Annotated in this window: 46 protein-coding genes; 23 read left to right on the top strand and 23 right to left on the bottom strand. The window is 67.9% G+C overall.

The features are described 5' to 3' along the window. Positions 1–184 precede the first annotated feature (184 nt). The 4 genes from R5H29_RS13285 to rnfB all read left to right on the top strand — a co-directional run bounded on the left by R5H29_RS13285 (position 185) and on the right by rnfB (position 3,910). Positions 185–628, top strand: coding sequence for a DUF2147 domain-containing protein (locus R5H29_RS13285; protein ID WP_262212106.1), 444 nt, complete (start codon positions 185–187; stop codon positions 626–628). 102 nt (positions 629–730) lie between these two features. Then, positions 731–2,803, top strand: coding sequence for a methionine--tRNA ligase (gene metG, locus R5H29_RS13280; protein ID WP_332329270.1), 2,073 nt, complete (start codon positions 731–733; stop codon positions 2,801–2,803). Between the two features lie 78 nt (positions 2,804–2,881). Further along, positions 2,882–3,472 carry an HAD family hydrolase gene (locus tag R5H29_RS13275; RefSeq protein WP_005418147.1) on the top strand — a complete coding sequence of 197 codons (591 nt, stop codon included), beginning with the start codon at positions 2,882–2,884 and terminating at the stop codon, positions 3,470–3,472. A 24-nt stretch (positions 3,473–3,496) separates the two neighbouring features. Next, positions 3,497–3,910 (top strand): Rnf electron transport complex subunit RnfB, encoded by a 414-nt coding sequence (gene rnfB / locus R5H29_RS13270; RefSeq protein WP_155029924.1) that lies wholly within the window; start codon positions 3,497–3,499, stop codon positions 3,908–3,910. A gap of 152 nt (positions 3,911–4,062) precedes the next feature. On the opposite strand, the gene R5H29_RS13265 is transcribed toward rnfB, so the two are convergent. Further along, the gene (locus R5H29_RS13265) at positions 4,063–4,410 is read right to left on the bottom strand and encodes a RidA family protein (RefSeq protein WP_019662128.1); all 348 of its coding nucleotides are present in this window, start codon (positions 4,408–4,410) and stop codon (positions 4,063–4,065) included. 192 nt (positions 4,411–4,602) lie between these two features. Between R5H29_RS13265 and mprF the strand changes: the two genes are divergently transcribed. Beyond that, positions 4,603–7,167, top strand: a complete 2,565-nt coding sequence (gene mprF, locus R5H29_RS13260) for a bifunctional lysylphosphatidylglycerol flippase/synthetase MprF (protein ID WP_332329269.1) — start codon at positions 4,603–4,605, stop codon at positions 7,165–7,167. Positions 7,168–7,273: 106 nt separating this feature from the next. Here the strand turns inward: mprF and R5H29_RS13255 are convergent, their stop codons facing one another. The 4 genes from R5H29_RS13255 to R5H29_RS13240 form a co-directional block, all read right to left on the bottom strand. Then, positions 7,274–8,620, bottom strand: a complete 1,347-nt coding sequence (locus R5H29_RS13255; RefSeq protein WP_031270849.1) for an AcvB/VirJ family lysyl-phosphatidylglycerol hydrolase — start codon at positions 8,618–8,620, stop codon at positions 7,274–7,276. 78 nt (positions 8,621–8,698) lie between these two features. Further along, the gene (locus tag R5H29_RS13250; RefSeq protein ID WP_134734783.1) at positions 8,699–9,316 is read right to left on the bottom strand and encodes a DUF998 domain-containing protein; all 618 of its coding nucleotides are present in this window, start codon (positions 9,314–9,316) and stop codon (positions 8,699–8,701) included. Further along, complete coding sequence (locus R5H29_RS13245) at positions 9,313–9,486, bottom strand: oxidoreductase-like domain-containing protein (protein ID WP_080241960.1); 174 nt, start codon at positions 9,484–9,486, stop codon at positions 9,313–9,315. The genes R5H29_RS13250 and R5H29_RS13245 overlap by 4 nt, the downstream gene beginning before the upstream one ends. A 49-nt stretch (positions 9,487–9,535) precedes the next feature. Then, complete coding sequence (locus tag R5H29_RS13240) at positions 9,536–10,138, bottom strand: hypothetical protein (RefSeq protein ID WP_171952926.1); 603 nt, start codon at positions 10,136–10,138, stop codon at positions 9,536–9,538. Positions 10,139–10,366: 228 nt separating this feature from the next. Between R5H29_RS13240 and R5H29_RS13235 the strand changes: the two genes are divergently transcribed. Then, complete coding sequence (locus R5H29_RS13235) at positions 10,367–11,521, top strand: transglutaminase-like domain-containing protein (RefSeq protein WP_111104622.1); 1,155 nt, start codon at positions 10,367–10,369, stop codon at positions 11,519–11,521. 6 nt (positions 11,522–11,527) lie between these two features. Here the strand turns inward: R5H29_RS13235 and R5H29_RS13230 are convergent, their stop codons facing one another. Continuing rightward, entirely contained in the window at positions 11,528–11,863 is a 336-nt protein-coding gene (locus R5H29_RS13230; protein WP_021204683.1) for a zinc ribbon domain-containing protein YjdM, read from the bottom strand. Between the two features lie 181 nt (positions 11,864–12,044). Between R5H29_RS13230 and R5H29_RS13225 the strand changes: the two genes are divergently transcribed. The 3 genes from R5H29_RS13225 (at position 12,045) to R5H29_RS13215 (ending at position 14,122) form a co-directional block, all read left to right on the top strand. Then, the gene (locus R5H29_RS13225; RefSeq protein ID WP_332329268.1) at positions 12,045–13,406 is read left to right on the top strand and encodes an Hsp70 family protein; all 1,362 of its coding nucleotides are present in this window, start codon (positions 12,045–12,047) and stop codon (positions 13,404–13,406) included. Positions 13,407–13,634: 228 nt separating this feature from the next. Continuing rightward, positions 13,635–13,928, top strand: a complete 294-nt coding sequence (locus tag R5H29_RS13220; RefSeq protein ID WP_080112561.1) for a YkgJ family cysteine cluster protein — start codon at positions 13,635–13,637, stop codon at positions 13,926–13,928. An 11-nt stretch (positions 13,929–13,939) separates the two neighbouring features. Further along, the gene (locus R5H29_RS13215; RefSeq protein WP_005410566.1) at positions 13,940–14,122 is read left to right on the top strand and encodes a hypothetical protein; all 183 of its coding nucleotides are present in this window, start codon (positions 13,940–13,942) and stop codon (positions 14,120–14,122) included. Positions 14,123–14,171: 49 nt separating this feature from the next. On the opposite strand, the gene R5H29_RS13210 is transcribed toward R5H29_RS13215, so the two are convergent. Genes R5H29_RS13210 through R5H29_RS13200 form a run of 3 tightly spaced genes read right to left on the bottom strand, consistent with a single transcriptional unit; the run spans position 14,172 to position 16,172 of the window. After that, positions 14,172–15,053: a DUF4097 family beta strand repeat-containing protein gene (locus R5H29_RS13210; protein ID WP_019662136.1), complete on the bottom strand. Its 882-nt coding sequence runs from the start codon at positions 15,051–15,053 to the stop codon at positions 14,172–14,174. A gap of 10 nt (positions 15,054–15,063) precedes the next feature. Beyond that, complete coding sequence (locus R5H29_RS13205) at positions 15,064–15,597, bottom strand: hypothetical protein (protein ID WP_019662137.1); 534 nt, start codon at positions 15,595–15,597, stop codon at positions 15,064–15,066. Beyond that, positions 15,594–16,172 (bottom strand): RNA polymerase sigma factor, encoded by a 579-nt coding sequence (locus tag R5H29_RS13200; RefSeq protein WP_019662138.1) that lies wholly within the window; start codon positions 16,170–16,172, stop codon positions 15,594–15,596. Before R5H29_RS13200 ends, R5H29_RS13205 begins: the two co-directional genes overlap by 4 nt. Before the next feature lie 124 nt (positions 16,173–16,296). On the opposite strand from R5H29_RS13200, the gene R5H29_RS13195 reads away from it, so the two are divergent. Further along, positions 16,297–16,476 (top strand): hypothetical protein, encoded by a 180-nt coding sequence (locus R5H29_RS13195; RefSeq protein WP_332329267.1) that lies wholly within the window; start codon positions 16,297–16,299, stop codon positions 16,474–16,476. Between the two features lie 35 nt (positions 16,477–16,511). Further along, positions 16,512–17,105, top strand: a complete 594-nt coding sequence (locus tag R5H29_RS13190; RefSeq protein WP_019662140.1) for a mechanosensitive ion channel family protein — start codon at positions 16,512–16,514, stop codon at positions 17,103–17,105. Between the two features lie 512 nt (positions 17,106–17,617). On the opposite strand, the gene R5H29_RS13185 is transcribed toward R5H29_RS13190, so the two are convergent. Both R5H29_RS13185 and R5H29_RS13180 read right to left on the bottom strand, forming a co-directional pair. Beyond that, a complete protein-coding gene (locus R5H29_RS13185) occupies positions 17,618–17,884 on the bottom strand; it encodes a DksA/TraR family C4-type zinc finger protein (protein ID WP_019662141.1) in 267 nt (88 codons plus the stop codon). Positions 17,885–18,053: 169 nt separating this feature from the next. Further along, positions 18,054–18,611, bottom strand: coding sequence for a DUF2058 domain-containing protein (locus R5H29_RS13180; protein WP_207049881.1), 558 nt, complete (start codon positions 18,609–18,611; stop codon positions 18,054–18,056). Between the two features lie 63 nt (positions 18,612–18,674). Here R5H29_RS13180 and R5H29_RS13175 point away from each other — a divergent pair, with 63 nt between their 5' ends. The 3 genes from R5H29_RS13175 to R5H29_RS13165 all read left to right on the top strand — a co-directional run bounded on the left by R5H29_RS13175 (position 18,675) and on the right by R5H29_RS13165 (position 21,583). Next, positions 18,675–19,175, top strand: coding sequence for a M48 family metallopeptidase (locus tag R5H29_RS13175; protein WP_021203991.1), 501 nt, complete (start codon positions 18,675–18,677; stop codon positions 19,173–19,175). Between the two features lie 47 nt (positions 19,176–19,222). Further along, positions 19,223–19,921, top strand: coding sequence for an RNA pseudouridine synthase (locus R5H29_RS13170; RefSeq protein ID WP_332329266.1), 699 nt, complete (start codon positions 19,223–19,225; stop codon positions 19,919–19,921). 69 nt (positions 19,922–19,990) lie between these two features. Next, positions 19,991–21,583 (top strand): phospholipase D family protein, encoded by a 1,593-nt coding sequence (locus R5H29_RS13165; RefSeq protein WP_031270567.1) that lies wholly within the window; start codon positions 19,991–19,993, stop codon positions 21,581–21,583. A gap of 3 nt (positions 21,584–21,586) precedes the next feature. On the opposite strand, the gene R5H29_RS13160 is transcribed toward R5H29_RS13165, so the two are convergent. After that, a complete protein-coding gene (locus R5H29_RS13160; RefSeq protein ID WP_332329272.1) occupies positions 21,587–22,663 on the bottom strand; it encodes an HDOD domain-containing protein in 1,077 nt (358 codons plus the stop codon). Between the two features lie 277 nt (positions 22,664–22,940). On the opposite strand from R5H29_RS13160, the gene R5H29_RS13155 reads away from it, so the two are divergent. Next, positions 22,941–24,038 carry a Glu/Leu/Phe/Val dehydrogenase dimerization domain-containing protein gene (locus tag R5H29_RS13155; RefSeq protein ID WP_019662147.1) on the top strand — a complete coding sequence of 366 codons (1,098 nt, stop codon included), beginning with the start codon at positions 22,941–22,943 and terminating at the stop codon, positions 24,036–24,038. 46 nt (positions 24,039–24,084) lie between these two features. On the opposite strand, the gene R5H29_RS13150 is transcribed toward R5H29_RS13155, so the two are convergent. Continuing rightward, the gene (locus R5H29_RS13150) at positions 24,085–26,925 is read right to left on the bottom strand and encodes a S8 family serine peptidase (protein WP_332329265.1); all 2,841 of its coding nucleotides are present in this window, start codon (positions 26,923–26,925) and stop codon (positions 24,085–24,087) included. Positions 26,926–27,108: 183 nt separating this feature from the next. Between R5H29_RS13150 and R5H29_RS13145 the strand changes: the two genes are divergently transcribed. The 3 genes from R5H29_RS13145 (at position 27,109) to R5H29_RS13135 (ending at position 29,317) form a co-directional block, all read left to right on the top strand. After that, positions 27,109–28,284 carry a thiolase family protein gene (locus R5H29_RS13145; RefSeq protein ID WP_019662149.1) on the top strand — a complete coding sequence of 392 codons (1,176 nt, stop codon included), beginning with the start codon at positions 27,109–27,111 and terminating at the stop codon, positions 28,282–28,284. A 124-nt stretch (positions 28,285–28,408) separates the two neighbouring features. Beyond that, the gene (locus R5H29_RS13140; RefSeq protein WP_019662150.1) at positions 28,409–28,750 is read left to right on the top strand and encodes a hypothetical protein; all 342 of its coding nucleotides are present in this window, start codon (positions 28,409–28,411) and stop codon (positions 28,748–28,750) included. Between the two features lie 156 nt (positions 28,751–28,906). Then, positions 28,907–29,317 carry a hypothetical protein gene (locus R5H29_RS13135; RefSeq protein WP_019662151.1) on the top strand — a complete coding sequence of 137 codons (411 nt, stop codon included), beginning with the start codon at positions 28,907–28,909 and terminating at the stop codon, positions 29,315–29,317. 281 nt (positions 29,318–29,598) lie between these two features. Here the strand turns inward: R5H29_RS13135 and R5H29_RS13130 are convergent, their stop codons facing one another. Then, complete coding sequence (locus tag R5H29_RS13130) at positions 29,599–31,236, bottom strand: acyl-CoA dehydrogenase family protein (protein ID WP_019662152.1); 1,638 nt, start codon at positions 31,234–31,236, stop codon at positions 29,599–29,601. Between the two features lie 113 nt (positions 31,237–31,349). Here R5H29_RS13130 and R5H29_RS13125 point away from each other — a divergent pair, with 113 nt between their 5' ends. From R5H29_RS13125 to pdeM, 4 genes are read left to right on the top strand one after another with little or no spacing between them, the layout of a single operon-like run. Beyond that, a complete protein-coding gene (locus R5H29_RS13125) occupies positions 31,350–32,348 on the top strand; it encodes a ligase-associated DNA damage response exonuclease (RefSeq protein ID WP_134734775.1) in 999 nt (332 codons plus the stop codon). Continuing rightward, positions 32,345–33,952: an ATP-dependent DNA ligase gene (locus R5H29_RS13120; protein WP_332329264.1), complete on the top strand. Its 1,608-nt coding sequence runs from the start codon at positions 32,345–32,347 to the stop codon at positions 33,950–33,952. The genes R5H29_RS13125 and R5H29_RS13120 overlap by 4 nt, the downstream gene beginning before the upstream one ends. Then, positions 33,949–36,408 carry a ligase-associated DNA damage response DEXH box helicase gene (locus R5H29_RS13115; protein WP_332329263.1) on the top strand — a complete coding sequence of 820 codons (2,460 nt, stop codon included), beginning with the start codon at positions 33,949–33,951 and terminating at the stop codon, positions 36,406–36,408. Before R5H29_RS13120 ends, R5H29_RS13115 begins: the two co-directional genes overlap by 4 nt. Next, on the top strand, positions 36,398–37,039 hold the full coding sequence (gene pdeM, locus R5H29_RS13110; RefSeq protein WP_308305910.1) for a ligase-associated DNA damage response endonuclease PdeM: 642 nt from the start codon (positions 36,398–36,400) through the stop codon (positions 37,037–37,039). The genes R5H29_RS13115 and pdeM overlap by 11 nt, the downstream gene beginning before the upstream one ends. A 1-nt stretch (position 37,040) precedes the next feature. Here pdeM and R5H29_RS13105 read toward each other — a convergent pair whose 3' ends face one another. From R5H29_RS13105 to rlmD, 9 genes are all read right to left on the bottom strand, one after another. Beyond that, a complete protein-coding gene (locus R5H29_RS13105; protein ID WP_019662157.1) occupies positions 37,041–37,310 on the bottom strand; it encodes a hypothetical protein in 270 nt (89 codons plus the stop codon). 180 nt (positions 37,311–37,490) lie between these two features. Further along, positions 37,491–38,759, bottom strand: a complete 1,269-nt coding sequence (locus R5H29_RS13100; protein WP_332329262.1) for an NAD(P)/FAD-dependent oxidoreductase — start codon at positions 38,757–38,759, stop codon at positions 37,491–37,493. Positions 38,760–38,861: 102 nt separating this feature from the next. Beyond that, complete coding sequence (locus R5H29_RS13095) at positions 38,862–39,068, bottom strand: cold-shock protein (protein WP_005410590.1); 207 nt, start codon at positions 39,066–39,068, stop codon at positions 38,862–38,864. A gap of 88 nt (positions 39,069–39,156) precedes the next feature. Continuing rightward, positions 39,157–39,903: an S-methyl-5'-thioinosine phosphorylase gene (locus tag R5H29_RS13090; RefSeq protein WP_049430529.1), complete on the bottom strand. Its 747-nt coding sequence runs from the start codon at positions 39,901–39,903 to the stop codon at positions 39,157–39,159. A gap of 82 nt (positions 39,904–39,985) precedes the next feature. After that, positions 39,986–40,540 (bottom strand): hypoxanthine-guanine phosphoribosyltransferase, encoded by a 555-nt coding sequence (locus R5H29_RS13085; protein WP_005410592.1) that lies wholly within the window; start codon positions 40,538–40,540, stop codon positions 39,986–39,988. After that, positions 40,540–41,547, bottom strand: a complete 1,008-nt coding sequence (gene nagZ / locus R5H29_RS13080; protein WP_019662160.1) for a beta-N-acetylhexosaminidase — start codon at positions 41,545–41,547, stop codon at positions 40,540–40,542. Before nagZ ends, R5H29_RS13085 begins: the two co-directional genes overlap by 1 nt. Positions 41,548–41,662: 115 nt before the next feature. Beyond that, the gene (locus tag R5H29_RS13075) at positions 41,663–42,358 is read right to left on the bottom strand and encodes a DsbA family oxidoreductase (protein WP_332329261.1); all 696 of its coding nucleotides are present in this window, start codon (positions 42,356–42,358) and stop codon (positions 41,663–41,665) included. A gap of 113 nt (positions 42,359–42,471) precedes the next feature. After that, entirely contained in the window at positions 42,472–42,957 is a 486-nt protein-coding gene (locus R5H29_RS13070) for a CYTH domain-containing protein (RefSeq protein ID WP_053500339.1), read from the bottom strand. Between the two features lie 34 nt (positions 42,958–42,991). Continuing rightward, positions 42,992–44,326, bottom strand: a complete 1,335-nt coding sequence (gene rlmD, locus R5H29_RS13065; RefSeq protein WP_031270572.1) for a 23S rRNA (uracil(1939)-C(5))-methyltransferase RlmD — start codon at positions 44,324–44,326, stop codon at positions 42,992–42,994. A gap of 127 nt (positions 44,327–44,453) precedes the next feature. On the opposite strand from rlmD, the gene R5H29_RS13060 reads away from it, so the two are divergent. Continuing rightward, a complete protein-coding gene (locus tag R5H29_RS13060) occupies positions 44,454–45,182 on the top strand; it encodes a response regulator (protein WP_332329271.1) in 729 nt (242 codons plus the stop codon). The last annotated feature ends 148 nt before the right edge of the window (positions 45,183–45,330 follow it).

Below are 45,330 nucleotides of genomic sequence, written 5' to 3'. Positions count from 1 at the left end.
CCTGCCCCCCCACCCCGCCCCGCCATCCCAGGGATTGCTCGCTGTTGGGCTTGTTTGGGCTGTTGCCGTTGCCTGGGGGGGTGCAGGGCGCAGCCCTGCAAAGCCCCCTTCCCCATACCCCGCCGAATGGGTATACAGTCGACCCATGCCGGCACCGTGCCGGAATGAACCCTGGGAGGGGACCATGCGCAACACCTTCAAGACCCTGCTGCTGGCATTGCCGCTGTGCCTGGCCGCGCTCTCGGCGCAGGCCGCCGATGGCGCCGCCGGCCGCTGGAAGACCATCGACGACAAGACCGGCAAGGTGAAGTCGATCGTCGAGATCACCCAGGCCCCCAACGGCACGCTGACCGGCAAGGTGGTCGACATCCTGCACTCGGACAAGGGCCCGAACCCGGTCTGTGACGGCTGTGAAGGCGCCAACAGGAACAAGCCGGTGAAGGGCATGACCATCCTCTGGAACCTGAAGGCCGACGGCGCCAACAAGTGGTCCGGCGGCACCATCCTCGATCCGGCCAATGGCAAGACCTACAAGTCGAAGATGGAACTGCAGCCCGGCGGCACCCGGCTGGACGTGTCCGGCTGCATCGCCTTCATCTGCCGCGCGCAGACCTGGCAGCGCGAATAAGCGCCTTGGCCCCCGCTTAAACCCCGTGACCCGGCCCCGGCCGGGTCACCTCGTTGCGGGCATGCGATACTCTGCGGTTCCCCTCGGCTTCACCCCGCGACCATGACCCGTACCGCGCTCGTCACCACCGCCCTGCCCTACGCCAACGGCCCGCTGCACCTGGGCCACCTGGTCGGCTACATCCAGGCCGACATCTGGGTGCGTGCGCGGCGAATGAGCGGCGGCAGGGCCTGGTTCGTGTGCGCCGACGACACCCACGGCACGCCGATCATGCTGGCCGCGGAAAAGGCCGGGGTCACCCCGGAAACCTTCATTGCCAACATCCAGGCCAGTCACGAACGTGACTTCGCCGCCTTCGGCGTGGCCTTCGACCACTACGACTCCACCAACTCGGCGGCCAACAAGGCGCTGACCGAGCAGTTCTACCTGAAGCTGGAGGCAGCCGGCCACATCAGCCGCCGTTCGGTGGCGCAGTTCTACGACCCGGCCAAGGGCATGTTCCTGCCCGATCGCTACGTCAAGGGCATCTGCCCGAACTGCGGCAGCCCCGACCAGTACGGCGACAACTGCGAAGTGTGCGGCGCCACCTATGCGCCGACCGACCTGAAGGAGCCGCGTTCGGTCATCTCCGGTGCCACGCCGGAAATGCGCGATTCGGAACACTTCTTCTTCGAGGTAAGCCACTTCGATGCGTTCCTGCGCGAATGGCTGGCCGGCGACGTCGCCCTGCCGGGGGTGAAGGCCAAGCTGGGCGAGTGGCTCAATGCCGAGGGTGGCCTGCGCGCGTGGGACATCTCGCGCGATGCGCCGTACTTCGGCTTCCAGATTCCCGGCCAGCCGGGCAAGTACTTCTACGTCTGGCTGGACGCGCCGATCGGCTACCTGTCCAGCTTCCAGACCCTGTGCGGCAGGATCGGCGAGGACTTCGACGCGCACCTGCGCGCCGGCACCGCCACCGAGCTGCACCATTTCATCGGCAAGGACATCGTCAATTTCCACGGCCTGTTCTGGCCGGCCGTGCTGCATGGCACCGGCCATCGTGCGCCGACGCGCCTGCACGTGAACGGCTACCTGACCGTGGACGGCGCCAAGATGAGCAAGTCGCGCGGCACCTTCGTGATGGCCCGTACCTTCCTCGACGCGGGCCTGGAACCGGAGGCACTGCGCTACTACTACGCCGCCAAGTCCAGCGGTGGCGTCGACGATCTCGACCTGAACCTGGGTGACTTCATCGCCCGCGTCAACGCCGACCTGGTGGGCAAGTTCGTCAACCTGGCCAGCCGCTGCGCCGGCTTCATCAGCAAGCGCTTCGACGGCCAGCTGGCCGCGCAGCTGCCTGATGCCGCGCAGTACCAGCGCTTCGTCGACGGCCTGGCACCGATCCGTGAAGCCTACGAGCGCAACGACCCGGCTGCGGCGATCCGCCTGACCATGGCCCTGGCCGACGAAGCCAACCGCTACATCGACGACGTCAAGCCATGGGTCATCGCCAAGCAGGAAGGCGCCGACGCGCAGCTGCAGGCCGTGTGCAGCCAGGGCCTGAACCTGTTCCGCGTGCTCGTCACCGCACTGAAGCCGGTGCTGCCGGCCACCGCCGCGCAGGCCGAGGCCTTCCTGGCCGCGCCGGTGAACGACTGGACCGAGCTGGCGCAGCCGCTGCTGGATCACCGCATCGCCGACTACACCCCGCTGTTCACCCGTATCGACCCGAAGAAGATTGACGCCATGATCGACGCCTCCAAGGACACCCTGCAGCCGGCCGCTGCCGCTGCCCCCTCTGCCAAGCCGGCCGCCCCGGCCCCGGCCCCGGCCAAGGACGAAGCAAAGAGCGCCGACGCGCCGGCCTACATCGGCATCGACGATTTCGCCAAGCTCGACCTGCGCATCGGCAAGGTGCTGGTCTGCGAGTTCGTGGAAGGTTCGGACAAGCTGCTGCGCTTCGAACTGGACGCCGGCGAGCTGGGCAAGCGCCAGATCTTCTCCGGCATCCGTGGCAGCTACGGCGAACCGGAGAAGCTGGTGGGCCGCAGCGTGGTGTTCATCGCCAACCTGGCCCCGCGCAAGATGCGCTTCGGCCTGAGCGAAGGCATGATCCTGTCGGCCGGCTTCGACGGTGGCGGACTGGCGCTGCTGGACGCCGACAGCGGCGCGCAGCCGGGCATGCCGGTTCGCTGATGCCTGCAGCGGGCGTGGTTACGGCCACGCCCGCCGGCAGCTCCGGCCCCGGGAGGCAACGCGATGGGAAGCAACGCAATGGAACTGGCGCTGTTCGACTTCGACCACACCGTGACCACCTGCGATACCTATGGCCGCTTCCTGCGCCGCGTGGCCACCGCCGAACAGCTGGCACAGGCATGGTGGAAAGTCGGGCCGTGGCTGGCCGCGTACAGGTTGAAGCTGATCTCGGCCGAACGCATCCGTGCACGCGTCACCCGCCTGACCTTTAGTGACCGCCACAGCGATGACATCGCCACGCTGGCCGCAGGCTTCTCGCGCGAGTTCCTGCCCGACGTGGTGCGCCCGGAAATGCTGGAGCAGATCCGTTGGCACAAGGAACAGCAGCACACCGTCGTGATCGTGTCCGGCTCGCTGGACCTGTACCTGCGGCCGTGGTGCGAGCAGCTGGGCCTGCAGCTGATCTGCAACCGGCTGGAAAGCCAGGATGGCCGCCTGACCGGCCGTTACGCTGGTGGCGACTGCGGCCCGCGCAAGGTCGAGCACATCCGCCGCCAGTTCGATCTGTCGCGCTACGTGCGCATCCATGCCTACGGTGACAGTTCCGAAGACAAGCCGATGCTGGCGCTGGCCCACGAGCGCTGGTTCCGCGGCAAGCCCCTGAAATAACCCAACGCGCAGCCTTCGCCACGCATGAGCCTGATCCCGCCCCTGACCGAACGCCTCGACCGCCTGCTGCCGCAGACCCAATGCGGGCAATGCGGCTATGACGGCTGCCGCCCGTACGCGCAGGCAATGGCACGTGGCGAGGCCGGTGTGGACCGCTGCCCGCCGGGTGGCGACGCCGGTGCACGGGCGCTGGCACAGGTGCTCGGCGTACCGGCGATTCCGTTCGATCGTTCGCGCGGCGAGCACAAGGCGGCCCAGGTGGCGTTGATCGTCGAAGCCGACTGCATCGGCTGCACCAAGTGCATCCAGGCCTGCCCGGTGGACGCCATCGTCGGCGGCGCCAAATACATGCACACGGTCATTGCCGACCTGTGCACCGGCTGCGAGCTGTGCATCCCGCCGTGCCCGGTGGACTGCATCGAGCTGGTGCCAGCGTAGCCAACGGACCAACCGGCAGTGGAGCGGCGGGGTAGAGTCGACTGTTAGTCGACTGCTCTTCGTTCCGGCGGCGCAAAACCGCGCGCTGCGCGCGATAGTCGGCCAACAGTCGACTCTACCCCCTCCCTGGTGGGAGGTGACCTTGCCTGCCGTTACGGTACTGCCGCCGTCACCACGATCTCGACCTTCCAGTCGGCGTGGGCCAGCTTGGCCTCGACCGTGGCACGTGCCGGGGTCGCGCCTTCAACCACCCATTCGTCCCATGCCTTGTTCATGCCGTCGAAGTCGGCCATGTCGGCCAGGAAGATCTCCGCACGCAGCACGTGCTGGCGGTCACTGGCGACCAGCGCCAGCAGCTTGTCGATCTCCGCCAGCACCTGCCGGGTCTGGCCGGTGATGTCCTGGCTGGTGTCCTCCGGAATCTGGCCGGAGAGGTAGGCGACCTTGTTGTATACGGTCATTTCGGACATGCGCGGTCCGACGTCGTAACGCTCCATCATGGGCGTGGCTCCTGCGGTTGATCAGGCCTGCATTGTCCTCCAAACCGGTCGACGGTGGGTGCACGGGTGCCCTCCGCGATACGTCATTACCGGGCTCCGACGGTCCCACTGGTCAAATGACGATGACAGGCGCACGATGCGCCACGCCCGCGTTGACACCGCCCTCGCCCCTACTGCCGCACCCTTGCGCCGATGACCGCCCCCGTCGATTCCACCACTGCCCCTTCCACGCCAACCTGGAAGCGGGTTGCCACCATCGTCATCCCGCTGCTGATCCTCGCCCTGGCCCTGCACGGCCTGGCCAATGAGTTCGACGAGCACGGCTATCGTGCGATCCGCCAGGCGTTCCGGCAGCTCAGCGGCACGCAGATCGCGCTCACCGTGGTACTCGGCCTGGCCAGTTACGCCTGCCTGATCGGCTTCGATGCCATCGGCCTGCGTCGCAGCGGCATCCGCGTGCACCCCGCGCGCGTCGGCATCACCGCGTTCCTTGCGCACACGTTGGGCCAGACCGTGGGCTTTGCCGCGTTGACCGGTGGCGCGGTGCGCCTGCGCGGCTACCGCGGCGCCGGCCTGGATCTGGCGCAGATCGGCCAGGTGGTGCTGATGAGCACGCTCGGTTTCGTATTCGGTGCATGGCTGTTGATCAGCGTGGCCCTATGCATGGAACCCGCCGCGGCAGCGTTGGCATTGCCATTGAATCCCGATGCCGTGCGCATCGTCGGCATCATTGCCCTGCTCGCCTATCTCGGCACCGTGCTGCTGGTCGGCCGCGACGGACGGCAGTTCAGTGTGCTCGGTCACGCCTTGTGGCTGCCCGATCGCCGCACCATGATCGGTGTCACCGTACTCAGCGTCATCGAGTTGGTGCTGGCCAGTGCCGCGTTCTACGTGCTGCTGCCGGACTCCACGCCAACCGGCCTGCCGGGCTTCGTCGGCCTCTACCTGGTGGCAGTGCTGGCCGGCCTGGTCTCCACCGTGCCCGCAGGCCTGGGTGTGTTCGAGTGGAGCCTGCTGAAGCTGTTGCCGCAGGTGGCACCGGCAGCGGTGCTGGCGGCAGCACTGATCTACCGCGTCACCTACTACGTGCTGCCGCTGGTGCTGGCCACCCTGCTCGCCCTTGCGCCGGCCCTGCGTCAGCCGCTGCAGGCCAGCGCAGGGGCAACCCGTGCCGGCTGGAACGCGCTGCGCCCGTGGCTGCCGCAGATCATCGCGCTGGCGGTGTTCAGCATCGGCGCCGCGCTGGTCATCGACGGCACGCTGCCGACGCCACGCCGTCACCTGGTGAACGCCTCGCTGCCGATCCTGGAAACCTCACACCTGGTCGGCAGCCTCAGTGGCGTCGCGCTGCTGCTGATCGGCCAGGGCCTGGCCCGGCGCAGCCACGCCGCGTGGGTGCTGGCGATGGCGGTGTGCGTTGTCACCCCGTTGCCGCTGTGGCTGCGCGGCGGGCAACCATTGATCGCCGTCTCGGCGGTGCTGGTGGCGATGGCCTTGTGGGCTGCACGCCGCGAGTTCTACCGCCAGGGCGCGCTGCTGGATGAAGCCTGGTCGTGGCCGTGGCTGCGCAATCTGGGTCTGGTGCTGGTCGCGGTCACCTGGCTGCTGTTCTTCACCTACAGCCATGTCGAATACCAGAACGAGCTGTGGTGGCAGTTCGCGTTGTCCGGCAACGCACCGCGCGCGCTGCGTGCGTTGCTGGTGGTGGCGATCGCGCTGGTGATGTTCGGCCTGGCCCGCCTGCTGCACAGCACCCGCAGCCCGCTGCCGGCCGCTGACGAGGCCACGTTGCAGTCGCTGGCACCGGTGCTGGCCGGGGCCACCGATACCCAGGCCTGCCTGGTACTGACCGCGGACAAGGCGGTGCTGCGCGATGATGCGAAACAGGGCTTCGTGATGATGCAGCGCTATGGCGGTTCGCTGATCGCGATGGGTGATCCGGTCGGCCCGCCGGACGTGGCCCGTGCACTCATCTGGCGCTTCCGCGAAGAAGCCGACCGGCTCGGCCTGCGCCCGGTGTTCTACCAGGTGGGCGAGACCTACTGGCAGACCTATCTCGACCTCGGCCTGGGCCTGGTCAAGCTGGGCGAGGAAGCGATCGTGCCGCTGCACGATTTCGGGCTGGAAGGCCGCGAACGCGCCGATCTGCGCCAGGCCTGGAACCGCGGCAGGCGCGGCGGCCTGTCGTTCCGCGTGGTACCGGAGGAGGAGGTTCCCGGCCTGCTGCCACGTCTGCATGCGATCTCCAACGCATGGCTGGAGGACAAGGCCGGCGATGAGAAGGGCTTTTCGCTGGGCAGCTACGACCCGGATTACCTGGTGCGCTTCCCGGTGGCACTGGTCGAAGCCGAGGGCCAGATCGTGGCATTCGCCAACCTGTGGCAGGCACCGGCCGGTGCCGAGCTGTCGGTGGACCTGATGCGCCACGTCAACGAAGCGCCGAAGGGGACGATGGACTTTCTCTTCATCGAATTGTTCCTGTGGGGCCGCGCGCAGGGCTATGCGCGGTTCTCGCTGGGCATGGCGCCGTTGTCCGGGCTGGCCCAGCATCGGCTGGCCGGTCGCTGGAACCGCCTGGCCGGCCTGCTGGCGCGGCATGGCGAACGCTTCTATGGCTTCAGTGGCCTGCGCCGCTTCAAGTCGAAGTTCGATCCGCAGTGGCGGCCACGCTATCTCGCGGCGCCCGGCGGCATGCATCTGCCGGCCGCGCTGCTGGATGCCACGCGCCTGATCTCGCTGGATCCGCGGCGGAACTGAAGCCGCGATGCGTCGGGCATGGCTCGACGCTACCCGCTGCTCGGTAGGTGTCGACCTTGGTCGACATGCAACCCCAGCGCCGACCAAGGTCGGCGCCTGCCAAGCGCTACATACCGCCCTTGAGGATCACTTCGGCCAAGCGATCGTAGTCCCCCCCGAAATGGTGATCACCCGGCAGCTTCACCTTCCTCACCCCGTCATTGGCCGGCAGGTCCGGGCACAATGCGTCCTCATCCTTGTCGCCGAACACGCACAGCGTTTTTTCTGCCGGCAGCCTGGCCACTTCCGGGGCGATCGGCAAGCCATCGCCGCCACCGCCCAGCCAGTTGCTGACATGGAATTCGAAGTCGGCCTTCCTGCCCACCGATAGCAGCACGATGCGCTCCAGCCCCTCACGGGTACCGGCATCGAGCTGGTTGATGGTGGCAGGCAACACATCGGCACCCTGCGAGAAACCAATCAGCATCACCTTGTCTCGGTGCCACTGCTGGCGGTAGTGGTCGATGATCTTCTGCAGGTCGCCGGCAAAGCCCTTCGGTGTGCGCTGGCTCCAGAAGTAGCGCAGCGAGTCGATGCCCACCACCGCCACGCCATGCGCGTTGAGTGACGACGCCACGTTCTTGTCCAGGCCCGCCCAGCCACCGTCACCGGAGACGAACACCGCCAGCGTATCGCCGCTGGTGGCCGCCGGCATTTCCACCACCGGCAGGCCCTTCAGTGCAGCAGGCGGCGGTGCCAGGCTGACGCCAGCCTGCGCGCCAATCACCCGCGCCGCCGCCACCAGGCCCGGTGATGCATCACCGCGCGCAGTGCGCTTGAACTCACGCGCCATGGCCACCTGCTGTACGAACCGGCTGGCCTGGCCCGCCCTGCAGCCGTTGTCACCTGCCGCACTCAACCACGGAAAATTCAGTTCGGCCGGCTGCAGCCTGTCGCGCTTCACGCCATCGCCGCAGACCATGCGCTGGTGGCTGTGGTCCGGGCAGAAGCCGGTGGTCAGCACACCGGCGAAAACCTGGGTGTCGGCCTGCGCTGCCAGCGCGTAGGCCATTTCGGCACCTTCGCCATCACCGCCGACCAGCGGCAGGTGGTAGCCGGGCAGATGCAGCGAGGCCTGCAGCCAGCGCGAGAAATTCTCGACGTCACCGGAACCGAACGAACAGGTCGGGTCACCCTCGCGCTTGAGCACACCGCGCAGATGCGCAATGTCCACTGCCGCCACCAGCGCGCCGTCGGCACGCAGGGCCTCGATCGGCAGGCGGCTGGTGTCACCGCCGGCAGTGGGTTCGTGGAACCAGATCACCACCCGTTGCGGCGTGCCGGCCGGCATGTGCACCGGAATCTGCTCGAACCGCCCATGGCTGAACTGCTGCGGGGTCACCGCCGCCGTTGCCGGCAGCGTGGCCAGCGCCAATACCACACCCATTGCCCTGCCCAGCCCTGCACGCTTCATGTCGCATCCCCGATGGAATGCGCACACGATACGCCGCCGCCGCGTGCACGGCACGTACCGGCGCAGGCCGTTGGGGATTCAGTCGGCCGCGGCCTGGCGGCTGCGACGGTACAGGGCCGTCGCCAGGTACAGAAGCCAGCCGACGATCACTGCGATCACCACTTTCTGTCCGAGCCCGCGCGGTGGCCCAGCGCGCCACAGCACGTGCAGCCACAGCAGCACGAAGGCCAGCCATGCCCAGCCCCAGAGCAGGTCAGCGGCGGGCTGCCAACCCGGTTCCCGGCGCAGGTACCACGCCTGCAGCAGCATGCCGACGCTGGCACACAGGAACGCCGTGTTGGCTGCCAGCCCGTGGATGAACGGCGCCAGCAACGGGGTCGCTTCAGGCAGCCAACTGTCGCCGATCGCCACCGTCGCCAGGCCCAGGGCGGAAACCGTGAACAACAGCGGTGCGGCCGCACTGCGCCGTGGGCCGATGCTGCCGCGATACAGCGCAACGCCGAGTGCCGCAATGGCCAGCGCCAGCACGCAGTAGGCAGCGCGCAACGCCAGCCCCCACGGCCCGTGCAGATACAGGCTCAACGTCGCCCGCACCCAGTCCAGATCACTGCGCGCAACCTGGGTCCACAGCGCGGTTGCCACGAACAGCAGCAGCGCCACCAGTGCCAGCACCGCCACCGGACGCGCACGGCTCATGCTGCGTCCTCAGGATGCCGCGTCTTCCATTCGGCCAACGCCTTGCGGTAACGCTGCAGCTCCTCGGAGTACAGGTCCAGCACGCACAGCGGGCAGCCGCTGCCGCAGCATTCGTTGGGACCGGGTTCTTCCGGTGGTAGCGGGCGTGGATCGGGATCAGGGACGGACACGGTCGGAAGCGACGATCAGTGGAAGCAGGCCCCAGTGTACCGGGCTGGCTCAGCGGGCCAGCTGTCGGCGCAGGTTCTCCCGAGCGGCCGCATCCAGCCGTTGGTGGAAGAAGTCACTGAGGAAAATCCGCGGCGCCCGCAGCAGGCCCTGCAGGAACCGACGGCGGCCGGCGCGGTACAGGAAGCCCGGCACCACGCCCTTGTATTCGTCGGCCACGCCACGGTCATAGGCGGCAAACACCGGCTCCGGCGCGGCCAGGATCGCCATGTCGCAGTCCAGGAACAGCGCCGCCTCGGCATCCACATCCTGCGGACCCAGCTCACCATGGCGGGCGGTCAGCAGGATCAACTGCCCGACGCGTGCGGCATCCACTGCGGCCAGCTCCGGTGCCTGTGCGATCGCGTGCAGGGCCAGCTGCGCAGAACGGGCCTCGTTGTCCTTGCGCCCCGCGTGGTAGATCGCATCGTGGTAGAGCACGGCCAGATAGATCTCGGCCGGCTGGGTCCAGCCAGGGCCGTCGGCCACCTCCTGGCAGTGCTGCAGCACGGCGCGTACATGGCCGAAGTGGTGGTAGGCCCGTGGCGGCGTTGCATAGCTGTCCTGCAGCGCCTGCCACTGCGCCGGGGCAAGCGTCAGCGGTGAGAAGTCCATGCCCGGATCATCCCGCCTGTGCCGGCGCCGGGCAAGCTGGCGGTTTTTTCACCACGCACTCACAACGCTTGCCGGGCGGGGCCCGGAGCCAGTTGTCCACAGCTTTGTCGAGCGCTGGTCCACATCGGTTGTGGATGACCGCGGCGCCGACCAACGGTCGCTGCAGCCTGACATCCATGGGAATACACTCGCCACAGGCGGGAGCGCCCGCCGCTGCCGGGAACCGTCATGTACCGTTCTGCCGCCCATTGCCTCACCCTTTCGCTGCTGGCCTTCTGTGCTCCTGCCTTCGGCGCAGGCCAGGCACCGCCCGCCGATGTGGTGACGACCCCGACCATCACCGTGTCAGCCGTACGCGTGCCGACCCCGGAAGAAGTGTTCGCCATTCCCGCAGACCTGCGTGCGATGCTCCAGAAGCAGGTGATCCAGCGCAGCTACTCCCGCGACCAGCGGTTGCAGGCGCTCGTGGAGATGATCTTCGGCCAGCACGGGCTGGACCTGCAGTACGACGCCAATGCGACCTACACCGTCAGCGATATCTGGCAGCACCGCCGCGCCAACTGCCTGGCCTTCACCCTGCTGTTCGTGACGCTTGCGCGGGAGGCGGGCATCCAGGCGCGCGTGCAGGAAGTGGGGCAGGTAGTGTCCTGGTACCAGGACCAGGACGCGGGCGTGGTCTACAGCGTCGGCCACGTCAACGCCGGTGTCGACGTCGGCGGGCGTTTCGGTACCGTCGATCTGGATCGCAACGTGCTCTATGACCGCCGTGGGCCGGTTCCGGTCAGCCGTGCGCGGGCATTGGCGCATTTCTACAACAACCGGGGTGCGGAGCGCCTCGCCGACGGCGACTTCGGCGGCGCGCGTGCGTTCTTCGACGCTTCCCTGGGCCAGGACAGCGGGTTCGCTCCGGTGTGGAACAACCTCGGCGTACTCGCCCACCGCGAAGGCAACACCGAGGCGGCGCGGCAGGCGCTGGACCGATCGCTGCAGCTGGACGGCCGCCAGGATGCCGCACTGACCAATGCCTCTGCGCTGTTCCGCAGCCTGGGCTTGACCGCACAGGCGCAGTCACTTGAGCGCCGGCTGAAGTCGGTGCAGCGCGAAGACCCGTTCGCGCAGTACATGTTCGGCGCCAAGGCCGAACGCGCCGGCCAACTGGACGAGGCGATCCGCCATTACCGGCAGGCCGTGCGCCTGTACGACACCGCGCATCAGTTCCACTTCGGGCTGGCACGCGCCTATTTCCTGGCTGGCCAGCTCAAGCGCGCCGATCGTGAACTGCTGCGTGCACGGGAACTGGGGGGCGCGCCGGAGCAGGCGCGCTACCAGGCCAAGCTGGACAGCCTGGCCCGCTGGCGCGCGCAGCAGCAGGCCAGGCGCTGAAGGCGATCAGGCCTTCTTGAGGAAGCAGGTCTTCAGGACCAGGCCCTTGATCTTGTCCGAGTTGCCTTCGATGTGCTCGGCATCATCTTCGACCAGGCGGATGTTGCGGATCACGGTGCCCTGCTTGAGCGGGATCGAGGAGCCCTTCACTTTCAGGTCCTTGATTACGGTGACGGTGTCGCCGGCCTGCAGGGTATTGCCGTTGCTGTCACGCACGACCAGGGTGGAGCCCGCGCTTTCTTCGGGGGTCCATTCGAAGCCGCAGTCGGCGCAGATCCAGAGCGCACCATCGGCGTAGGTGTTTTCCAGGGTGCACTGCGGGCAGGCGGGGGCAGAAGACATCAGCAAGTACCTCAAAGTGAATCAACAGCCGCCATTGTAACCGCCTGGCTTCCCTGCCCCTTTTCCAGGCAGGCCCCGGGCTGCGCACCTGGCCCGACACACAACGGCACGCCCCCGGAACTTGCAGTCGGCGGCGAACTGCAGCAGAGTGCGCGGCCCCTGATCGACCCCGGAACTTCCCATGCGCCTCGGCATCGACTTCGGTACCAGCAACTCCGCCGCCGCCATCGTGCATGAGGGAAAGCTGCTGCCGATCCGCTTCGGCGACGCCGAACAGTTCCGCACCAGCGTGTACTTCCCCGGCGTGGTGCCCGACCCGGATGACTTCCAGCTCGATGATGGGCAGGAACACCAGCTGCAGCAGATGATCGACAGCGCTGCGCGCGCGGCCCGCGCCGCCGGCCAGGAACGCACGCCACAGGCACTGCGCCGCGAAGCCCTGCGCGCACTGCGACGGGAGTGGATGGAAGCGCGCGCCGGCAAGGAACGCAGCGCCAGCGACCTGCTGCAGAACGCGGTCTATGGCGATGACGCGCTGGAAGCCTATTTCGAGGAACACGAAGGCAACCTGGTGCAGAGCCCGAAGTCGATGCTCGGCTACAACCTGCACCCGCGCGCCAAGCAGACCATCACCGGCATCGCCGCGCACATCCTCGAGCACATCCGCCTGACTGCCAGCGCCCAGCTCGGCCAGCCGCTGCGTGCCGCCCTGCTCGGCCGCCCGGTGCAGTTCCGCAGCTCGATCGGCGCGGCCGGCAACGACCAGGCGCTGGACATCCTGCGCGAGGCCGCCACCCAGGCCGGCTTCGACCAGATCGATTTCCTCGAGGAACCGGCCGCGGCGGCCATGCATTATCACGCCGAAAGCCGCGAGCGGCACCAGGCGGTGATCGTCGACATCGGTGGCGGTACCACCGACATCGCGCATGCCGAAGTCGGCGGCGATGCTGCGCCACGCATCCACCGCGCGTGGGGTATTGCCCGCGGCGGTACCGACATCGACCTGGCGCTGAGCCTGTCCAGCTACATGCCGCTGTTCGGCCGCGGCATCACCCGCGTGCCCGCCCACCACTACGTGGAAGCGGCCACGGTGCAGGACATGACCCGCCAGCGTGACTTCCGCCAGCACAAATACGATCACGTCGACGATCCGTGGCGCGCGCGCCTGCAGGCCCTGCAGGACACCGGCAATACCGCCCGCCTGTACCGCGATGTGGAACGCGCGAAGATCGCCCTCAGTGCCGCCAGCGAGCACCGCAGCACGCTGGACTACATTACCCGCGACCTGCATGCCGACAGCAGCGCCGCCGGCCTGGCCGCTGCCGCTCACGGCTACCTGGAACAGATCCGGGAGCTGCTGGCCCAGGTCCGCAGCGACATTGGCGGCGACCCGGATGCGGTGTTCCTGACCGGCGGCATGTCCCGCGCCGGCTACCTGCGCCAGGCCGTGGCCGAGGCCTTCCCGGGCGCCCGCATGGTCCACGGCGAGCCCTCGCTGGGCGTGGTCCAGGGCCTGGCACTGGCGGCAGCCAGCCCGGATTAACAAAACGTTACGCGGTCTAAGTTACTCTTGGTCGGCTAGAACCCCGCTGCACCTTCCACTGGCCACGCCGGTGTGTGTCCACGGTGCAGCCTGGCCCGCCTGCGGGCCTAGCGGCCATGCCTTCCTGGCTCGTTCATGGTCCGCGCAGCACCTGAGCCGCCATCGAGACCCGCTTTGGGCACCCGCCAGGCCCCTGTGGCCTTACAACCTGACGCAGCACCTGCACCCATCGACTGCCGCCGTTGTGACGCGGTCTGTTGTCGGCTGCCCGTGCTGCTGCAGCCCGGCGACCACGTGCCTGGCCAGTTCCTGTCACGCGACTCCCACGGCCGTGCCGTGATGGCGCGCAACGAGGAAGGCTGGTGCGCGGCGATCGATCCCTATCACCTGCGCTGCACGATCTATTCGCAGCGCCCGGCGATCTGCCGCCAGTTTTCGATGGGCGGCGATGACTGCCGCCGCGAGCGGCAGGACTACCTGCGCCAGGCTGATGCCTGGTCGCTTTCCTCCCCTTCCACCTGACAGGAGCAACCATGCCCCGCAAGGCAAAGACCCCCGCGAAGGCCAGCAACAGCATCCGCAGCGAACGCAAGGGCGCGGCCGCCAGCACCGTGGTCAGCAGCGATTCGATCGCTTCGGACCTGGCAGCGTTCCGCAAGGCCGGTGGCAAGATCGAAGTCCTCGGCACCACCTGGGCGCTGAAGAAAGCCAGCTGACCCAGCACCGACCGCGGCGGCGCTGCCGCCGCGGCCTGCCGGACCGCGCTCAGCGATCCAGGCGTACCCTCACACTGCCCGAGTGCGACTGGATGCGGATGTCTCCATCACCGCCGCCCAGACGCGTGTCGAGATGGCTGCCCGGCCCATAGCGCGGCCGCTCCACCTGCCCGGCATCGCTGTTGATCGAGCCGCTGAAGCTGTTCACCGACAGCTGTGCCGACACCGTGCGCGGCAGGCTCAGCGTGACCGGGGCACTGACCGATTCGACATTGATGCGGCCACCGGGCGCCAACCCGGCTGCTGCCAGATCGATGCTGCCCGAGACGGTCTCCACCGCCAACCGCTGCACGCGTCCGGCCTCCACCGCAACCCGGCCGGATACCGTCTGCGCACCGATATCACCGGACACGCCGCCGCCGGCCTCGATCCGGCCACTGACCGTATTTACGTCCAGCTTCGGCGTCTGCAGGCGTGCGCTGACACTGCCACTGACCGTGTTGAGTTTGCTGTCGCCGCTGCGGCCAGCCGCGCTGAGGCTGCCGCTGACGGTGTCGGCCTGCAGCCGTCGCACATCGATGCCACTGATGTCCTGGCTGGCGCTGACCGTGCTCAACAGCAGTTCCACCGAGCGCGGCACGTTCAGCACCAGCGTCGCGCCACCATTGTTGCTGCGGCGCGGGTATTCAATCTCCCAGCGCACCCGGTTGGCGCTCTTTTCCTGGCGCAGCTGCAGGCCATCGCTGAGCGTGCCGGTGAGTTGCACATCATTGCGGTCCCAGCCACGCACGGTCACCTTGCCGGCCACGTTGCTCAGTTCGATGCGACCGCCCGCAGCCAAGGTGTGGCGCTCGTCGATGCGGGTGTCGGCCAGCGCCACGGCAGGGGACAGCAGCAGTGCGACACAGCAGGAAATCAGGGTTCGGGTCATGGGGGTCTCCTCAGGTCGTCAGGCCGGACTCGGCGGCATAGGCCGCCTGCCGGGTCAGTTCCAGCCGCAGCGCATAGGTGCGCTTGAGCTGGCCAAGCAGGTGCGGCGCGCGCGGGTCCTGCGCCAGTGCGGCACGGATCTGCGCCGCGCTTTCATCCAGTTCGTGCAGGGCCGGCTGCCATTCCGGCGCGCGCCCATCGGGCAGCGAGGCCACGGCCTGCTGGTACTGCTCGGTCATCGCAGCCGCCTGCAACTGCAGCGTGGACGGCACCGGTGTATCCGGCTGCGCATGCCACCAAGGGGCCACCGCGTAGATCGCCAGGCTGGCAGCCAGGGCAGCGCCGGCCGGCAACCACCAGCGGCGCCGCGAACGCGTTGCCAGGGCCACCACGTTGCCCGTTGGCGCAGGTGCTGCCTGTGGTTCACGCGGCGGCAGCCGGGCAGACAGGCGTGCCCAGCCATCAGTGGGCACTTCGCGCTCATTCGGCAGCGCACGCAGCCGGGCCAGCAGGTCGTGATCGAAATCGTGTTCGTGCGTACTCATGTCATGTCTCCCAGCCGTGCGCGCAACAGGCCGCGCGCACGATGCAGCTGTGCCTTGGAACTGCCGACGGCCATCTGCAGCTGCTCGGCGATTTCCTGGTGTTTCCAGCCTTCGATGTCGTGCAGCACCAGTACCGCACGCGCCCGTGGTGGCAGTGTCGACAGCGCGCGCTCCAGGTCGCGCTCGGTGCCGGCGCAGCGGTCACGCACCGCCAGTTCCTGCAGGCCCCCGTCGACGTCGTCCAGACTGTCGTGATCCTGCCCGCCCGCCCGGCCACGCAGCTCCATGAGCGCGGCGTTGACGCCCAGCCGATGCAGCCAGGTCGACAGGCTGCTCTCGAAGCGGAACCCCGGCAGCGCTTTCCAGGCCTGCAGGAAGGCCTCCTGCAGCGCATCCTCGGCACGTGCCTGCTGGCCGCCACACAACCGCCACAGCACAGCGAATACACGCGGCGCGTGACGCCGGTACAGCAGTTCGTAGGCAGCAGTGTCTCCCGCAGCGGCCGCCCGCACCAGGGCGGGTTCGTCGACGGGGTCGTTGGCGGCAGGCAGCGCTGGCATGGTGGTGTCGAGCATATCGCTTGGATGCGGCGGCCCGGAAAAAGGTTTAGAGGTGGTCGGCGATCAGGGACATGCAACCTTTTCGACGATGGCTGCATCCATGAAAGGTCTTCGAGAAAACACCTCCGGGAGTCCAGTCATGTCCAGCCCCGCCTGCGCCGCCGTGCTGGTGATCGCCGCCTGCGTCGTGCTGCAGGCATTGGGCCTGTCCCTGCAGCTGCGCACGGACAGTGGCCACGCCTGCCTGCAGCAGCATCGCCAGGAACTGGTGTGCCTGGCCTGGGCACCGGCAGTCGAATCCACGGCAGGCGCCGGGTAACATCAAGGGCCGTTACTGCCACCTGTTGTCGCGCCATGATGTTGTCGCTGAAGGATCATCTCCCCGCCTGGACCCACCCCTGGCTGCATGACGTGGGTATCGCCGTGAAGATCCTGCTGACCCTGCTGGCCGCGTGGCTGCTGCGGGTGCTGGCACGGCGCCTCATCCGGCGTTTCGCCGAGCACTACACACTGCCACCGGAGATGGCGATGGGCGCCCGGCGGATCACCAGTTTCGTGGTCTATTTCAGCGCCCTGCTGTACATCCTCAGCCTGCTGGGCGCGTCGCCTTCGGTACTGTGGACGGCGTTCACCGGCTTTGCCGCCGTGGGTGCGGTGGCCTTTTTCGCGGCGTGGAGCGTGCTCTCCAACATCTTCTGCACGCTGCTGATCTTCACCACGCGCCCGTTCCGCCTGCATGACTACATCGAGGTGCTGGAGAACGGCGAGAAGCCGGGCCTGAAGGGCCGGGTGATCGATGTGAACCTGATCTACACCACGCTGCAGGAAACCGGCGACGGCCACGAGGGCACGGTGCTGCAGTTGCCGAACAACCTGTTCTTCCAGCGTACGGTCCGCCGCTGGCGCGACCCGGCACAGGCGCCTGGTGGCATCCAGGGCGACGGCTGAGGGTGGGGTTTTCGGCAGGGCTGCGCCCTGCACCTGCTCGGAGCAACGGCAACGGCAAAAGCATGCTATCCGTGGGATGGCGGGGTGGGTCCGGTTGAGGGGGACGCTGCAAGTACGTCCATGTAAGCTCGGTCGCCGCATCCATGCGGCTCACGCCCCCTCAACCGGACCCACCCCGCCTTCGACAGATTTCCGCGAGCTGTCCGTTCTTCTGTAGAGCCGAGCCATGCTCGGCTCAAATCATTCCGATATCGAAATTTTCGATTTCAATGGAAATTTATCCACGCACGGCGGGATGTACCCGATCGCGGAAATCTGTCGGAGGTGGGGCGGTGTCGGAGTGCGGGGTGTCAGCCGCATGGATGCGGCTGCCAAGCCTACAAGGACGTACTTGCGGCGCCCCCGCACTCCGACACCGCCCCGCCACCCCACGGAATGCCAGCTTTTGCTGTTGCTGCTGCCTTGGCTTGAAGGCTTCGGCGGGTGCAGGGTGCAGCCCTGCCCAACAACCTTTACCTCAACTGGCTGTCCTTGCTGCCACGCCGGTTGTACCCGGCATGCGCCTGCTCTTCGTCATCCCGCGCCTGCTGGCACGCAACGCACAGCCGCACACCAGGCACGGCCTGGCGCCGCGCCAACGGAATCGGCGCGTCGCATTCCTCACAGTGTTCCAGACCGGGTCCCTCGCGCAGCTGGCGCCGCGCGCGGGCGATCGCATCATCAACGGTGGCGTCGATCTGGTCCTGGACCGCGCCGTCTCCCGCCCAACCGGTGGCCATGGCCGTCCTCCGCAGGTGTGTCGCCTGATATGGGGACGATACACCCCGGTAAAAGGAATGCCTTCCTGTAGCGCCGAGCCATGCTCGGCGGGGCTTCAGCAAGCTGAGTGGAACGCGCACGGGTTCGATCAATCCGATTGCGACTTAATCCCCTCCGTCCCCTTTTTGTTTACCAGATCAGGTCGTCCGGTACCTGGAACTGCGCATAGTAGGCGTCGTCCTCGGCGTTGCCGGTGGAGATCTCGGCGGTCGAGCCCGGCTGGCCGTGGTCGACGATGATCGCTTCGGGCGCGCGTTCACGCACCTTTTCGGCGGCAGCACGCGGCAACACGGCGTAACCGTCACCATGGGCAACGATGACCAGAACGCCCACCGACAGCGCCTTGCGCAGCTTGGGGTCGATCAGCAGGGTGCGGATCGCCGTGCCATCGCTGAAGCGGTACTCGTCATCGCCCTTGTGGGGCACGGCATGGGCCGCGATGATCTGCTTCGCCTGCGCCTTCTGTTCAGCTTGCCTGGCCTGGGCATTGCGCTCGGCGGCCAGTGCGCGGTCGCGCTCGACCTTCTCGGCGCGGGCACGCTCAGCCTCGCGCTGGACCTCGGCCGACGTCGATTCGGCCTTGCCTTGCCGCGCCTTGGCCTGCTCGCGCGCGGCGGCGCTGGCCTGCGACTTCTTGGCCAGGCCGGCCTTGAGCAATTGTTCCTGCAGCGCGTTGGGCTTTGCCATGGTCGATGTGTACCGCGTGTAATCTTGGATGTCCCCATTCTACCGACGCCCCGCCACCCCTGCATGGCAGTCCTGAAGTACCTCACCGGCTATCCCGAACCCCTGGTCGCCCAGGTCAGCGACCTGCTGGCACAGGGCAAGCTCGGCCCATGGCTGCAGCAGCGCTACCCCGACCCGCACACGGTGCGCAGCGACCGCCAGCTGTACGACTACACGCAGGAGCTGAAGGACCGCTACCTGCGCAAGTCGGTGCCGCTCAACAAGGTCTGCTACGACAACACGCTGGAAGTGATCAAGCACGCGCTGGGTACCCATACCGCCATCTCGCGCGTTCACGGCGGCCGCCTCAAGGCCAGCCGCGAGATCCGCATCGCCACCGTGTTCCGCCAGGCACCGGCAGCGTTCCTGCGCATGATCGTGGTGCATGAGCTGGCCCACCTGAAGGAAGCCGACCACAACAAGGCCTTCTATCAGCTGTGCCAGCACATGGAGCCGGATTACCTGCAGCTGGAATTCGATACCCGCCTGTACCTGACCGAGCTGGCCAACCGCGGCCAGCGCTGACCGGCCGCAGCAGCTACACTGCGCGCCCACTGCCCGACCTGCCTGCCATGGAACCGATCCGTCTCGACAAACGCCTGTCCGCCCTGCTCGGCATCCCGCGCGGCGAAGCGCGGCGCTACATCGAAGGCGGCTGGGTCACGGTCAATGGCGAGGTGGTGGAACAGCCGCAGCGTCCGGTCGATGACAGCGCGGTGATCGTGGTGGCCGAGCAGGCCAGCGATGAAAAGGCCGAGCGGGTCAGCATGCTGCTGCACAAACCGGCTGGCGTTGTCGCCGAAACCCTGTGCGCGCTGGTCAGCAGTGACAGCCGCAGCGAGCTGGACGCCAGCGACATCCGTCCGCTGCAGCGCCACTTCCACGGACTGCAGCTGGCGGCCGCCCTTCCGGCCAGCGACAGCGGCCTGGTGGTGGTCAGCCAGGACCCGGCCACGCTGGCCCATCTTCAGCGCAACCTGGGACGCACCGAGCAGGAATACCTGATCGAGGTCGCCGAAGGCGGCCCCGAGCGTGGCCCATGGCTGCTGGCGCGCCTGCAGCAGGAATCCGGCGGTGCCAAGGTCAGCTGGCAGAGCGAGCAGCGCCTGCGCTTCGCGGGCAAGGGCCTGACCGCCAAGGGCCTGCGCGTGGCGGTCACCGCGGCCGGCCTGCAGGTGACGGCCGTGCGTCGGCTGCGTATTGGCCGCGTGGCACTGGGACCGCTGCCTGCGGGGCAGTGGCGTTACCTGGGCAGCGACGAGCGGTTCTGACAGGGAAGTCCCTGTCATCCACGCATGGCGTGGATCTTCTGCGATGCACCGTCTGCCTTTGATCCACGCGTGGCGTGGATCTACCATCGGCGCATGAGCCTGCCCAAGCCCCTGTGGCGACGTCTGCTTCGCGTTGCTGCAATCATCCTCGCCACACTGGTGCTGCTGGTCCTGTCCGGGCTGCTGCTGGCCGACCATCTCACCCCGCAGGCACGGGGCACGCCCTCGCACGTGCTGCCGCTGCAGCCGGCACAGACGCGGATCGACCGGCAGATCGTTCCGTTGCAGGAGGCCCATCCCGGCCAGTCCGGCGTGGCCTTCCTCAGCGATGGCATGGATGCCTTCGCCGCGCGCGCGATGATCACCACCCACGCCGGGCGCAGCCTGGACCTGCAGTACTACATCTGGCACGACGACCTGATCGGCCACCTGATGGCCAAGGCGTTGTACGACGCCGCCGAACGCGGCGTGCGCGTGCGCATCCTGCTCGACGACATGAACGCCAAGGACAAGGACGCCCTGATGATGGCGCTGGACCGGCACCCCAACATTGAAATCCGCCTCTACAACCCGTTCCGCAACCGGACCGGCCTGCTGCGCATGGTGGAGATGGTGCAACGGTTCTTCAGCGTGAACCACCGCATGCACAACAAGAGCTGGATTGCCGACGGCCGCGTCGCGATCGTCGGCGGCCGCAACATCGGCGAGGAATACTTCAGCGCGCGCACCGATGTGAACTTCCAGGACCTGGACCTGCTGGTCGCCGGCCCTGCCGTGGAGCAGGCCAGCCGGATCTTCGACGACTACTGGAACAGCGAGGCCGCCATTCCGGTATCGGCGCTTGCCTTCCATACCGATGCCCAGCTGCGCCTGCTGATACGCGAATCGGACCATGAGGCCCAGCGTGACGTGGCCCAGCCCTACCTTGCGCGCGTGGCCGAATCGCGCAGGCGGCAGCGCCCGAGTCCCGAGCCATTGCGCTGGAGCCGTGCAGTGCGCATCGTCTCGGACCCGCCGATGAAGCACCGCGACGATGATCGCGGCGCGTGGCTGGTTTCGACGCTGACCAGCGAGCTGCAGGCCGCCCGGCACAAGGCCCTGTTGATCTCGCCCTACTTCGTGCCCGGCAACGAGGGCCTGGATGGCTTTTCGGCCATGGCCCGGCGGGGCGTGCAGGTCGGCGTGGTCACCAACTCACTGGCTGCCAATGACGTCGCCGCGGTGCACGGCGGCTACATGGGCTACCGCGTGCCGTTGCTCGAAGCCGGCGTCCACCTGTATGAGCTGAAGGCACAAGGGCAGTCCGGCGATGCGGGCGTGTTCGGCAGCAGCGGCGCCAGCCTGCACACCAAGGCGTTCCTGGTCGATGACCGCCGCGGCTTCGTCGGCTCATTCAACCTCGATCCGCGCTCGGCCTACCTGAACACTGAAATGGGTGTGCTGTTCGACGATCCGTTGCTGGGTGCACAGCTGCGCGGCGAGTACCTGCGCCTGGCGGATCCCAGGCACAGCTGGTGGCTGGCGCTGGACGACCGTCGCCGGTTGCGCTGGCTGGAGCGCGAACCACCACCGCACTGGGCGGAGGAAGAGCCAGGGGCAACGGCGCGCAAACGCTGGTTGTCGCGGGTGATCAGCTGGCTACCGCTGGAATCGCAGCTGTAACGCTCAGCGCCCCGGATCGGTGGCTTCCTGCCCGGCATCATCCAGCGTTTCCACGCTGCGCCCATGCAGTCGCCGCCAGATCCAGCGCAATGCATGCGGCGGTGCCGAAGGCAGCTGTTCCAGCAGGGCCAGCATGCGGCTCTGGCTGGCATGCCCATGGCGGCACAGCAGGCTGGCCGCCGCAGCGGCGCTGGCCAGGCGCAGGCTGTCGGCCAGCGGGCCGTCGGCCTCCGGCAACAGCGCCTGATGCACCGGCTCGGGCAGCTCCCAGGCAGCCGCCACCCGTTGTGCCAGCGGTAACGACCACTGCTGAAGCAGCTGCAGTGCCAGCGCCGGCTCCACGGTTTCACCACGTGCCTGGGCTTCCTGCAGCAGCTGGCGCATCACCAGCGCCGCGCCCAGGCCCTGCACCAGGCCCAGCCACTGCGCGGCGAAAGCATCACCGAAGGTAACCGTGCGTGCGTGGTCTGCAGCCGCGCGCGAGGCCAGCAGTGCGTGCTCCCAGATGATCGTGCTGAACTGCGGGAACGCATCGCACTGCATCTGCATCACCGGCTGTACCAGTACCGCGCTGATGATCTGCCGAACGCCTTCGGTACCGACCAGGGTCACCGCCCGCTGCAGGCTTTCCACGGGCCGCTCGTGCACCTTGTAGGCGGGGCTGTTGGCGATGCGCAGCAGGTTGCCGGTCAGCACCGGGTCCTGGCCGATGATCGAGGCCATCACCCGCGCGGAGGCGGCATCGTCGTTGACGGTCTGGATCAGCTGCGGCAGCAGCTGCGGACGGCGCGGCAACTGCCGGGTAGCCCAGTCGCGATCCTGCAGCGCGCGTGCCACCGCTTCCCCCAACGCCGGATCCTGTACAGGCGCCGGCTCACCGGCCAGTCGTGGGCACAACGCCAACGCGTGCAGGCCGCGCTGCAGATGTGCGGCGATCTCCGCAGACGGCAGGGCCTCACCCTGCAGGCTCGCAGCCGCTGCCGCCACTGCCTGTCGCGATACCGCCGCCAAGCGGGACGGCGCAGCCCCGGTCGAGCGCGCCAGCCAGCCGCGCAGTGATCGCCACCAGGCCGCTGTCATCGCCGCCTGCCCTGTCGTTGTGGTGCCCTTGCCGTCACTGACCGCCTGCCTCTTCACGCGAATCCGGCCACCCGCCGTCGTCGCAGCATCGGCCGCACTTTCATCTTCTTTAACCGGAAGGCATGCGATGTCGACGGCACCGGCCGGGGGAATGGACTAGAATGGCGCCGCGCGACCCGTCCCCCTGCACCGACGACGTCGCTTTTTTTGTTTTGGGACCCTACCGTTCACTGGCCGTTCGCTGCAGTTCGCCGCTGATCGCGCCATCGGAGAAGCCATGCTATTCGAAACCCTCGCCACCACCGGCCACGAACAGGTGGTGTTCTGCCACAACCACGACGCCGGCCTGAAGGCGATCATCGCCATCCACAACACCACCCTTGGCCCGGCCCTGGGCGGCGTGCGCATGCGTCCTTACGCCAGCACCGACGAGGCGCTGGCCGATGCGCTGCGCCTGAGCCGGACGATGACCTACAAGAATGCACTGGCCGGCCTCAACGTCGGTGGCGGCAAGGCGGTGATCATCGGCGACCCCAAAGCGGACAAGACCGAGGTGCTGTTCCGTGCCTTCGGTCGCTATGTCGATTCGCTGGGCGGACGCTACATCACCGCCGAGGACGTCGGCACCGATGTCAACGACATGGAGAACATCTACCTGGAGAGCCAGTTCGTGACCGGCGTGCACCAGGTCCATGGCGGCTCCGGTGATCCGGCCCCGTTCACCGCCTACGGCGCGCTTCAGGCGTTGATGGCGTCGATGCGCTTCAAGTTCGGCCATGAGGAAGTGGGCAAGACCAGCATCGCGGTGCAGGGCCTGGGTCACATCGGGATGGAACTGGTGAAGCTGCTGCGTGACCGCGGTGCCAAGCTGTATGTCACCGACCTGGACAGCGCGCTGGTTGACCGTGCGGTCAGCGACTTCGGCGCTGAAGCGGTCAAGCCGGACGAGATCCATGAAGTGAATGCCGATGTGTTCGCACCGTGTGCGCTGGAAGGCGCGATCAACGCCGACACGCTGCCGCGGATCAAGGCAAAGATCATCTGCGGCACCGCCAACAACCAGTTGTCGAGCCTGGAAATCGGCGACGAACTGCATGCGCGCGGCATTCTGTATGCGCCGGACTATGCGGTCAATGCTGGTGGCGTGATGAACGTGTCGCTGGAGATCGACGGCTACAACCGCGAACGCGCGATGCGCCTGATCCGCAGTATCTATCACAACCTCACCCGCATCTTCGAACTGTCGCAGCGCGAGAACATCGCGCCGCAGCGAGCGGCCGACCGCATCGCCGAAAGCCGCATCCTGTCGATCGGCAAATTGAAGATGCCGCTGGGCCGCAGCACCCCGCGCCTGGGCAACCTGCGCGGCGGCTGAGCGCGTCGATGTCGCGCCGGGGCTGGCGTCCCGGCGCGACTGTCACTCAGAACCCGGTGCTGTAGCGCAACGCCGCCTGGCGCGCGCCCTCGCCCCCGACGCGCTGGTCGAAGCCCAGGCTCAGGCGGCCACTGCGACCCCACCACGATTCCAGCGCCATGCCGATCAGCGCACTGCCGCGCGGCGCATTCCAGCCCGCCAGTGGTGCCCAGGCATCGACGCCGACGAAACTGGCCTGCCACGCCGCATCGGCACCCTCGAGCCGCTGCTGCCACTCGGCATGCCCGCGCAGGGTCCAGCGCCCCCAGCCACGCTCGCCGCGGATGCCGGCCAGCATCTGGCTGCGCTGCACGCGGTTGGCATCGCCACGCAGGCCGAAGCCGAACCCGCCCAGTTCGTTGAACGCATCGGTATCCACGCGCGTGGTGCTGGCGCCCAGATACGGTGTCAACGAGGCACCCGCGCGGCCGAAGCGATAGCCGCCTTCGACACTGGCACTGCTGAAGCGCCCGCCATAGCGGGCCGAAACACCGTAACTACCCGCGCCCAGCAGCAGTTGGCGATCCAGCGCCCGGGTGAACTGCCCGCTGCCGATCTGGGCCAGCGCATAGCCCCGGCCCAGATTCCAGCCCGCGTAAAGCTGTGCCTGCGCCTGGCGATCACGCCCGCGATCGCCGCCGAAGCTGCTGCCACCGTTGCTGCGGGTCTCGCCGAAGGCCACACCCATCAGCCCGGTGCTGCCCAGCGGCAGGTCCTGGCCGGCCATCCAACCGCGGCTGTCGGCGGCGTTGCCGGCAAAGCTGCCCTGCCCGGCCTGGCCGAGCGCACTCTGCCAGGCCCCGCGCAGGCGCGGCGCCGCCTGCACGCGATCAAAGCGCTCTGCGATGGCACGGCGTGACATGTCGATGCTGTCGAAGGTGACCGCTTCGGCCCGCGCGTGCGCCTGCCCGGACAGGCTCTGCAGACTAGCCTCGAGGCCGTTGCTGCCACCGCCGGTCCACTGCAGCGCCCCGGCGGCCGTACCGAAGGCCGATCCCTGCAGTCCTGCATTCTTGTCGAGCGCGGCAAATGCACCCTCCAGCCGCTGTGCTGCCGCCTGGGCGGAAGCCCCCAGGCCGCTGGCTGCCCCGGTGACACTGACCTGGGTCAGGTTCAACCAGGCGTTGTTGCTGTCGTAGCCATAGCTGCTCTGCAACAGCGACAGTCCCTGCAGGCCGCTGGAGGTGGCCGGCGTACTGAAGGCACCACTGAGTCCGCCGTCCGCATGGATCAGGTCCTGCCGGGTGCCGCTCTGTGGCACGTAGCCGGAGACGAAGCCATGCACGCGCACGCCACCGTCGAGGGTGGCCTTGCCGGTGACCTGCAGCGCATTGGCGCCGAGTGCGATCATCAACTGTGCGCCCGCCTGCTGGGCGTAGTCGCCCTCGATGGTGCCGGTGGTGTTGCCGGTGGTGAGGAATACGCTGCTGCCGTTGACCACGTTGCCGATCACGCGCGGCGCGCCGCCATTGAACTGCAGGCCGGTCGAATCCGGATCGGACTGGCCGAGGATGGTCACGTTGGAACGGATCACGCCACCGTCCTGCAGTGCCAGGATGCCGCGTTCGATGCGGGTGGAACCGGTATAGCTGTTGTTGCCGGCCAGCACCAGAGTGCCCCCGCCCTGCTTGACCAGGCCGCCGCTGCCGACGATGTTGTTGCGCCACGCCGAACCGCTGGAGGCCACATCCACGTTGGCAACCACATCCCCCCAGTCGAAGCGACCCGGACCGTTGATCGCACGACCGATGTCGAGCAGGCCGTAGCCGAACACCGGATCCACGCCCGGGGCGCCGATGTCCTTGGCAGTGCCCAGCAGGGTCTGCCGCACCAGGTCGTTGCTGAAATACGGATAGCGCTGCCAGACCAGCGCAGCGGCGCCGGACACCAGCGGCGCCGCGAATGACGTGCCGTAGTTCCAGTAGTAGCTGCCCCCGTTTGCATCGGGATAGACCGCGCTGCCCGGCGCTGCCAGGCAGTAGCGCGCGGCTTGGCCGCAGCCATTGGCGTAGCTGGCCAACGTGCCCGGTGCATAGGGATCCACCGCGGTCGCCACCAGCCAGCCGCGCTCCAGATCTGCCGCCGGCAGCGAGCCGGCAACGCCCAGCTGGCTGGGCAGCGCGGCCAGGCTGCTCGGTTCACTGCGGCCGTCATTGCCCGCTGCGAACACCACCAGCCCGCCGTGGTTGACCACGAAGGGGCGATACTCGGCGGCCACCTGCGCGGTGGTCGGCAGGTCGGTCCAGTACAGGCCGCCCCACGAGTTGTTCATCACCTTTACGTTGTAGCTGATCAGGTCCTGGTGCACCTGGGCCACGCCCAGCGGTCCGCTGAAGGAATTGCCCTTGCCGCTGCCATCGTCGGCGGGCGGCTTGTCGGCGATGATCCGCGCCGAAACGATCTGCGCACCAGGAGCGATGCCGCCTGGCCAGGACCCAACCGGCGCGCCGGCAGCCAGGCTGACTACCGCCGTGCCGTGGCCCACCACGTCGTCCACCTGCAGGTTGTTGCGCGACGGATCGATGTAGTTGAGGTTGGCCACCACCCGCCCGTTCAGTGCCACCGCGTCGCGCTGCACGCCCGAATCGACGATACCGATGCGCACGTTCTGGCCGCTCAGGCCGGCGGCCTGTGCGGCACGCGCATTGGTGACCGACAGATGCGCGTCGAAGGCCGGCTCCTGCGGTTTTGCCGGCGGCGGCGGCGTCGGTGGCGGGGTCGTGGGTGGCGGCGGTGGTGGCGGTGTGTCAATGCGCACGTTGCCGCCCCCGCCACCTCCGCCACAGGCTGTCAGCGCCAGTGCCAGCGCGGTTGCCAGGGCAGATTTCACCGTCGTCGTGCGTTCCATCGATTCCTTCCCATGAACATTGGCCCGTCGTTGTCCCGGCAGGCATGCGGCGCCGTCCAGCGGCGGCCCTCCCCGACCCTCTATACTTGGGCCGACCCCCACGCAGTCTGCCGGGAAACCGGGGCGCTTCCAACGGCCCACGGTCTCCTTTCCGAACATTGCTTACGCATCAACGAGATTGCCATGTCCAACATCGTCATCGCCGCCGCCAAGCGCACCGCCATCGGCTCCTTCCTCGGCCAGTTCAACGGCGTGCCGACCCCGACCCTGGGCGCGGCCGCCATCGCCGCCGCACTGGAGCAGTCGGGCATCCCGGCCAGCGACGTTTCCGAAGTCCTCATGGGCTGCGTGCTGCCGGCCAACCTCGGCCAGGCGCCCGCCCGCCAGGCGGCGATCGCTGCCGGCATTCCGCTGTCGACCGGTGCCACCACGCTGAACAAGGTCTGCGGCTCCGGCATGAAGACCATCATGCTCGGTCATGACCTGATCAAGGCCGGTTCGGCCAGCATCGTTGTCGCCGGCGGCATGGAATCGATGTCCAACGCGCCGCACATGCTGCCCAACTCGCGCACCGGCAACCGCTTCGGCAACTTCCAGGCGGTCGATCACATGGCCCACGACGGCCTGGTCAACGCTTATGACGGCAAGGCGATGGGTGAATTCGCCGAATGCGCCGTGGACAAGTACCAGTTCAGCCGCGAAGAGCAGGACGCCTACGCCATCGAATCGGTCAAGCGCGCGCAGGCAGCCCAGGCCAACGGCGCGTTCGCCGATGAAATCGTCGCGGTGAAGGTCGCCACCCGCAAGGGCGAGGTCGAGATCACCACCGACGAGCAGCCCGGCCGTTCGGACATCGCCAAGATCCCGACCCTGCGCCCGGCCTTCAAGAAGGACGGCAGTGTGACCGCCGCCAGCTCTTCCAGCATTTCCGACGGCGCTGCCGCAGTGGTCCTGCTGACCGAGGAAGATGCGGCTGCGCGCGGCATCAAGCCGTTGGCCCGAATCGTCGGCCACGCCACCCATTCGCAGGAACCGGAGTGGTTCACCACTGCTCCGATCGGCGCGCTGCGCAAGCTGCTGGACAAGACCGGCTGGTCGCTGGATCAGGTCGATCTGTTCGAAATCAATGAAGCCTTCGCTGTGGTGGCGATGGCGCCGATGCGCGAACTGGGCATTCCGCACGACAAGCTCAACGTGAATGGCGGCGCCTGTGCACTGGGCCATCCGATCGGTGCCTCCGGCGCACGCCTGGTGGTGACCCTGGTCAATGCCCTGCGCACGCGCGGTGGCAAGCGCGGCATTGCCACCCTGTGCATCGGCGGTGGCGAAGCAACCGCGATCGCCATCGAATTGATTTAAATGGATTTAACGATGATTTCGCAAAAATGAATGCGGGATCGCTTGACACCCAATCTTGGCTTGTCATCATGTTGTCGGCGCGCAGCATGCGCGTTGCCTAATTCTAACGACGAGGATTTACACAATGAGCATCAACAAGCTGCTGGTCGCGATGTCCCTGGCTCTGGCCCTGGCCGCCTGCTCGAAGCAGGAAGCTGCCCAGGACGCCGCTGCTTCGGCCAACGAAGCCGCCACCGAAGCCCAGGCTGCTGCCGACCAGGCCGCCGCTGCTGGCGCCCAGACCGCCGACGCTGCCCAGCAGGCCGCTGACACCGCCGCCACCGCTGCCGACGCTGCGACCGACGCTGCTGCCAACACCGCCGCTGCTGCCACCGACGCCGCTGCTGGCGAAGCCAAGGACGCCGCCAAGGCTGCCGAAGCTACCGCTGAGCAGGCCAAGGACGCTGCTGAAGAAGCCAAGAAGTAATCACTTCTTTCTTCACGCTGTTCCGGAAAAGCCGCTGGTTCGCCAGCGGCTTTTTCTTTGCGCCCGTGGATCGCGACTGAGCGCGCTCCGCGACCCCGTCTTCACAACGGCATGAATAGGCTGGCGTCCCCATCCATTGCAGTACCGGAGACCGCCATGAAGATTCGTCCGATCACCACCACCCTGCTGGCCGGCTCCCTGCTGCTGGCCCTGGCCGCCTGCAAGGGCCCGGAGGCCGAACAGGCCAAGCAGGACGCGCAGCAGGCCGCCGACAGCGCTGGCGTCGCTGCCCGCGATGCCGTCGACCGGGCCGCTGCCGCAACCCGCGACGCCGCCGACAAGACCGCTGCTGCTTCCGAGCAGGCCGCCGCCGATACCCAGCAGGCGCTGGACAAGGCCGCCGACGCCACCGCCAATGCCGCTGACCAGGCCAAGGTCGCCGCCACCGACGCGGCCGCGCACGCCAGCGACGCCACTGCCGACGCCGCGCAGAAGGTCGCCGACAAGGCGCGCGATGTCGCCAATGACGCCAAGGCCAACGCCGCCAAGGAAGAAGCCAAGCACTGAGCCTTGCCGGCAGCCGAGCACCGGCTCGGCGCTACAGGAAAAGCCGCGGCATGGCCGCGGCTTTACTGCTTTTCGCTCTCCGCTCTTTCTGTTGATTCCGTGGTGGACGGCACGGAAACCGTCCAAGGCCGCGCGGGTAGGTTGCGCAGGGGCGTAAGCGCCATGGATGGCGCGCCCGAGCCTACAAGGACGTATTCACGGCGCCCCCTGCGCGACCTACCCGCGCGGCCCATCCATCAGTATCAGCGCCCACCACGAGGGGCACCGCCGTTGGCCATTGCCTACGGCAGCGCGCGCGCCAGCATCGCGGTCAGCTCCAGGCCCGCCGGCAGCGTCCCGAATGCCAGCCCGTGCTCTCCTTCCAGCCGGCTGCGCACGAACGCCTCGGCGATCGGGCTGCGCGCACGCAGCAGCAGCGCTGCCTGCAACAACAGCGCAGTGCGCTCGCAGAACAGTCGCGCCTGTGATTCCTCCGGTGCCGGTGCCGCTGCCCAGCGCTGCAATGCCGCTGCGTAGCGCGCATCACGGTCGGCCACCGCCGCCAGCTCGCCGCGCAATGCCGCCATCGCCTCCGGTTCACGGGCCAATGCACGCAGCACATCCAGACACTGGATGTTGCCGCTGCCTTCCCAGATCGAATTCAACGGTGCCTGCCGGTACAGGCGCGGCAGCATCGACTCCTCCACATAGCCCGCGCCGCCCAGGCATTCCTGCGCTTCATTGACGAAGGCCGGCGCACGCTTGCACAGCCAGTACTTGCCCAGTGCCGTCCCCAACCGTGCCATCGCGGCTTCATTGGCATCCACACCGGCACGATCCACCGCGCGTGCGATGCGGATCGCCAACACCGTGGCCGCTTCCGACTCCATCGCCAGATCAGCCAGCACGTTGGTCATCAACGGGTGCTCGACCAGCAGCTTGCCAAAGGTGCGGCGATGCCGTGCGTGATGCAGCGCCTGCGCCAGCGCCATGCGCATCTCCGCTGCAGCGCCCAGCATGCAGTCCAGGCGGGTCATCATCACCATGCCGATGATGGTGGCCACGCCGCGGCCCTCTTCACCCACCCGCCACGCCTGCGCGCCGCAGAACTCGACCTCGCTGGAGGCATTGGCCCAATCCCCAAGCTTGTCCTTCAACCGCATCAGGCGGAACGCATTGCGGTCACCGTCTGCCAGGCGGCGCGGCAACAGCAGGCAGGTCAGTCCTCCCGGCGCCTGCGCCAGCACCAGGAAGCCGTCGCACATCGGCGCGGAAAAGAACCACTTGTGGCCGACCAGGCGATAGCGCTCGCCATCGATCGGTTCGGCGCGGGTACTGTTGGCACGTACATCCGAGCCGCCCTGCTTCTCGGTCATGCCCATGCCCAGGGTGATGCCGGCCTTGTCCGCCACCGGCACGTCGCGCGGGTCATAGACCGGCGCTGCGGCCTTGCGTGCCCACTCGGCCAGGTGCGGCTGCGTGCGCAGCACCGCTACTGCTGCATGGGTCATCGTCAATGGGCAACTGGTGCCCGCCTCGGCCTGGTGATGCAGGTAGCTCAACACCGCACGTGCCACGTGCGCGCCGGGCTGCGGCTCATGCCAGGACAAGCCTGCGACCCCGTGCGATTTGGCCGTGTCCATCAACTGGTGATAGGCCGGATGGAACTCCACCGTGTCGATGCGATGGCCCTGCGCATCATGCGTGCGCAGGCGTGGCCGATCGCGGTTGGCATCGAAGCCGACCCGGTACAGCTCATCACCCGCCAGCGCGCCATACACCGCCAATCGTGGCGCGAAGCTGCCAGCGCCTTCGCGCTGAACGGCTTCCATCAGCGCCGCGTCGTCGGTCCACAACTGCCGCCCCGCGAACGGCGGCGGCTGGTTCAGTACCACATGGGTTTCGTAGGGCGCGTTGCTGCTGAAGCTCGGTCCACTCATCCGGTCCATCCTGGCGGCAAGAAGTGTGCGGCCCGATTGTGCCGCATGACCTGCCAAGCCCGTGTTCAGGCCGGTTCTCACCCCGTGCACGAGTCGCAGGCCACAGTGATGGCATGGCAGGCAATGACGATCTGGTGGTGTTGCGCCCCGAGGGGCTGTACTGCGCTGCGGGCGACTTCCACATCGATCCCTGGCGGCCGGTGCCGCGCGCGGTCATCACCCATGGCCACGGTGACCATGCTCGCCCGGGCATGGGCGAATACCACTGCAGCGACGGCAGCCTGCCGATCCTGCGTTGGCGCCTGGGCGACGTGCCGGTGCAGGCGCATGCCGAGGGCACCCCGTTCCGCCTGGGCCGGGTGCAGGTATCACTGCATCCAGCCGGCCACGTGCTGGGGTCCTCGCAGGTGCGCATCGACGACGGGCGGCAGGTCTGGGTGGCCTCCGGCGACTACAAGCGCCAGCCAGACCCGACCTGCGCGCCGTTCGAAGTGGTGCCCTGCGATACGTTCATCACCGAGGCAACCTTCGCCCTGCCGATCTACCGCTGGCCGGACACGCCGGCAGTCGCCGCGGAGATCGTGGCGTGGCGCCGCGAATGCGAACAGCGCGGCGAGGCGGCGATCCTGCTGTGCTATGCACTGGGCAAGGCACAACGGGTGCTGGCCGAGCTGCGGCCGCTGGATGATCGCCCGGCCTGGCTGCATGGCGCCATCGCCAATGGCGTAGCGGTGTACCGGCAGGCCGGCGTACCGATGCTGGAGACGCTCACCGTGGCCGAACAGGGCCGTCAACCCGATGCCGCCGGCCAGTTGATCCTCGCCCCGCCCTCGGCTGCGGGCACGCCCTGGATGCGCCGCTTCGGGCGCCACCAGCTGGGCTTCGCCTCGGGCTGGATGCAATTGCGCGGCAACCGGCGCCGACGCAACGTCGATCGTGGCTTCGTCATTTCCGATCACGCCGATTGGCCAGCACTGCTGAAGACGATCGAACAGACCGGCGCGCAGCGGGTGATCGCCACCCATGGCAATACCGATGCGCTGATTCCCTACCTGCGTGAGCGCGGCGTGGCTGCCGAAGCCTTCCGTACCGATTTCGGGAGCGAGGAATGAAAGCCTTCGCAGCGCTCTACCAACGCCTGGACCGCAGCACTGCCACGCTGGACAAGCGAGCGGCACTGGTCGATTACTTCGGCCAGGCAGGCGCGCACGATGCGGCGTGGGCGCTGTACCTCCTCAGTGGTGGCAAGGTGGGCGGTGCACGCCGGAAGATCGCCACCAGTGGCGAACTGCGCGCCTGGATCGCCGAGGAATCAGGGTTGCCACCGTGGCTGGTGGACGACAGCTATGCGCAGGTCGGTGACCTGGCCGAAACGCTGACGCTGCTGCTGGACGACCCACCAAACCCCTCGCCTGACCGCCCCCTGGCCGAATGGATCGAACAGCACCTGCTGGCGGTGGCCAACCAACCCGAGGCGGTGCGCCGTGCGGCGGTCGTCGCCGGCTGGCGGCAGCTGTGCAGCAGCGAACGCCTGGTGTTCAACAAGCTGCTGACCGGAGCCCTGCGCGTTGGCGTCTCGCAACGGCTGGTGCAGCAGGCGCTGGCCGAGTGGTCCGGCCTGGATATTGCCCGCATCGCCCAGCGCATGCTGGGCGAGTGGGTGCCCTCGCCCGGGCTGCTGGCCCAGCTGCTGTCGCCGGATGAGCTGCCGCTGGACCGGCAGCAGCCCTACGCCTTTTTCCTCGCCTCGCCACTGGAGGGCAGCCCTGCCGAACGACTCGGTGCGATCGACGACTGGCTGCTGGAATGGAAGTGGGATGGCATCCGCGTGCAGCTGCTGCGCCGGCGCGGCGAGGTCGCCTTGTGGTCACGTGGCGAAGAGCGGCTGGATGGTCGCTTCCCCGAAATCGAACAGGCGGCGATGGCGCTTCCCGATGGCTGCGTGCTGGATGGCGAGCTGCTGGCCTGGGACGAAGCCGCGGACCTGCCACGTGCCTTCACCGCGCTGCAGACCCGCATCCAGCGCCGCAAACCCGGCGCGGCCACCCTGCGCAACACGCCGGTGCGCGTGCTCGCCTACGACCTGCTGGAACTCGATGGCGCGGACCTGCGCGAACTTCCACTGCAGCAACGGCGCGCGCGGCTCACCGAGGTCGTCGGTGCACTGGGCGATGCGCGCATCCAGCTGTCGCCCGACGTTGCCGCCGGCGACTGGCCGCAGGCCGCGGCGATGCGCGATGTGGCGCGCGAACGCGGTGTGGAGGGGTTGATGCTGAAGCGGCGCACGTCCTCCTACCAGGCGGGGCGACGACGCGGCGACTGGTGGAAATGGAAGGTCGATCCACTCACGATAGACGCGGTGCTGCTGTACGCACAGGCCGGGCACGGCCGACGCAGCACGCTGTACACCGACTACACCTTTGGCGTGTGGGACGGCGACACGCTGGTGCCGGTGGCCAAGGCGTATTCCGGCCTGGACGACAAGGAGATCCTCGCGCTCGACCGCTGGATCCGCGCCAACACCCGCGAGCGCTTCGGGCCGGTGCGCAGCGTACGCGCCGAACAGGTGTTCGAGCTGGGCTTTGAAGCAGTCAACCGCAGCAGCCGGCACAAGTCCGGCATCGCCGTGCGCTTCCCGCGCATCCTGCGCTGGCGCCACGACAAGCCCGCCAGCGAGGCCGATCAGCTGGCCAGCCTGAAGGCGCTGGCGCGATGACCCGCAGCCAGGCGCTGCGCCGGCTGGAAGACTGGTTTGCGTCCAGAGGCTGGCGCTCACTGCCGTTCCAGCGCGCAATGTGGCGCCACTACCTGGCGGGCGAATCCGGGTTGCTGCATACGCCCACGGGCAGCGGCAAGACACTGGCGATGTTCGGCGGGCCCCTGCTGCAGGCCATGATCGATCCGCCGCCCTTGCCCCGTCGGGCCAGCGCGGTGCGCCCACTGCAGGTGCTGTGGGTGACGCCCTTGCGCGCGTTGGCCAGTGATACCGCACGCGCACTGCAGGACGTGGTCGATGGGCTGGGGCTGGGATGGCGTGTCGGCCTGCGTAGTGGCGACGCCAGCAACCGCGAACGACGACAGGCGCGCGAGGGCCGCGTCGACGTACTGGTGACCACGCCCGAATCGCTGGCGCTGTTGTTGAGCTATCCCGACACGCTGCCGCGCATGCGCCAGCTGCGCTGCGTGGTGGTGGATGAATGGCACGAACTGCTGGGCAACAAGCGCGGCGTCCTGCTGCAGTTGAACCTGGCGGTGTTGCGCGATGCCAGGCCGGCATTGCAGCTGTGGGGTCTGTCGGCCACGCTGGGCAATCTGCAGGAGGCGCGCGACGTGCTGCTGCCCGGTCAACCGGAAGCACCGATCGTGCAGGGCGTACGGCCGCGCACACTCAGCGTGCGCAGCCTGCTGCCAGACCCCGGCGAACGCTTCCCATGGGCGGGGCATCTGGGCCTGGCACAGCTGCCACGCGTGCTGGAGGCGCTGATGCAGGCACGCAGCAGCCTGCTGTTCACCAACACCCGTGCACAGGCAGAACTGTGGCATCAGGCGCTGGCCGCGGTGTGGCCGGAGGAACTGGACACGCTTGCGCTGCACCACGGCTCGCTGGATCCGGCCCTGCGCCAGCAGGTGGAAGACGGACTGCGCGCGGGCGCGCTGCGCTGCGTGGTTGCCACTTCCAGCCTTGACCTCGGCGTGGACTTCCCCGAAGTAGAACAGGTCCTGCAGCTGGGCAGCCCGAAGGGCGTGGCGCGCCTGCGCCAGCGCGCCGGACGCGCACGCCACCGCCCGGGTGCCAGCGGCGCCATCCTGTGCGTGCCCAGCCATGCGCTGGAACTGGCCGAGTACGCTGCGGTGCGCCGTGCATTGGCTGAAGGCGTGGTCGAAGCGCGCAGGCCGCCGACGCTGTCGCTGGATGTGCTGGCCCAGCACGCGGTCAGCCGTGCGCTGGCGGGCGGCTTCGACAGCACTGCGCTGCTGGAACAGGTCCGGCGTACCCATGCCTTCGCGTCGCTCGGCAACGACCAATGGCAGGCCGTGCTCACGTTCATCGTGCAGGGTGGGCAGGCCTTGGCCCAGTACCCCGATTTCCACAAGGTCGTGCGTGATGCCGATGGGTGGTACCGCATGCATGACCGCCGCCAGGCGCTGCGTCATCGGCTTTCGATCGGCACCATCAGCAGCGATGGCAGCGTGCGCGTGCAGTTCCTGCGCGGCGGCAGCCTGGGCGCCGTGGAGGAGCAGTTCGCCAGCCGGCTGCGACGTGGCGATCGTTTCCAGTTCGCCGGGCGCCTGCTGGAGCTGGTGCAGCTGCGCGACATGACCGCCTTCGTGCGGTTGGCACGAGGGCGCGGAGACGGCGTCGTGCCACGCTGGCAGGGAGGCCAGTTGCCGCTGTCGATGCCACTCGGTCGCGAGCTGGAGTGGGTACTGTCCGGCGCCGACAACAGTGCCGAATCACGCTGGCTGTCGCCCTTGCTGGCACTGCAGCAACAGTTGTCGGCGCTTCCCGGCGCGGACCACCTGCTGGTGGAACAGGTGCGGCGTCGCGAAGGCCAGTTCCTGTTCGTCTATCCCTTTGCCGGCCGCCACGTGCATGAGGCGCTGGCCGCCCTGCTGGCCTTGCGCTGTACCCGCCTGCAGCGCAACAGCATCGGCTACGCGGTGAACGACCATGGCCTGGTGCTGGCACCGGCCCAGGCGATCGATCTGGACGCAGCGCAATGGCGGGCGCTGTTCACCCCCGATCAGCTGCTGGATGATCTGCGTGCCGCAGTGAACCTGGGCGAGCTGGCGCGGCGCCAGTTCCGCGGCATCGCACGTGTGGCCGGCCTGCTGGTACCCAGCCTGCCCGGTGGCATGCCGCGATCGCTGCGGCAGTTGCAGGCGTCGGCGGGCCTGCTCTTCGATGTACTGCGCGAGCACGATCCGGGCCATCTGCTGCTGGCGTTGGCCGAACGCGAAGTGCTGCACGACAGCCTTGACCTGCCGGGCTTGCGGCAGGTACTGGCAAGGATCGGCACGCAGGCGCTGTCGGTGCAATGCTCGGCGTCGCTGACGCCCCTGGGCTTCCCGCTATGGGCCGAACGCCTGCGTGGGCAGTTCAGCAACGAGGACTGGCGTACCCGCGTGCAACGCGCGGCCAAGCAGCTGGAGCGCCGCCATGGCCGATGAACTGCTGCTGCTGCGCGCGGGCGAATCGCTTGTGCTGCTTGGCGAGCGCGCGCTGTACTGGCCCACACGGCAGGCGCTGTTGATCGCCGACCTGCACTTGGGCAAGGCCGACGTATTCCGCCGTGCCGGCATCGCGCTCCCCAGTGGTGGCACCGGGGAAGACCTCAATCGCCTGCAGGCGCTGCTGGACAGGTATGCATGCCGCGAGCTGTGGATCCTGGGCGACATCCTGCATGGACCGGCGCATCGCGCCGCGTGGTACCAGCAATGGTTGGCATGGCGCGAACGCAACGCGGCGCTGGACGTGCATGTCCTGCGCGGAAATCACGACCGCCACCTGCCGCACGCCCAGCTGCTGGTACAGATCCACGATGAAGCACACCTGCATCCGTTCATGCTTCGCCATGAGCCAGTGGCCGATGCAGGACGGCATGTGATCGCTGGGCATCTGCATCCGCAGGTCGCCCTGCCGCCGTTGCGTCGGCGCTTCCCCGTATTCTGGCTGCGTGACGGGATGACGGTCCTGCCGGCCTTCTCTGCGTTCACTGCGGGAATCGTGCCTGTTCCCGCTTCCGGCGAGCAGAGGGTCGCCTGCGTCGAGGGCAGCCTGGTCGAACTGCCCGTGACGTGAATCAGGCGGGGCGGATCTCCAGCTGCGGCATCAACTGGAACTCGGGCGTGTCCCCTTCACGCCGCCGCGGCAAGGCCTGGATCCTCGCCAGCATTTCCTGCGCGCAGGCGCGGATGCGTGCATGGTGTTCCGGCGACGCGTGGCTGATCAGGCTGCCGACATGGAATTCAAACACGTCCTCCAGTACGTCGGGCTGGTCCTCGTGCAGCATCTGCAGCAGACCACGCAGCTTGCAGATTTCCGATTCCAGCTCCTCGACCGCGAACAACATGGCGTCCTCCTCTTCAACAACAGGCGGCGCGTCCGGGCCGCAACAGGCCGCGACGGCAGCGCCGCCCGGGCCACGCGCGATGTCGATCACGGAAAGGAAAACGGGCGACGCGCAATCGCGTGCAACCCACTTCTCGCATATCCGCGGTGAGGCAACCGTTAATTCACGTGACGACGCGCTTCACGCATTGGCCGTGATCGCGTTGATGCGAGGCGTCTCCGCTGCGGTGGCCAATGCGTCGACGAAAGCCGGATCCAGTGCGAGCGCACCGAACCAGCCGTGCTGGGTGCCACTGAGCACGCGCAGCATGTGGCCACGGCCACCGGGCAGGCGCCCCATCGGGCCCAGCAGCACATCTCGCGCCTTGGCCCAGGCGTCGCGGTCGGACTGGAACAGCGGCGTCAGCCAACGACTCCAGCGCTGGTACACCGCAACGTGCGCCCTGCGTTGCGCCTGGTACGCCTGCAACGCTTCGGCACCACCGCCATGCGTGCGAACGGCATCGCGCAATGCCAACGCATCGAGCAGCGCCATGTTCACCCCCTGCCCCAGCTGCGGGCTCATCGCGTGCGCGGCATCACCGGCCAGCACCATGCGGCCCTGGTGCCAGCGCGTCATCACCGCATCACGGTAGACCGCGCGCGCCATCTGGCCGGCATCGCGCAGGTGGGCGAAGCGCGCACTGGCCTGCGGCCACAGTGCATGCAGTTCATCCAGCCAGGGGGCCATGCCGTCGGCCTGCCAGCGCTCGAAGTCGGCGCGTGGCAGGCTCCAGAAGAAGCTCAGGCGCGGCGTGTCATCACCGGGGCGCGTGCCGACCGGCAGCAGCCCGATCATCTTGCGCGCGGCCACGTAGCGCTGGCGCAGCTCCCGCACGTGCGGCCAGTCTTCGGCCGGCAGCAGGCACCACAGCGCCCCCCACGGATACACGCGGTCCAGCCCGGCACCGCCGGCGATCGTGCCGCGCAGCGTCGAGGCGGCGCCATCGGCGGCCACCACCAGATCGAACGGACCGTGAATGCGACCGTCGCTGTCGCGCAGGCGGCCCTGCTCGGCATCCACCGCCGCGATGCTGACGCCCGCATGCAACTGGCCTGCACCCGCACGCGCTTCATCCAGCAGCGAGAACAAGGCCCCGCGCTGCATGCCCAGGCCGTGCAGGCGCGCATCCAGTCCGTCGTAACGCATGTCCATCACCGCGCGCTCGCACGGCGTGTCGCCATACAGGCGGTGCACCGGCGCGGCATGTGCGCGCACGGAATCAAGCAGGCCCATCTGCCACAGTACCTGCAGGCCGCTGGGCTGCAGCAGGAAGCCGGCGCCAACCGGTCCCGGCGTGGGCACGCGTTCGAAGATCTCCACCTCGTGGCCGTCACGGGTGAGCAGGATGGACACTGCCTGTCCAGCGGTGCCGTAGCCGATCACGGCGATGCGCAGTCGTTCCTTCATGGGCGCATTGTGCCCGAGGTGGGTGGATCGCGAACGGGCCGCGAGCATGCCGCGCAAAAAAAACCCCGCCGGAGCGGGGTTTTCAACGCACTGTCGAGTGGATCACTCGGCCGGCGTGATGTTCGAAGCCTGGGCACCCTTCGGGCCCTGGGTCACGTCATAGGTGACACGCTGGCCTTCCTGCAGGCTGCGGAAGCCCTTGGAGTTGATGGCGGAGAAGTGCGCGAACACGTCGGCGCTGCCATCCTCCGGCGAGATGAAGCCAAATCCCTTGGCGTCGTTGAACCACTTGACGGTACCGTTCGGCATGGTGATGCGAGACCTTATGCAATGAATGGGTGGTGTACGCTGAACCCGCGCACAAGCTGAGTATGCAAAGCTTGCTCGGCGAAGACAATCACCCCCGTGCCAATTCACCTACCAGTTCCGGAAGTCCGTTGCTGGCGGCCTGCACGTTGGCAAGTACTTCAGCCATCGTGATCTCTTCACCATCGCCACAGCCGGCAGCCCAGTTGGCGATGATCGCCAGGCAGGCGTAATCCAGCCCCAGCTCCCGTGCCAGTGCGGCTTCCGGCATCCCGGTCATGCCCACCAGATCGCAGCCGTCGCGGCGCATGCGGGCGATCTCGGCGATGGTTTCCAGGCGCGGGCCCTGCGTTGCGCCGTAGCAGCCGCCGTCATGGACCGTGACACCGGTCACTTTCGCAGCGGCCAGGATCTTGCTGCGCAGCATCGGCGTATAGGGGTGGCCGAAATCGACGTGGACCACGTCGGTGCCTTCTTCTTCACAGATCGTGCTGATGCGGCCCCAGGTGTAGTCGATGATCTGATCCGGGCAGGCCAGCACGCGCGGACCAAAGTGTTCGGTGATGCCTCCCACCGTGTTCAACGCCAGCACGCGCTGCGCGCCCAGTTGCTGCAGTGCGGCCAGGTTGGCGCGGTAGTTGATCTTGTGCGGCGGCAGCGAATGGCCCTCGCCATGCCGCGCCAGGAACGCCACGCGGTGTCCAAGCAGCGTACCGACGCGTACCGGGCCGGACGGGCGGCCGAAGCGGGTGTCGACCTCGTGGGTCTGCACGTCGTCAAGCTTGGCCAGGTTGTAGACACCGGTACCGCCGATCACGGCCAGGGCGATCTGTTGCATTCAAAGCACTCCATGAAAAGACCAACGCCGGCACCCGAGGATGCCGGCGGCAGAAGAAGACGCGCCGCGGGCGGCTGCGCCGTTATTCCTTCATCGCGTAGATGGCCGGCACGCAGCGCAGGGTTTCATTGACGTCCATGCCGAAGCCGAACACGTAGCGGTCCGGCAGTTCGATGCCGGCGTAGTCGGCGGTCACGTCCGGCAGCGCGCGGTCGTGCTTCTTCACCGTCATCGCGGCGATGCGCACGTCGGTCGCGCCCTGTTCCAGGCACCAGGTGCGCACGCCCTGCAGGGTGTAGCCCTCGTCCAGGATATCGTCGACCAGCAACACGCGGCGGCCGAACAGCGAAGTGGCCGGCTTGTGCTTCCAGACCAGGTCGCCGCCGGTGGTTTCGCCGCGGTAACGGGTGGCGTGCAGGTAATCGAACTGCACGTCCTGGCCGCGCGCGCCCAGCTCCAGCGCCAGCTGGCCGGCGAACGGCAGCGCGCCGTGCATGATTGACAGGAACAGCGGCACCTCGCCCTTGTAATCCCGCGCGATGGCGTCGGCGATACCAGCGATGGCCTTGTCGATGGTGGGGCGGTCGACCAGCAGGTCAGCCTGGGCCAGGGCCTGGGAAATGGTGAGGTTGGGCATCAGACGGTTCTTCCAAGGGTTTCAATCAGACGGGATTGGGTGTGGCCATGGCGGGCATCGGCCAGCAGGCCATCCCAGCCAAGCGCGCCGCGGCCGAGCAGGCCCAGCAGCGCAGCAGTATTGAGGGAGCGCCCCTGCACCGCGTGCAGGGCTTCATCAACCAGCTCCGGGTGGCAGACCAGCACCACGTCGCAGCCGGCGTCCAGGTGTGCGTGCACGCGCGCGGGCACGCCACCGGCACTGTGCGAGGCGGCCATGCCGATGTCATCGGAGAACACCACGCCGCGGAAGCCGAGCTCGCCACGCAGGATGTCCTGGATCCAGCGCGGCGAATAGCCAGCCGGTTCAGGCGCAATCTGCGGGTAGATCACGTGCGCCATCATCACCGCGTCGGCACCGGCGGCGATGCCGGCCTGGAATGGCACCAGGTCCTGCGCGCGCAGCTCGTCCAGCGCGCGCGGGTCGATCGCGGTATCCACGTGGGTGTCTTCCAGCACGGTGCCGTGGCCGGGGAAATGCTTGAGCGTGGCGGCCATGCCGACCGCATGCATGCCGCGCACATAGGCAGCGGTGAACGCCGCAACCACCTGCGGGTCTTCACTGAAGGCGCGGTTGCCGATGGCGCGGTTGCCGCGGCCAAGATCGACCACCGGCGCGAAGCTGAGGTCCAGCCCGCTGGCGCGGACTTCACTGGCCATCAGCCAGGCGTGCTGCTCGGCCAGCGACAGGGCCTGCTGCGGGTCGGTGGCGTACAGGGCACCGATGTCCTGCAGTGGCGGCAGATCACTGTAACCTTCGCGGAAGCGCTGTACGCGGCCGCCTTCCTGGTCCACGCAGATCAGCTGCGGGCGCGGCGCAGCGGCGCGGATCGCCGCGCTCAGATCGGTTACCTGCTGGCGCGAGGCGAAGTTGCGCTTGAACAGCACCACCCCGGCCACGGCATCGTGCTGCAGCCAGTCACGTTCCTGGGTGGTCAGTTCGGTGCCGGCAACGCCGATCAGCAGCATGGTTGATCTCCACAACGCGCGCCCGCATGGCGCAGTGCCGCATTGTCGCAGAACCGGCCGACAGGCGCAGTGGTCAAGGGGAAAAGGGAAATGCGGGGGCTCTGCCCCGGTCTGCTCAGACCCTGCAGCCGTCCGGGCCGCAGGCCTCGTCGTCGCCAGCCGGGGCGGCCGGGGGCCCCTGTTCGGCCGCGATCTGGCGCAGCGCGTCGGCAAAGCCTTCTGGCGGCTGCGCCCCGGAGATCGCCCACTTCCCGTCGATGACAAAGGTCGGCACGGAGGAAATGCCCAGCGCATGGGCCTGGCCGAGCTTGGCCTCGACCTCGGCCAAGCCACGGTCCGAGGCCAGCATCTGCGCGATTTCGCCACCGTCCAGGCCGCCAGCCACGCCGGCCTTCACCAGTACAGCTTTGTCGGCCAGGTTCTGGCCATGTTCGAAGTGGGCGCGGAACAGCGCCTCGCTGACCGCATCCTGCACGCCGTGCTCGCCGGCCAGCCACAGCACTCGGTGCGCCGGCAGCGTGGTCACCCGCACCTGGCCCTGGTTGAAATCCATCGGCAGCCCCTCCGCGCGTGCGGTGGTCTGGGTCTGGCCGAGGATCTGCTCGGTGCGCTCGACGCCCCCGAACTTGCGCGCATAGGCCTCGCGCAGCGGCACCGGGGTGTCGTCCGCATCCGGGTCCAGCTGGAACGGCTGCCAGTGGATATCGAGGTCAGGCGCATTGGCGCCCAGCAACTGCACGCCCTGCTGGAAACGATGCTTGCCAATCCAGCACCAGGGGCAGACCACGTCGGAGTAGATGTCGATTCTCATCCCCACGACATGGGGACCGCCTTCCTCGATAAAAGGGGACGGAGGGGATTAAGTCGCTTTCCGCACAGGCGGGGTAAAGACGACTTAATCCCCTCCGGCCCCTTTTTGGGGGTTCACCACTGTGAATACGGGCGGCTGGCCAGGGCAACGTTGTAGTAGCGGGCGTCATCGGTCACTTCGGCACCGACCCAGTCCGGCAGGTCGATGGCTTGGTCGGCGCTTTCCAGCTCGACTTCAGCCACCACCAGGCCGGCGTTGTCACCGAGGAACTCATCCACTTCCCAGGTCAGGCCGGCGTGTTCGACCAGATGGCGGCGCTTGTCGATCAGGCCGCCGACACACAGCGCCAGCAATGCGCGCGCGTCCTCCACCGGGATCGGGTAGTCGAACTCCTGGCGGGTATGGCCGAGGGTGCGCGACTTCAGGTTCAGCGCGGCGTGGTCGCCTTCGATGCGCACGCGCACCGAGGCGTTCTGGGTGCCGCGGTCGAGCGCGCCCATGTCGTTGATGTAGCCCTGCGCCATCGGGATCACCCGATGCGCGGCGGTGCGCCAGCCATCGCTGCTGACCAGGAATTTGCGTTCGATTTCGATGCCCATGGCGCAATTATGCGCCACGGGTGATGACACCTGCTCAGCGCTTCTCGAATACCGCGATGCTTTCCACGTGCGCGGTGTGCGGGAACATGTCCATGGCACCGGCGCTGACCAGGGTGAAGCCCTGTTCGTTGACCAGATAGCCGGCATCGCGTGCCAGCGAGCCCGGGTGGCAGCTCACGTAGACAATGCGCTTGAACTGCTTCAGCGGCAGCTGCTGCAGCACTTCGATCGCGCCCGAGCGCGGCGGATCCAGCAGCAGCTTGTCGAAGCCCTGGCGCATCCACGCCGTGCTGCGCTGGTCCTGGGTCAGGTCGGCGCTGAAGAACTGGGCGTTGGCCAGGCCATTGCGCTCAGCATTCTCACGGGCGCGCGCGACGAGGCCGGCATCGCCTTCTACGCCAACGACCTCGCGCACGCGGCGGGCCAGCGGCAGAGTGAAATTGCCCAGGCCGCAGAACAGGTCCAGCACGCGCTCGTCCTCACCCGGCTCCAGCAGATCCAGGGCATGGGCGATCATCTTCTCGTTCAGCTTGGCGTTGACCTGGATGAAGTCCAGCGGGCGGAATGCCAGTTCCACATCCCAGGGCGCCAGCCGGAACGACAGGGGCACACCCTGCCCGTCCAGCGGCTGCACGGTGTCCACGCCACCGGACTGCAGGTAGATCACGAAGCCATGCTGCTGGCCGAAGGCAGCCCAGGCCGCACGGTCCGCATCGCTGAGTGGCTGCAGGTGGCGCACGGTCAGGACCACGGCCTGGTCGCCGGCGATGAACTCAATCTGCGGGATATCGCGCTTGCCATCGAGCGATTCGATGAAGGTGGACAGCGCCTCGACCTTGGTGCCGATCTCCGGGATCACGGTCAGGCACTGGCTGAGGTCGGCGACGAAACGCGGATCCTGTTCACGGAAGCCGACCAGGGTCTTGTCCTTCTTCTCGACCCGGCGCACGGAGAAGCGGCCCTTGCGACGGTAACCCCAGCTGTCGCCGACCAGCGGCGCAAGCACGGTGCCCGGCTTCACATGGCCGATCCGCTCCAGGTTGTCCATCAGCACGCGCTGCTTGGCGACGATCTGCTGGTCTTCGTCCAGGTGCTGCAGCACGCAGCCGGCGCAGGTGCCGAAATGCGGGCACTTCGGGGTCACGCGCTGCGGCGAGGCCTGCAGAACTTCCAGAGTGCGCGCTTCGTCGAAATGGCGGCTGCGGGCCGTCTGTTCGGCCGTCACCACCTCACCCGGCAGGGCACCGCTGACGAAGGTGACCTTGCCGCCCTCGCCTTCACGGCGGGCGACGCCGCGACCATCATGGCTGAGGTCGAGGATTTCGGTCTGGAACGGGGTACGGTCGATGCGGGAGCGGGATCGGGCCACGTGGCAACAGGCTGCGGGCAAAAATGGGGGCGTATTGTCGCAGATCCTGACCGGCAGGGTCCGGACCCGCTTGCGCCCGCCGCCGCCGTGCTTGATGATTGCAGCAGCTGACATGGAGGCAGCCCTGATGCAGATGACCCCGCGGGCCAGCCGGCCCCGCTTCCTGCTTGTCGAGGACGACATCATCAGCCGCGGTTTTTTCAAGGCGGCGTTGGAAACGTTACCGGCGGATGTGGACACCGCAGATTCGCTGGCCAGCGCTTTGGCCAGCGCCGAACCCGGCGCGCACGACCTGTGGCTGATCGACGTCAACCTGCCTGACGGCAATGGCGCGCAGCTGCTGCGCGAACTGCGCCGTTCACATCCCGACACCCCGGCGTTGGCACATACCGCTGACGGTGACACGTCCATCCATGCCCACCTGCGCGAAGCTGGCTTCAGCGACACCCTGGTCAAGCCGCTGGGCCGCGACCAGTTGCTGAAGGCGGTGCGCCGCGCACTGGTGAACAGCCCGGCGGGGATCTCCGTTGCCCCGGCCCCGGCAGCGGTCGAGCTGCAGGTACAGGACTGGGACGAGACAGCGGCACTGGCCGCGCTCAATGGCCAGCGCAACCACTTGATCGCCCTGCGCGAACTGTTCCTGGCCGAGCTGCCGGGGGTGCGTGACGCGGTCGAGCAGGCGGTGGACCAGCATGATGAGCGTCAGCTGCGCAGCCAGTTGCACCGGTTGCAGGCGAGCTGTGGGTTCGTGGGCGCGGCACGCTTGGCCCGGGCGGTACGCCAGCTGCATCATGCGCCGGAGTCCGGGCAGGCCCAGGATGGGTTCCGCGCGGCGGTGGCGGCCCTGCTGCATTGAGGGTTGGTCGGCAGGGCTGCGCCCTGCACCTGCCGAATCAACAGCAACAGCAACAGCTGGCATTACGTGGGGTGGCGGGGGGGGGGGGGGGGGGGGGGGGGCGGGCCGCAACACCGCCCCGGGGGGGGGGGGCGGCGCCACCAGGCGG

Source organism: Stenotrophomonas sp. A3_2, from assembly GCF_036624925.1.
Taxonomy (GTDB): Bacteria; Pseudomonadota; Gammaproteobacteria; order Xanthomonadales; family Xanthomonadaceae; genus Stenotrophomonas; species Stenotrophomonas hibiscicola.
Note: the sequence above shows the minus strand (reverse complement) of the source record. Positions and strands in the feature narration are given on the sequence as shown.

Bases quoted from the DNA above. Each gene is read 5' to 3' on its own strand.
- R5H29_RS13160 (WP_332329272.1), bottom strand. From the start codon at position 22,663: ATGACAGCGGCCTGGTGGCGATCACTGCGCGGCTGGCTGGCGCGCTCG.
- R5H29_RS13240 (WP_171952926.1), bottom strand. From the start codon at position 10,138: ATGGACTTCTCACCGCTGACGCTTGCCCCGGCGCAGTGGCAGGCGCTG.
- R5H29_RS13170 (WP_332329266.1), top strand. From the start codon at position 19,223: ATGGAACCGATCCGTCTCGACAAACGCCTGTCCGCCCTGCTCGGCATC.
- R5H29_RS13070 (WP_053500339.1), bottom strand. From the start codon at position 42,957: ATGGGCATCGAAATCGAACGCAAATTCCTGGTCAGCAGCGATGGCTGG.
- R5H29_RS13225 (WP_332329268.1), top strand. From the start codon at position 12,045: ATGCGCCTCGGCATCGACTTCGGTACCAGCAACTCCGCCGCCGCCATC.
- R5H29_RS13145 (WP_019662149.1), top strand. From the start codon at position 27,109: ATGTCCAACATCGTCATCGCCGCCGCCAAGCGCACCGCCATCGGCTCC.
- R5H29_RS13255 (WP_031270849.1), bottom strand. From the start codon at position 8,620: ATGAAGCGTGCAGGGCTGGGCAGGGCAATGGGTGTGGTATTGGCGCTG.
- R5H29_RS13085 (WP_005410592.1), bottom strand. From the start codon at position 40,540: ATGCCCAACCTCACCATTTCCCAGGCCCTGGCCCAGGCTGACCTGCTG.
- R5H29_RS13210 (WP_019662136.1), bottom strand. From the start codon at position 15,053: ATGACCCGAACCCTGATTTCCTGCTGTGTCGCACTGCTGCTGTCCCCT.
- R5H29_RS13185 (WP_019662141.1), bottom strand. From the start codon at position 17,884: ATGGCCACCGGTTGGGCGGGAGACGGCGCGGTCCAGGACCAGATCGAC.
- R5H29_RS13105 (WP_019662157.1), bottom strand. From the start codon at position 37,310: ATGTTGTTCGCGGTCGAGGAGCTGGAATCGGAAATCTGCAAGCTGCGT.
- pdeM (WP_308305910.1), top strand. From the start codon at position 36,398: ATGGCCGATGAACTGCTGCTGCTGCGCGCGGGCGAATCGCTTGTGCTG.
- R5H29_RS13155 (WP_019662147.1), top strand. From the start codon at position 22,941: ATGCTATTCGAAACCCTCGCCACCACCGGCCACGAACAGGTGGTGTTC.
- R5H29_RS13090 (WP_049430529.1), bottom strand. From the start codon at position 39,903: ATGCAACAGATCGCCCTGGCCGTGATCGGCGGTACCGGTGTCTACAAC.
- R5H29_RS13190 (WP_019662140.1), top strand. From the start codon at position 16,512: ATGATGTTGTCGCTGAAGGATCATCTCCCCGCCTGGACCCACCCCTGG.
- R5H29_RS13215 (WP_005410566.1), top strand. From the start codon at position 13,940: ATGCCCCGCAAGGCAAAGACCCCCGCGAAGGCCAGCAACAGCATCCGC.
- R5H29_RS13175 (WP_021203991.1), top strand. From the start codon at position 18,675: ATGGCAGTCCTGAAGTACCTCACCGGCTATCCCGAACCCCTGGTCGCC.
- R5H29_RS13060 (WP_332329271.1), top strand. From the start codon at position 44,454: ATGCAGATGACCCCGCGGGCCAGCCGGCCCCGCTTCCTGCTTGTCGAG.
- R5H29_RS13230 (WP_021204683.1), bottom strand. From the start codon at position 11,863: ATGTCTTCTGCCCCCGCCTGCCCGCAGTGCACCCTGGAAAACACCTAC.
- R5H29_RS13130 (WP_019662152.1), bottom strand. From the start codon at position 31,236: ATGAGTGGACCGAGCTTCAGCAGCAACGCGCCCTACGAAACCCATGTG.
- R5H29_RS13135 (WP_019662151.1), top strand. From the start codon at position 28,907: ATGAAGATTCGTCCGATCACCACCACCCTGCTGGCCGGCTCCCTGCTG.
- R5H29_RS13265 (WP_019662128.1), bottom strand. From the start codon at position 4,410: ATGATGGAGCGTTACGACGTCGGACCGCGCATGTCCGAAATGACCGTA.
- R5H29_RS13150 (WP_332329265.1), bottom strand. From the start codon at position 26,925: ATGGAACGCACGACGACGGTGAAATCTGCCCTGGCAACCGCGCTGGCA.
- R5H29_RS13100 (WP_332329262.1), bottom strand. From the start codon at position 38,759: ATGAAGGAACGACTGCGCATCGCCGTGATCGGCTACGGCACCGCTGGA.
- R5H29_RS13235 (WP_111104622.1), top strand. From the start codon at position 10,367: ATGTACCGTTCTGCCGCCCATTGCCTCACCCTTTCGCTGCTGGCCTTC.
- R5H29_RS13195 (WP_332329267.1), top strand. From the start codon at position 16,297: ATGTCCAGCCCCGCCTGCGCCGCCGTGCTGGTGATCGCCGCCTGCGTC.
- R5H29_RS13125 (WP_134734775.1), top strand. From the start codon at position 31,350: ATGGCAGGCAATGACGATCTGGTGGTGTTGCGCCCCGAGGGGCTGTAC.
- nagZ (WP_019662160.1), bottom strand. From the start codon at position 41,547: ATGCTGCTGATCGGCGTTGCCGGCACCGAACTGACCACCCAGGAACGT.
- R5H29_RS13205 (WP_019662137.1), bottom strand. From the start codon at position 15,597: ATGAGTACGCACGAACACGATTTCGATCACGACCTGCTGGCCCGGCTG.
- mprF (WP_332329269.1), top strand. From the start codon at position 4,603: ATGACCGCCCCCGTCGATTCCACCACTGCCCCTTCCACGCCAACCTGG.
- R5H29_RS13200 (WP_019662138.1), bottom strand. From the start codon at position 16,172: ATGCTCGACACCACCATGCCAGCGCTGCCTGCCGCCAACGACCCCGTC.
- R5H29_RS13275 (WP_005418147.1), top strand. From the start codon at position 2,882: ATGGAACTGGCGCTGTTCGACTTCGACCACACCGTGACCACCTGCGAT.
- R5H29_RS13095 (WP_005410590.1), bottom strand. From the start codon at position 39,068: ATGCCGAACGGTACCGTCAAGTGGTTCAACGACGCCAAGGGATTTGGC.
- metG (WP_332329270.1), top strand. From the start codon at position 731: ATGACCCGTACCGCGCTCGTCACCACCGCCCTGCCCTACGCCAACGGC.
- R5H29_RS13115 (WP_332329263.1), top strand. From the start codon at position 33,949: ATGACCCGCAGCCAGGCGCTGCGCCGGCTGGAAGACTGGTTTGCGTCC.
- R5H29_RS13140 (WP_019662150.1), top strand. From the start codon at position 28,409: ATGAGCATCAACAAGCTGCTGGTCGCGATGTCCCTGGCTCTGGCCCTG.
- R5H29_RS13285 (WP_262212106.1), top strand. From the start codon at position 185: ATGCGCAACACCTTCAAGACCCTGCTGCTGGCATTGCCGCTGTGCCTG.
- R5H29_RS13180 (WP_207049881.1), bottom strand. From the start codon at position 18,611: ATGGCAAAGCCCAACGCGCTGCAGGAACAATTGCTCAAGGCCGGCCTG.
- R5H29_RS13075 (WP_332329261.1), bottom strand. From the start codon at position 42,358: ATGAGAATCGACATCTACTCCGACGTGGTCTGCCCCTGGTGCTGGATT.
- R5H29_RS13250 (WP_134734783.1), bottom strand. From the start codon at position 9,316: ATGAGCCGTGCGCGTCCGGTGGCGGTGCTGGCACTGGTGGCGCTGCTG.
- R5H29_RS13120 (WP_332329264.1), top strand. From the start codon at position 32,345: ATGAAAGCCTTCGCAGCGCTCTACCAACGCCTGGACCGCAGCACTGCC.
- rnfB (WP_155029924.1), top strand. From the start codon at position 3,497: ATGAGCCTGATCCCGCCCCTGACCGAACGCCTCGACCGCCTGCTGCCG.